Annotated in this window: 42 protein-coding genes and 7 pseudogenes; 27 read left to right on the forward strand and 22 right to left on the reverse strand. The window is 62.9% G+C overall.

Annotated elements, in window-relative coordinates:
- Window positions 1-50 precede the first annotated feature (50 nt).
- The 4 genes from OMK73_RS39370 to OMK73_RS25195 all read left to right on the forward strand — a co-directional run bounded on the left by OMK73_RS39370 (window position 51) and on the right by OMK73_RS25195 (window position 2,738).
- Window positions 51-614: a DUF3426 domain-containing protein gene (locus OMK73_RS39370; protein ID WP_420715569.1), complete on the forward strand. Its 564-nt coding sequence runs from the start codon at window positions 51-53 to the stop codon at window positions 612-614.
- Window positions 615-684: 70 nt separating this feature from the next.
- A complete protein-coding gene (gene tpx, locus OMK73_RS25185; RefSeq protein WP_006162466.1) occupies window positions 685-1,185 on the forward strand; it encodes a thiol peroxidase in 501 nt (166 codons plus the stop codon).
- 115 nt (window positions 1,186-1,300) lie between these two features.
- Window positions 1,301-2,248: a carbohydrate kinase family protein gene (locus OMK73_RS25190; RefSeq protein ID WP_267604437.1), complete on the forward strand. Its 948-nt coding sequence runs from the start codon at window positions 1,301-1,303 to the stop codon at window positions 2,246-2,248.
- Window positions 2,249-2,270: 22 nt separating this feature from the next.
- Entirely contained in the window at window positions 2,271-2,738 is a 468-nt protein-coding gene (locus OMK73_RS25195; RefSeq protein WP_267604438.1) for a hypothetical protein, read from the forward strand.
- Between the two features lie 400 nt (window positions 2,739-3,138).
- Here OMK73_RS25195 and OMK73_RS25200 read toward each other — a convergent pair whose 3' ends face one another.
- Together OMK73_RS25200 and OMK73_RS25205 are read right to left on the reverse strand one after the other, a co-directional pair.
- Window positions 3,139-3,717, reverse strand: coding sequence for a histone H1-like DNA-binding protein (locus tag OMK73_RS25200; RefSeq protein WP_267604439.1), 579 nt, complete (start codon window positions 3,715-3,717; stop codon window positions 3,139-3,141).
- A 502-nt stretch (window positions 3,718-4,219) separates the two neighbouring features.
- Window positions 4,220-4,855: a hypothetical protein gene (locus OMK73_RS25205; RefSeq protein ID WP_267604440.1), complete on the reverse strand. Its 636-nt coding sequence runs from the start codon at window positions 4,853-4,855 to the stop codon at window positions 4,220-4,222.
- 655 nt (window positions 4,856-5,510) lie between these two features.
- Here OMK73_RS25205 and OMK73_RS25210 point away from each other — a divergent pair.
- The 7 genes and pseudogenes from OMK73_RS25210 to OMK73_RS25240 all read left to right on the forward strand — a co-directional run bounded on the left by OMK73_RS25210 (window position 5,511) and on the right by OMK73_RS25240 (window position 14,957).
- Window positions 5,511-5,933 carry a DUF2147 domain-containing protein gene (locus tag OMK73_RS25210; protein ID WP_267604441.1) on the forward strand — a complete coding sequence of 141 codons (423 nt, stop codon included), beginning with the start codon at window positions 5,511-5,513 and terminating at the stop codon, window positions 5,931-5,933.
- Window positions 5,934-6,276: 343 nt separating this feature from the next.
- Window positions 6,277-7,611, forward strand: a complete 1,335-nt coding sequence (locus OMK73_RS25215) for an MFS transporter (protein WP_267604442.1) — start codon at window positions 6,277-6,279, stop codon at window positions 7,609-7,611.
- 14 nt (window positions 7,612-7,625) lie between these two features.
- Window positions 7,626-8,858: a metal-dependent hydrolase family protein gene (locus OMK73_RS25220; protein ID WP_267604443.1), complete on the forward strand. Its 1,233-nt coding sequence runs from the start codon at window positions 7,626-7,628 to the stop codon at window positions 8,856-8,858.
- A 766-nt stretch (window positions 8,859-9,624) separates the two neighbouring features.
- Window positions 9,625-10,472, forward strand: a pseudogene (locus OMK73_RS25225) (LysR substrate-binding domain-containing protein).
- A gap of 115 nt (window positions 10,473-10,587) precedes the next feature.
- Complete coding sequence (locus OMK73_RS25230; RefSeq protein ID WP_267604444.1) at window positions 10,588-11,571, forward strand: Bug family tripartite tricarboxylate transporter substrate binding protein; 984 nt, start codon at window positions 10,588-10,590, stop codon at window positions 11,569-11,571.
- A gap of 352 nt (window positions 11,572-11,923) precedes the next feature.
- Entirely contained in the window at window positions 11,924-14,161 is a 2,238-nt protein-coding gene (locus OMK73_RS25235) for a TonB-dependent receptor (protein WP_267604445.1), read from the forward strand.
- A gap of 109 nt (window positions 14,162-14,270) precedes the next feature.
- Window positions 14,271-14,957 carry a Fe2+-dependent dioxygenase gene (locus tag OMK73_RS25240; protein ID WP_267604446.1) on the forward strand — a complete coding sequence of 229 codons (687 nt, stop codon included), beginning with the start codon at window positions 14,271-14,273 and terminating at the stop codon, window positions 14,955-14,957.
- 179 nt (window positions 14,958-15,136) lie between these two features.
- Here the strand turns inward: OMK73_RS25240 and OMK73_RS39375 are convergent.
- Window positions 15,137-16,026 (reverse strand): annotated as a pseudogene (locus tag OMK73_RS39375) (LysR family transcriptional regulator).
- Window positions 16,027-16,207: 181 nt separating this feature from the next.
- On the opposite strand from OMK73_RS39375, the gene OMK73_RS25255 reads away from it, so the two are divergent.
- From OMK73_RS25255 to OMK73_RS25275, 5 genes and pseudogenes are all read left to right on the forward strand, one after another.
- On the forward strand, window positions 16,208-16,600 hold the full coding sequence (locus OMK73_RS25255) for a tautomerase family protein (RefSeq protein WP_267604449.1): 393 nt from the start codon (window positions 16,208-16,210) through the stop codon (window positions 16,598-16,600).
- A 120-nt stretch (window positions 16,601-16,720) separates the two neighbouring features.
- Window positions 16,721-18,112, forward strand: coding sequence for a GntP family permease (locus tag OMK73_RS25260; protein ID WP_267604450.1), 1,392 nt, complete (start codon window positions 16,721-16,723; stop codon window positions 18,110-18,112).
- A gap of 132 nt (window positions 18,113-18,244) precedes the next feature.
- A complete protein-coding gene (locus tag OMK73_RS25265) occupies window positions 18,245-19,078 on the forward strand; it encodes an aldo/keto reductase (RefSeq protein WP_267604451.1) in 834 nt (277 codons plus the stop codon).
- A 71-nt stretch (window positions 19,079-19,149) separates the two neighbouring features.
- A pseudogene (locus OMK73_RS25270) lies at window positions 19,150-20,561 on the forward strand (FAD-containing oxidoreductase).
- A 25-nt stretch (window positions 20,562-20,586) separates the two neighbouring features.
- Complete coding sequence (locus OMK73_RS25275) at window positions 20,587-22,215, forward strand: MFS transporter (protein ID WP_267604453.1); 1,629 nt, start codon at window positions 20,587-20,589, stop codon at window positions 22,213-22,215.
- Window positions 22,216-22,220: 5 nt separating this feature from the next.
- Here the strand turns inward: OMK73_RS25275 and OMK73_RS25280 are convergent, their stop codons facing one another.
- Together OMK73_RS25280 and OMK73_RS25285 are read right to left on the reverse strand one after the other, a co-directional pair.
- Complete coding sequence (locus OMK73_RS25280) at window positions 22,221-22,448, reverse strand: DUF6388 family protein (protein WP_043349669.1); 228 nt, start codon at window positions 22,446-22,448, stop codon at window positions 22,221-22,223.
- A gap of 160 nt (window positions 22,449-22,608) precedes the next feature.
- Window positions 22,609-23,007, reverse strand: coding sequence for a hypothetical protein (locus OMK73_RS25285; protein WP_267604454.1), 399 nt, complete (start codon window positions 23,005-23,007; stop codon window positions 22,609-22,611).
- 310 nt (window positions 23,008-23,317) lie between these two features.
- Here OMK73_RS25285 and OMK73_RS25290 point away from each other — a divergent pair, with 310 nt between their 5' ends.
- Together OMK73_RS25290 and OMK73_RS25295 are read left to right on the forward strand one after the other, a co-directional pair.
- On the forward strand, window positions 23,318-23,899 hold the full coding sequence (locus OMK73_RS25290) for a YSC84-related protein (protein WP_267604455.1): 582 nt from the start codon (window positions 23,318-23,320) through the stop codon (window positions 23,897-23,899).
- A gap of 150 nt (window positions 23,900-24,049) precedes the next feature.
- Window positions 24,050-24,948 (forward strand): annotated as a pseudogene (locus tag OMK73_RS25295) (recombination-associated protein RdgC).
- 34 nt (window positions 24,949-24,982) lie between these two features.
- Here OMK73_RS25295 and OMK73_RS25300 read toward each other — a convergent pair.
- Window positions 24,983-25,741, reverse strand: coding sequence for an IclR family transcriptional regulator (locus OMK73_RS25300; protein ID WP_420715675.1), 759 nt, complete (start codon window positions 25,739-25,741; stop codon window positions 24,983-24,985).
- A 280-nt stretch (window positions 25,742-26,021) separates the two neighbouring features.
- Here OMK73_RS25300 and OMK73_RS25305 point away from each other — a divergent pair.
- Both OMK73_RS25305 and OMK73_RS25310 read left to right on the forward strand, forming a co-directional pair.
- Window positions 26,022-27,013, forward strand: a pseudogene (locus OMK73_RS25305) (Bug family tripartite tricarboxylate transporter substrate binding protein).
- 41 nt (window positions 27,014-27,054) lie between these two features.
- Window positions 27,055-29,415, forward strand: coding sequence for a cytochrome P450/oxidoreductase (locus tag OMK73_RS25310; RefSeq protein WP_267604457.1), 2,361 nt, complete (start codon window positions 27,055-27,057; stop codon window positions 29,413-29,415).
- A gap of 13 nt (window positions 29,416-29,428) precedes the next feature.
- Here the strand turns inward: OMK73_RS25310 and OMK73_RS25315 are convergent, their stop codons facing one another.
- Window positions 29,429-30,064, reverse strand: coding sequence for a glutathione S-transferase family protein (locus OMK73_RS25315; RefSeq protein ID WP_267604458.1), 636 nt, complete (start codon window positions 30,062-30,064; stop codon window positions 29,429-29,431).
- 45 nt (window positions 30,065-30,109) lie between these two features.
- Window positions 30,110-30,466 (reverse strand): GFA family protein, encoded by a 357-nt coding sequence (locus OMK73_RS25320; protein WP_267604459.1) that lies wholly within the window; start codon window positions 30,464-30,466, stop codon window positions 30,110-30,112.
- Window positions 30,467-30,547: 81 nt separating this feature from the next.
- On the opposite strand from OMK73_RS25320, the gene OMK73_RS25325 reads away from it, so the two are divergent.
- A complete protein-coding gene (locus OMK73_RS25325) occupies window positions 30,548-31,393 on the forward strand; it encodes an AraC family transcriptional regulator (protein WP_267604460.1) in 846 nt (281 codons plus the stop codon).
- Window positions 31,394-31,400: 7 nt separating this feature from the next.
- On the opposite strand, the gene OMK73_RS25330 is transcribed toward OMK73_RS25325, so the two are convergent.
- Window positions 31,401-32,330: a LysR family transcriptional regulator gene (locus OMK73_RS25330; RefSeq protein ID WP_267604461.1), complete on the reverse strand. Its 930-nt coding sequence runs from the start codon at window positions 32,328-32,330 to the stop codon at window positions 31,401-31,403.
- Between the two features lie 124 nt (window positions 32,331-32,454).
- On the opposite strand from OMK73_RS25330, the pseudogene OMK73_RS25335 reads away from it, so the two are divergent.
- The 3 genes and pseudogenes from OMK73_RS25335 (at window position 32,455) to OMK73_RS25345 (ending at window position 35,905) form a co-directional block, all read left to right on the forward strand.
- Window positions 32,455-33,386: pseudogene (locus OMK73_RS25335) on the forward strand (DMT family transporter).
- Between the two features lie 93 nt (window positions 33,387-33,479).
- Window positions 33,480-33,806, forward strand: coding sequence for a thioredoxin family protein (locus OMK73_RS25340; protein ID WP_267604462.1), 327 nt, complete (start codon window positions 33,480-33,482; stop codon window positions 33,804-33,806).
- Window positions 33,807-34,180: 374 nt separating this feature from the next.
- Window positions 34,181-35,905 (forward strand): alkaline phosphatase family protein, encoded by a 1,725-nt coding sequence (locus tag OMK73_RS25345; protein WP_267604463.1) that lies wholly within the window; start codon window positions 34,181-34,183, stop codon window positions 35,903-35,905.
- A 1,230-nt stretch (window positions 35,906-37,135) separates the two neighbouring features.
- Here the strand turns inward: OMK73_RS25345 and OMK73_RS25350 are convergent.
- On the reverse strand, window positions 37,136-38,467 hold the full coding sequence (locus OMK73_RS25350) for an IS4 family transposase (RefSeq protein WP_267601839.1): 1,332 nt from the start codon (window positions 38,465-38,467) through the stop codon (window positions 37,136-37,138).
- A 924-nt stretch (window positions 38,468-39,391) separates the two neighbouring features.
- On the opposite strand from OMK73_RS25350, the gene OMK73_RS25355 reads away from it, so the two are divergent.
- Window positions 39,392-42,004: a hypothetical protein gene (locus OMK73_RS25355; RefSeq protein WP_267604464.1), complete on the forward strand. Its 2,613-nt coding sequence runs from the start codon at window positions 39,392-39,394 to the stop codon at window positions 42,002-42,004.
- A gap of 46 nt (window positions 42,005-42,050) precedes the next feature.
- Entirely contained in the window at window positions 42,051-43,784 is a 1,734-nt protein-coding gene (locus OMK73_RS25360; RefSeq protein WP_267604465.1) for a hypothetical protein, read from the forward strand.
- A 369-nt stretch (window positions 43,785-44,153) separates the two neighbouring features.
- Here OMK73_RS25360 and OMK73_RS25365 read toward each other — a convergent pair whose 3' ends face one another.
- Both OMK73_RS25365 and OMK73_RS39380 read right to left on the reverse strand, forming a co-directional pair.
- A complete protein-coding gene (locus OMK73_RS25365) occupies window positions 44,154-44,846 on the reverse strand; it encodes an IS1595 family transposase (RefSeq protein WP_267604466.1) in 693 nt (230 codons plus the stop codon).
- 184 nt (window positions 44,847-45,030) lie between these two features.
- Entirely contained in the window at window positions 45,031-46,008 is a 978-nt protein-coding gene (locus tag OMK73_RS39380; protein WP_420715571.1) for a TniQ family protein, read from the reverse strand.
- A 338-nt stretch (window positions 46,009-46,346) separates the two neighbouring features.
- Here OMK73_RS39380 and OMK73_RS25370 point away from each other — a divergent pair, with 338 nt between their 5' ends.
- Complete coding sequence (locus OMK73_RS25370) at window positions 46,347-47,129, forward strand: hypothetical protein (RefSeq protein ID WP_267604467.1); 783 nt, start codon at window positions 46,347-46,349, stop codon at window positions 47,127-47,129.
- Window positions 47,130-47,724: 595 nt separating this feature from the next.
- Here the strand turns inward: OMK73_RS25370 and OMK73_RS25375 are convergent.
- From OMK73_RS25375 to OMK73_RS25420, 10 genes and pseudogenes are all read right to left on the reverse strand, one after another.
- On the reverse strand, window positions 47,725-48,522 hold the full coding sequence (locus OMK73_RS25375; RefSeq protein WP_267604468.1) for a hypothetical protein: 798 nt from the start codon (window positions 48,520-48,522) through the stop codon (window positions 47,725-47,727).
- 46 nt (window positions 48,523-48,568) lie between these two features.
- Window positions 48,569-49,510: a hypothetical protein gene (locus OMK73_RS25380; protein WP_267604469.1), complete on the reverse strand. Its 942-nt coding sequence runs from the start codon at window positions 49,508-49,510 to the stop codon at window positions 48,569-48,571.
- A 500-nt stretch (window positions 49,511-50,010) separates the two neighbouring features.
- The gene (locus OMK73_RS25385; protein ID WP_267604470.1) at window positions 50,011-51,423 is read right to left on the reverse strand and encodes a hypothetical protein; all 1,413 of its coding nucleotides are present in this window, start codon (window positions 51,421-51,423) and stop codon (window positions 50,011-50,013) included.
- A gap of 472 nt (window positions 51,424-51,895) precedes the next feature.
- On the reverse strand, window positions 51,896-52,741 hold the full coding sequence (locus tag OMK73_RS25390) for an HNH endonuclease (protein WP_267604471.1): 846 nt from the start codon (window positions 52,739-52,741) through the stop codon (window positions 51,896-51,898).
- On the reverse strand, window positions 52,738-53,727 hold the full coding sequence (locus OMK73_RS25395) for an AAA family ATPase (protein ID WP_267604472.1): 990 nt from the start codon (window positions 53,725-53,727) through the stop codon (window positions 52,738-52,740). The genes OMK73_RS25390 and OMK73_RS25395 overlap by 4 nt, the downstream gene beginning before the upstream one ends.
- 23 nt (window positions 53,728-53,750) lie before the next feature.
- Complete coding sequence (locus tag OMK73_RS25400; RefSeq protein ID WP_267604473.1) at window positions 53,751-54,287, reverse strand: hypothetical protein; 537 nt, start codon at window positions 54,285-54,287, stop codon at window positions 53,751-53,753.
- 247 nt (window positions 54,288-54,534) lie between these two features.
- Entirely contained in the window at window positions 54,535-54,927 is a 393-nt protein-coding gene (locus OMK73_RS25405) for a hypothetical protein (RefSeq protein ID WP_267604474.1), read from the reverse strand.
- 271 nt (window positions 54,928-55,198) lie between these two features.
- Window positions 55,199-55,714 carry a hypothetical protein gene (locus OMK73_RS25410; protein ID WP_267604475.1) on the reverse strand — a complete coding sequence of 172 codons (516 nt, stop codon included), beginning with the start codon at window positions 55,712-55,714 and terminating at the stop codon, window positions 55,199-55,201.
- A 16-nt stretch (window positions 55,715-55,730) separates the two neighbouring features.
- Window positions 55,731-57,323 carry a hypothetical protein gene (locus tag OMK73_RS25415; RefSeq protein ID WP_267606656.1) on the reverse strand — a complete coding sequence of 531 codons (1,593 nt, stop codon included), beginning with the start codon at window positions 57,321-57,323 and terminating at the stop codon, window positions 55,731-55,733.
- Between the two features lie 162 nt (window positions 57,324-57,485).
- Window positions 57,486-57,644 (reverse strand): annotated as a pseudogene (locus OMK73_RS25420) (hypothetical protein); the annotation flags it as partial.
- Window positions 57,645-57,671: the final 27 nt, after the last annotated feature.

Here is a 57,671-nt window from a genome sequence, read left to right on the forward strand (position 1 = left end):
TCCCCGAGATTCCCGCAGCCATCGCACGCGAGCAGGCCGAGCGGCCGTGGATGCGCAGCGACACGCCTGCCACCCCGTCCTTCGCGCCCGACTTCCTGCGCCACGCGCGCGAGCGCGATCCTGGCCCGGCTAGGCGAAAGCGCGTGCTGCAAAGGCTGGCAATCGGGTTCCTGGTGATCGCGGGACTGCTACAAGGCACCTACCTGGCGCGCAGCCAGTTGTCCGGCCGCTTCCCCGTATTGCGCCCCGCCTTCGAGGCGGCCTGCGCGCCGCTGGGTTGCGAGGTGGCACCATGGCGCGACATCGACGCCTTGCGCATCGAGAGCTCGCTGCTGCAAAAGCAGGATGAAGAATCCGACGCCTACCTGCTCGCCGTCACGCTGCGCAACCAAGGCCGCGCCACCGTGGCGCTGCCCGCCATCGAGCTGGTCATGACGGACCTCCAGGACCAGCTCCTGCTACGCCGTGTGCTGCAACCCGCCGACTATCTCGAAACCGAGCAGCAGGCCTTTGCCACACATGGCCTGCGGGCAGGCACGGAGCTGCCGGTTCGGGTACGATTCCGGTCGCAGCAGGCGGCGGCAAACTACCGCGTGCTGATCTTCTATCCCTGAATTCCACCCGGGCTCGCCGCTCATTCCGGGCGCCCCCATTCGCGAGCCCGCATTTCACACAGGAGCACATATGAGCAACGTCACCCTCGGCGGCAACGCCATCGAAGTCGGCGGCAAGTTTCCGCAAGCCGGCGACAAGGCCCCCGCATTCTCGCTGGTCGGCAAGGACCTGAAGGACGTCACGCTGGCCGACTTTGCCGGCAAGCGCAAGGTGCTCAATATCGTCCCCAGCCTGGACACCCCGGTGTGCCAGGCTTCGGCCCGCAAGTTCAATGAAGCCGCCAGCGGCCTGGCCAACACCGTCGTGCTGACCATCTCGGCCGACCTGCCGTTCGCCATGGGCCGCTTCTGCACCGCTGAAGGCCTGGCCAACGTGGTGCCGCTGTCGCTGATGCGCGGTGCCGACTTCAAGGGCAACTACGGCGTGGACGTCAAGACCGGCCCGCTGGCCGGCGTGACCGCGCGCGCCGTGGTGGTGCTCGATGAGAACGACACCGTGAAGTACAGTGAACTGGTCTCGGAAATCAAGAACGAGCCGAACTACGACGCCGCACTGGCCGCACTGAAGTAAGCGCGCCACCTGCCAGGCGCGGCCACCCGGCAAAACGGGTGGCCGTTTTTGCATTCAGGGGCACCGGCCTGACCCGGTGGCCCCGTCAGTCCGCATTACGAGAATTGGAGAGAGCATGTCCAGCCTGATCTGTGGCTCCGTTGCCTACGACACCATCATGACGTTCGAGGGGCATTTCCGCGAACATATCCTGCCCGACCAGATCCACATGCTGAACGTGTCCTTCCTGGTCCCGTCCATGCGCCGCGAGTTCGGCGGCTGTGCCGGCAATATCGCCTACTCGCTCAAGCTGCTTGGCGGCGATCCGGTGATCATGGCCACCGTTGGCGTCGACGCCGAGCCCTACCTGCAACACCTGCGCGCGCTCGATATCAGCACCGAGCACATCCGCACCCTGCCCGACACCTTCACCGCGCAGGCGATGATCACGACAGACCTGGAGAACAACCAGATCACGGCGTTCCACCCTGGCGCGATGAACCAGTCGCAGCTCTCGCAGGTGCAGGACGCGCTCGGCGGCAGCAATTCGCCCGGCCTGGGCATCGTCGCCCCCGACAGCCGCGAAGGCATGCTGCACCACGCGCGGCAGTTCGCCGCCGCCGGCGTGCCGTTCATCTTTGACCTGGGCCAGGCCATGCCGCTGTTCAACGGCGACGATCTGCGCCAGTTCGTTGAACTCGCCAGCTACGTGACGGTCAATGACTACGAAGCCCAGGTTCTGTTGTCGCGTACCGGCTGGACCAGCGACGAAGTCGCCGCGCAGGTCAATGCCTTCATCGTGACCCACGGCGAGAAGGGCGCCACCGTCTTCGCCGACAAGCAGAAGTACAATATCGCCTCCGTGAAAGCGGATCGTGTCGTCGATCCGACGGGCTGCGGCGATGCCTTCCGCGGCGGCCTGCTCTACGGCATCGAACGGGGCTTCGACTGGGAAACTACGGGCCGGCTTGCCAGCCTGATGGGCTCCATCAAGATCGCGCACCAGGGTCCGCAGAACCATAAGCCGTCGCGCGACGAAATCGGTGAACGCTTCCAGTCCGCTTTTGGCTATCGCTACGAGTAACACCTTTTTCGGGATTGATCCTATGCACACCCTGATCCGCACCAGCGCCATCGCGCTCGCCGCCGCCGCCACCCTGGTGGCTGGCTGCGCTTCGCAGTCGAATTCCGCCAGCATCTACACCCCGGGCCAGGCGCAGCGCGAGCAGACCTTGCGCTACGGCGTGGTCGAGACGGTTCGCGAGGTGCTGATCCAGGGCGACCAGACCGGCGCCGGCACCATCGCCGGTGGCGCCATCGGCGGCATCGCCGCGGGCAGCACCATCGGCCGCGGCGGCGGCTCGGTGGCGGCCGGCGTGCTGGGCGCCGTGCTCGGCGGCATCACCGGCAGCATGGCCGAGAACAAGATCAACCAGCGCCGCGGCCTGGAAATCACCGTGCGCCTGGACAACGGCGACATGCGCGCCATCGTCCAGGACGCCGACGAAGCCTTCCGTCCGGGCGAGCGCGTGCGCTTGCTGTCGTCGGGCGGCACGACCCGCGTCACGCACTAAGCGCAGGACGCAGGACGGCATTGGGCGGCCCTGGATGGCCGCGCAGCGGCAGGCGCAACCCAAGGGTGCCGCCCTGCCGCGCAACGGCTCCTGGCACGCTCTGAAGCGGTCTGCTGGGCCGCGCGGCAGACGCCGCAACGCAACCCTGGCAAAGCGCTGACTCCTTCACCGGAGCAGCGCTTTTTCTTTGCTGCGATCCCGGCCCGGGCTCCGGCGTCCCGCTTCCCGTTTTCCGCTTTCCGTTTCCCGCTTCCCGATCGCCCATGAAAAAACCCGCCGGGTTTGCACCATCGGCGGGTTGGCAAGACTAGCGTCTTGCGGACCGGATACGCGGTATCCGGTCAGTGCGGCACGCCCTGCGTGCCTTGGCAATTCCCAGCGGTAGCCGTTACCAGCACGCTTACGGACGGGTGCCCGTGGGGAAAGGCCATGCCGCAGCCGGGTTCAGCGCGGTCTTGGCAGCTGCAGCGGGTGCAACAGCAGGTGCAGCGGCAGGCTTGGCAGGCGCGGCCTTCTTGGCAGCAGCCTTCTTGGCCGGTGCCTTCTTGGCAGCAGGCGCCTTCTTGGCCGGCGCAGCCTTCTTGGCAGCAGCAGCCTTCTTGGCAGGCGCGGCCTTCTTTGCCGGAGCAGCCTTCTTGGCCGGTGCGGCCTTCTTGGCGGCGACCTTCTTGGCCGGTGCGGCCTTCTTCGCTACAACCTTCTTGGCGGCAGCTTTCTTGGCCGGTGCGGCCTTCTTGGCTACGACCTTCTTGGCTGCGGCCTTCTTGGCCGGTGCGGCTGCCTTCTTGGCCGGCGCTGCCTTCTTCGCTACGACCTTCTTGGCGGCGACCTTCTTCACTGCAGCCTTCTTGGCCGGTGCTGCCTTCTTGGCGGCGACCTTCTTCACTGCGGCTTTCTTGGCCGGGGCGGCTGCCTTCTTGGCGGCCGGCTTGGCGGCGGCCTTCTTAGCCGCCGGTTTCTTCTTTGCAGTCGTTGCCATGGATAACTCCTTCACTTGAGAGTGAATATCGAATGACCTAAGTTGGCGACCCGACCGACCCGAGGCGCGATACAGCGGTGCGACCCCAATCGAGCGAGCGATTCATCGGCGCACGGCAACGTTGTGGCCGCACGCTAATGAATTCGGTGGCAGGGGCACCGCGGCGCGCGGTGCGAATGTGGCCAAGCGGAGCCCGCAGCCGGGCTTCTGACGCTTGCCGCGCCCTGGAATATTCGATCTGCCCGCGCCATCCGCCGGATCGGCGCGCGACATGAAAAGAAGAGATATCGGCCGGCATTTCCGCGATGCGGGCTAGGCCACGCACACCACGTACGGCATTTTTCAGGGGTAGTTCGCCCATCCCGTTGCTGGGCCAAAGGAGACTGCACGCGTTTTAGAAAACCAGTACGGCTTGGTCTGCGTCAAAGTTCTAGTGCTCCTGAGCTACCTGTTTCATTGCATCGAAGTCGGTGGCGCTCATCGTTGCGCATCACGTCCAACCTCATCGTTGCATCTTGCTGTCTTGCTTGCCTCGCAAGCCATGCAATGAAGTGAGACTCTTGTCAAGGCGAATCATAATTCGTTTGTCGGGCGATGTTAAGAAAAAAGTGCAAAAAAACTTGCGCGCGAGCATGACAACTTCATCGTCTTCGTCGTTGCGCTGCGCGGACCTCGTCTTTGCTTGCGCGCGCTGCGCTCTCACCGCGACTCTCGTCCCCTCTCGACGCTCTCTCGCGAGCATGCTCGACGCAGCTTCGACACAGCGTCGCGCGAGCGTTACGACGTTGCCGGCACGCTCCGCTTTTTCATCGCGCGCATCGCTGCCTGCGCGCCTTCGAGGCGCTTGAACGACACGCTTCCCGACCATTCCGGAAAACCGGAAACCCGCATGCGCAAAGGCTTTTCGGGAAACTAAAAACTTCCGCGAGACAACCGCGCGCACGCCTCGCGCCGTCGTTGCCACGCGTGCTGCCCGGATGCGAGCGAGCACGGCGAGAGCATCGACAGCGCCACCGCGAAGACGCGCATCGGCAACGCGGCGCACAGCGCGGACGCTGCGCGTCTGCGTATCCCGGCACGCGCGCTCACGCGCAGCCCGAGCAGTGATGCGCCGACGCAACGGTTTGAGAATCGTCACCGCGACACGCGCGCTCCAACGATGCTCGGACGATGTCGAACGCCATCTCGCACTCGCATCGCGCAGGCGTCGTCGACGCGTGAGATGCCATCGCGAGCCGCGCATTGCCGGTGGTGTCGCCGGTGGTGTCGCCGGTGGTCTCACGGTGGTGTCGGGTGTCGGCATGCGTCCGACAGTGGATGACTCAGCGCGTCGACCAGGACGACGGATCGCCTGGCGAGGCATCGGCTTGCGCACCATCCGAATGGACTACTGCCAACGGATCAGGTCGCCGATGCGCGCAGGCAACGAGAGAGGGATGGCCGCACGCGCCGGCGCGTCCTGCGGCAGCAAGCGCGGCATGTTGCCCCACTTGAAACGCACGGCTAGAGGATTGCTTCGAGTGGCGGCCAGCGGACAATTTGCTGCATGACAGAATCGGCCTGTTGCCAGCCGCCAGGCCGCTCTGCGGCAGGTGCCGGGGTGGCTTTGGTGCGTACGCAAAGGCGGGCTGGCGATTGCAGCGCGAGCCCATCGCCAGTAGATTGGCGTACGCGCGCCGCCGGGCCGGTCCTGCGCGGTATCATGGCGCGCGCCAACTCGAAGAGGAGATCCCAATGCACTTTACTGCCCCCGCTCCGTCGCACGCGCCGCCGCCATCGCGGCACGCACCGCCGTGCTCGCAGGTGCGCTGCTGGGTAGCGCCGCTGCGCTGGCCCAGGCCACCCCGACCGGCTCATGGAAGACCATCGACGACGCCACCGGAAAGCCGCGCGGCCTGGTGGAGATCAGCGAACAAAACGGTGTCTACAGCGGCAAGCTCGTCAAGAGCTTCGTCGAGAGCGACGGCAAGCCCAAGGTGTGCGACAAGTGCACCGACGCGCGCCGCGACCAGCCCATCATGGGGATGACCATCATCACCGGCCTGCGCAAGACCGGCGACAACGAGTGGAGCGGCGGCGAGATCCTCGACCCCGAAAGCGGCAAGCTCTACAAGACCAAGATGTCGCTGGCGGACGATGGCAAGAAGCTCAACGTGCGCGGCTTCATCGGCATCAGCCTGCTGGGCCGCACCCAGACCTGGGAGCGCGAACGCTAGCCTGCCACGACAGGCGGTGCCGGTGCCACCGACGGCACCGGCACCGCCTGGTTGCCTGCGCGCATCACCGCCGCGCCACCTCCGCCACACCCTTCCCCGCCCTTCCCGCCGCTACCGCCACTACCGCCCGCGCCCCCTTTGCGCGGCATGCGGCCCGCTGCCTGCCATGCGCTGCCCGCATGACGACATGCGCAGAATTCGTTTTCGGCCCGACCTCGCTCCTCCTACCATCGGGTTACTGCCGTGCGCCGCTTTATCCCCGACCGCACCGGGCGGCGCTGCCACGCCGGCCCGGCATCGACACGGTCCGCGCGCCGGGAGCCCGCCAACCCAGGAGGATGTCATGCACGCAAGCGCCCACCCAGAAGCGCCATCGAAGCCACCAAGCGTCAGCGGCGCGCAACGCCGCCGCGCCATCGTCGCCACCGTGATCGGCAACGGTCTCGAGTGGTTCGATTTCACCGTCTACAGCTTCTTCGCCGTCATCATCGCGAAGCTCTTCTTCCCCACCGGCAACGATCTGTCCTCGCTCCTGCTTGCGGTTGCCACGTTTGGCGTGGGATTCTTCATGCGGCCGGTCGGCGGCATCATCCTCGGGGTACTCGCCGACCGCGTGGGCCGCAAGGCGGCGCTGTCGCTGACCATCCTGCTGATGGCGCTGGGCACCACCATGATCGGCCTGGCGCCCACCTATGATCAGATCGGCCTGTTCGCGCCGCTGCTGATCGTGGTGGCACGGCTGCTGCAGGGCTTCTCGGCCGGTGGCGAGATGGGCGGCGCCACCGCCTTCCTGACCGAGTACGCACCGGTGGAGCGCCGCGCCTACTACTCCAGCTGGATCCAGGCGAGCATCGGCGTGGCCGTGCTGCTGGGCGCCGCGGTCGGTACCTTCGTCACGTCCGCGCTGAGCACCGAGGCGCTCAATAACTGGGGCTGGCGCCTGCCCTTCCTGCTCGGCATCGTGATCGGGCCGGTGGGGTACTACATCCGCCATCACCTCGACGAGACGCCGGCCTTCCGCGATGCCACCGACAAGTCGGATTCGCCGCTGGCCGAAGTACTGCGCGACTACCCGCGCCAGACCGCGGCCAGCTTTTCGATGGTGATCCTGTGGACCGTCTGCACCTATGTGCTGCTGTTCTATATGCCGACGTACTCGGTCAAAGTGCTCCATGTGTCGCAGTCGACCGGCTTTATCGCCGGCATGGTGGGAGGCCTGGCGATCATGGTGTGTTCGCCGCTGGTGGGGCTGCTGGCCGATCGCATCGGGCGCCGCGTGCTGCTGTCGAGTTCCGCGCTGCTGATCCTGGTGCTGGCTTACCCGATGTTCGTCTACATCAACCAGGCCCCGGGGCTGGCTTCGCTGGTGGTCTTCCAGTTGGTGTTCGGCGTGCTGATCGCCACCTACACCGGCCCGATCCTGGCGGCGTTCTCCGAGCTGTTCCCGGCCAAGGTGCTGTCGACCGGATTGTCGGTGGCGTACAACCTGGCGGTCACCATCTTCGGCGGCTTCGCGTCGTTCATCATCACCTGGCTGATCGCCAGCACGGGCAGCACCATGGCGCCGGCGTTCTACGTGATGTTCGCCGCCGCCATCAGCCTGGCCGGCACGCGCCTGGTGCGCGAGCCCGCCTACCTGCGCCCGGCGCAGACTACCCGAGCCGCTCAACCCGCCTAATGACTGTCCCGCGCATGAAACAGATCCTGCTTAAGGGCGGCAACGTCCTCGACCCTGCCCACGGCAGCCTCCTGCAACGCCACGATGTGCTGATCGAGGGCGAACGCATCGCCGAAGTATCGGCCACGCCGATCCACGCCCCCGCCGCACAGGTGATCGACCTCGCCGGCAAGACCGTGATGCCCGGGCTGATCGACTGCCACGTGCACGTGCTGGCCTCGCTGGCCAACCTCGGCCTGAACGCGGTGCAGCCTAATGTACTGGTGGCGTTTCGCGCCATGCCGATCATGAAGGCCATGCTCGAGCGCGGCTTCACTACCGTGCGCGATGCGGGCGGCGCCGACTGGGGCCTGTCACAGGCAATCGAGACCGGCCTGGTGCCGGGCCCGCGCATCTTCCCGTCCGGCAAGGCTCTGTCGCAGACCGGCGGGCACGGCGACTTCCGCCCGCGAGCCGATGTGCTGGAGCCATGCTCGTGCGCCTTTCGCGCCGGCGCCATCGCCCGTGTGGCCGATGGCGTGGACGCGGTGCGCCTGGCGGTGCGCGAAGAGATCCAAAAGGGTGCCATGCAGATCAAGATCATGGCGTCCGGCGGCGTGGCTTCGCCCACCGACCCGATCGGCAACACGCAATACAGCGAAGACGAGATCCGCGCCATCGTGGCGGAGGCCGAGGCAGCCCAGACGTATGTGATGGCGCACGCCTACACCGGCCGCGCCATCGCGCGCGCGGTGCGCTGCGGCGTGCGCACCATCGAGCACGGCAACCTGGTCGACCACGCAGCCGCGCGCGTGATGCGCGAGCATGGCGCGTTCGTGGTACCCACCCTGGTCACCTACGAGTCGCTCGCGCGCGACGGCGCACGCCTGGGCTTGCCGGCGGCATCGGTGGCCAAGATCGAAACCGTGCGCCAGGCCGGCCGCGACTCGCTCGGCATCTACGCGCAAGCCGGCGTGCCGATGGGCTTTGGCTCCGACCTGCTGGGCGAGATGCACCAGGACCAGTCGGATGAGTTCCGCATCCGCGCGGAGCTGCTCGGCAACCTGGAAGCGATCCGCAGCGCCACCTCGATCGCCGCCGCGATCCTGCAGCGCGAAGGCGAGCTCGGCACCGTGCGGGTCGGCGCGCTGGCGGACCTGATCGCGGTCGATGGCAACCCGCTGGCGGACATCAGTGTGCTGTGCGGCCAGGGCGAGCACCTGGCGTTGGTGATGCAGGCAGGACGGCTGCATCGCCAGCCCGCCTGAACGAAGCCAGCAACTGGGCCAAAACCGCGCGCCATGACGACGTCTGTCTCTCCCTCTCCCCTCAGGGGGAGAGGGCCGGGGAGAGGGGTGGCTTAGCTAGGAGCCACGCAAAGCGAAGCCCGTGGTTTGTCCAGCACGCATATCGAGCGCCCGCCCTCTCCCCGGCCCCTCTCCCACAAGTGGGAGAGGGAGCAAACCAGCGGCAAGATCAACCAATTGTGGTAGCCGTGATTTCCGCCCCCAGGCGGAAATCACCTAAGCGCGATGCGAAGCGAGCCGTCAAGGTTTGAATCTCCCGTTATGCGGCGCCTCGTCGGCAAGCCAAAAGAGCGGAAAAGAGGGACCCATGTCTGAGCATCGCCCTAAGGCGATATGAGTTTGGGTCCCGGCCGCTCTTTTGGCTTGCCGACGAGGAGTCTTTCGCCGCATCCGGGTCGCCTTCTTTGCCTACTTTCTTGGCGAGACAAGAAAGTAGGTCGCCTCCCCGCAGGGGAGGTGAAACTGCCTTTGACCTTAAGCCGTTGAGCTTTTGACCTTTTGACCTTTTGACGTCAAGCAGGCCAACGCCACATCCAACACCCGCCCTCTCCCCCGCCCCCACTCGACACGGTTGCTCTCCCACAATTGGGAGAGGGAGCAAACCTGGCGCTGGCGACCAGCCTCTCGCCATCACCCCGGACTATCATGGCGGACAAACCGTTCCACTCGCCGCCATGCGTATCTCCCCCTTCCGCCCCTGCCCTGCCTGGTCGCCTTCGAGTCGGCCATGCGGCATGGCAGCTTCACCCGCGCCGCGAGCGAACTTCACCTGACGCAAAGCGCCATCAGCCGCCAGGTGGCGCAGCTCGAACACTTCCTTGGCAAAAAGCTCTTCATCCGCGAGCCGCGCGCACTGCGCCTGACCGTGACCGGCCAGGCTTATGCCGAGGAGGTGCAGCGCCTGCTGTCAGCCTGCGCCGAAGCCACCGAGGACGTGATGAAGCGCAAGGGCCATGGCGAGCTGACCGTGGCCTGCTCCAGCGGCGTAGCCGTGCTCTGGCTCACGCCCAGGCTGGGAGCCTTCCGCGCCGCGTATCCCGACATCCACCTGCGCCTGCTCGTCAACGACAGCCTGGCCTCGCTCTCTCCCGCCGAGTTCGACGTGGGCATGTATTACCTGCGCGAGGGCCCGCCGCCGGGACTGGCATCACGCCGCCTGTACGACGAAGACGTGTTTCCCGTCTGCGCGCCGCACTACCTGGACGGCCGTCGGCTGGAGCCTGCCGACCTCCCCGGCGAGACCTTGCTGATGCTGGAAGACGGGCAGCGCCAATGGATGTCGTGGCAGACCTGGCTGGCCCACAACGGGCTGGCGGACGCGCGGCCGCCGCACAAGCTGGTGGCCAACCAGTATCCGATCCTGCTGCAGCTCGCGATCGAAGGCCAGGGCATCGCCCTGGGGTGGCGCCACATGATCGACCGCTGCCTGCAGGAGGGACTGCTGGTGCGCGCCTGCGAGGCGAGCGCGAGCCTGGGGGTGGCTACTACGCGGTGTGGCCGCAGGACCGCGCGGAGGCCGCGGCAGCGCGGACGTTCCGCAACTGGCTGGCGCAGCAGAGCGCGGAAAGCCAGTAACGGGGGAGCGAATGCGGGTTCAGCGAATTGACAGGTTCGCTGGTTATCATCCGTTGCTTGCAGTAGCACCTAGCACCTAGTACCTGAGCACCCAAAACAGCCAATGGAGACAACCATGCGTATTCCCGCCACCAGCCGCGCGCTGGCCCTCGCCGTTCCCGCCCTGTTCGCCGCTGCCGGCGTCGCCATGCCCGCGCAGGCCGCCGATGCCTGGCCGACCCACGTGATCAAGTTCGTCGTGCCGTTCACCGCTGGTGGCGCCAACGACCTGGTGGCGCGCGCGGCCGCCGACGCGGTTGGCAAGCGGCTCGGCCAGACCGTGATGATCGAGAATCGCCCGGGCGCTGGCGGCGTGGTGGGTGCGGACTACGTGGCCAAGGCCAAGCCGGATGGCTACACCTTCCTGATCGGCGCCGTTGGCACTGTCACCAACAGCCTGATCCGCGCCAAGATGCCCTACGCGGCCGACGACCTGGTGCCGGTCTCGCTGGTCGCGGTGAGCCCGTCCGTGATCGTGGTCTCGCCGTCCCTGCCGGTGAACAACCTGAAGGAGCTGGTCGAGTACTCCAAGAAGCAGGCTTCGGGCGCCAACTTCGCCACCGCCGGCAGTGGCAGCACGCCGCACTTTGTCGAGGAGATGCTCAAGGAAAAAGGCGCGGTGCTGACCGTGGTGCCTTACAAGAGCGGCTCGGAGAGCATTACCGCGGTGATCGGCAACCAGGTCACGGCGACCTCCGAGGCCAGTGTGGTGGTGCTGCCCAACATCAAGGCCGGCAAGCTCAAGGCACTGGGCGCGACCTGGGACAAGCGCATGAGCGCGGCGCCGAACATCGCGACCACTGCCGAGCAAGGCATGCCGGACGTGCGCATCGGCCACTGGGCCGGCGTGTTCGCGCCCAAGGGCACGGACCCCGCCATCCTCAAGAAGATGAACGCCGAAATGAGCGCCGCCATGCAGACGCAGGAGACGCGCGACCGGTTGATTCCCAACGGCATCGAACCCGCCGGCGGCACGCAGGAGAGCTTCATCGCCTTCATCAAGTCGGAGCGCGAACGCCTTGGCCGTATCGCAAAGAACGCCAACATGACAGCGGAATAAGAAATATTTTCGACCGTCCCCATGACAGGGACGGTGAATGTCTGTAGCGGGCCCGTTATGTACGGGCTCGTTTCACTTCTTAAACGTGCTTTATACGTATCTTTGCATAGCCCATGTGCACAATTGGGTTCATTGACGCCAAATCATGTTTTTAAACCAGGACATTAGAAGCGGTTCTGCATTGTCTGTGATGAAAAGACAACGCGAATTGCAACGCAAATCATTCGCATTTATATTCCGGCTCGCCCAACCATAACTGCCTCCCGCCGTTGGCCGGACCGATCCAGACGCGCACCTTCTCGCCGCTGCCGGCCGGCTCGTGCCCACGGCCGCACCGGAACCGAGAAACGACATGAATCGCCGCACGCCGATCGCGACTGCCCTGCTCGCGCTGTTCGCCACGCCCGTTGTCACCCTGGCCCAGACGGTCGCCACTGCCCCCGCCAGGCAGCCCGCGACGACGCTGCAGGAAGTGGTGGTGCAAGGCGGCCGTGCCAACGATGACTACAACGCGGTGAAGAATTCGGTCAGCAAGCTGCCCGAGGAACTGCGCGACATCCCGCAATCGGTGACGGTGGTCAACAAAGCGCTGATCGACGCGCAGGGCGGCACCTCGCTGGCGGATGCACTGCGTAATGTGCCGGGCATCACCATCGGCGCAGCCGAGGGCGGCCAGATCGGCAACAGCATCAACCTCAACGGGTTCTCCGCGCGCACCGACATCTATCTGGATGGCTTCCGCGACCGCGGCCAGTACTATCGCGACGTCTTCGCGCTGGAATCGGTGGAAGTGCTGATGGGGCCCTCGTCGATGCTGTTCGGGCGTGGATCCACCGGCGGCGTGATCAACCAGGTCACCAAGAAGCCGTCGCTGAAAGCGGCCACGGAAGTCACCGGCTCGGTGACCACCAACGGCCTGGTGCGCGCCACCGCCGACTACAACACGCCTACGGGTGAGACCTCGGCCTTCCGCATCGCGGCGATGGCGCAGGACGGCAAGGCAAGCACGCGCGACCAGACGACGGTGAAGGATTTCGGCCTTGCGCCGTCCTGGCGCCTGGGCATCGGCACCCCCACCGAGATCACGCTGTCGGCGCTGGTGCAGCATAACGAAGACATGGCCGACTATGGCTTCCCAGCGATCAACGGGCATCCGGTCAACGTCGACCGCAAGACGGCCTACGGCTTCAATGACGACCGCACCATCCAGGATGTCGCCGCGCTCAACGCCACTGTCGACCACAAGTTCTCGCCCAACCTGCGGCTGCGCAACCAGACCCAGTTCAACTACGTCAACACCAATGCGCGCGAGACCGCGCCGAACGCCGTCGGCACGGTCGGCGCCAAGGGCTTCACCGCCCTCACCACCACCAGCCTGCCGCTGGATGCGCTGTCGGTACGCCTGCAAAGCCACGACCGGCATATCCGCGACTACTCGATCTTCAACCAGACCGAGCTGACCGCCAAGTTCGACACCGGCCCGGTCAAGCACACCGTGCTGGTTGGCGCCGAGATTGGCCACGATGGCTATGACAACCAGAACTACTACCGCAACGGCGCTTGCAACGGCGTGGCGCTGAACGCCGCCGCGACCGCCACCGCGGCAGCCGGCACCAGCGGCTACGCAGCCTGCGAGCCGCTCGTGAACCCGACCTATGGCAACTCGCCGGCAAACGCGCCGAGCACGGTCGGCAACCGGCAGGGCGCCTCGGCCAATACGCTGGCGGCCTACATCAATGACTCGGTCGAGTTCAGCAAGCAGTGGAAGATGGTGGCCGGCCTGCGTTACGACCGGTACCTGGCCAGCATCACCAATTCGGTCAACTCGACCAACACGCGGGGCAGCACCGTGCTGTCCAGCGCCGACCAGACCGTCAACTTCACCAGCGTGCGGCTGGGTGGCATCTGGCAGCCGACCGAGGCCCAGTCCTACTACGTGTCGTATGGCACATCGTTCAATCCGTCGCTGGAGCAGTTGGTGGGCACCGTGGGCCAGCAGAACCTGGACCCGGAGAAGAACAAGTCCTATGAAGTGGGCGGCAAATGGGACCTGATGGGCGGTGACCTGTCGCTGACCTCGGCCGCGTTCCAGATCACCAAGGACAACGCGCGCAGCCAGATCGACGCTACCACCTATTCGCTGGCCGGCAAGATCCGCGTGCGCGGGTTCCGTGCCGGCGCCACCGGGCGCATCACCAGCAAGTGGCAAGTGTTCGCCGGCTACACCTTCCTGGACGCCGACATCGTCAACGGCATTGCCGCCGGCACCCAGGGCATGACGCCGGCCAATACGCCCAAGCACACCGCGACGGCATGGACCAGCTACGCCGTGCTGCCGAACTGGGAAGTGGGCGGTGGCGCCTTCTATATGTCGCAGCGCTACGCCAACAACACGGACACCGTGCAGGTGGGCGGCTACGTGCGCTGGGACGGCATGATCGCCTACCATCAGCCTAAGTACGACGTGCGCCTGAACCTGTTCAACGTGTTCGACAAGAAGTATTTCGATGCACTGATCCCGTCGGACGGCGGCCGCTCGGTGCCGGGTACCGGCCGCACCGCGATGCTGTCCGTCGTCTACCGCATGTAAGCTGAGGTAAAGTGGCGTGACGCCATATCACCCCATGTCACGCCACTTCACGCCACGCGGCAACCCGGGAGCCCCCCGGCGCCGCCCGTCGAACCCAGCCGAGATCGTCATGCTTGTCTGCATTCCCAAGGTCCTCAACGCGGAGCAGCTCGCCGCCGTGCGCCAGCAGCTCGACCAGGCTGGGGAGGCCTGGGTGAATGGCCGCGTATCGGCCGGCTACTCCGGCGCGCCGGTCAAGTTCAACCAGCAGATCGACGAGCGCTCCGACGTGGCGCTGCAGTGCCAGCAGCTGATCGTGAGCGTGCTCGAGCGCAATCCGCTGTTCATCAGCGCGGCGCTGCCCAATATCGTCTACCCGCCGATGTTCAACCGCTACAGCGAGGGCATGACCTTCGGCGCGCATGTGGATGGCAGCGTGCGCATTCATCCGCACAATGGCCGCAAGCTGCGCACCGATATCTCGGCCACGCTGTTCCTCAGCGACCCCGCCAGCTACGACGGCGGCGAGCTACAGGTGGAAGACACTTACGGCACCCACAGCGTCAAGCTGGAAGCCGGCGACATGGTGATCTACCCCGCCACCAGCCTGCACCAGGTCACGCCGATCACGCGCGGCACGCGCGTGGCCAGCTTCTTCTGGATCCAGAGCCTGGTGCGCGACGACGCGCAGCGCGCGCTGCTGTTCGACCTCGACAACGCCATCCAGAAGCTCAACCAGACCGGCGCCGACGATGGCGCGCGGCGCTCGCTGGTAGGTTGCTACCACAACTTGCTGCGTCAGTGGACCGAGACCTGAAAGGGGACGATTAAATCTACTGCGCGGCCCATGGCGAGCCCTGTGGTGCTCGCCGTACCCATGTACGGCTGCGCTCCTCGGACCCGCCATGGACCGCTCGCTACGATTTCTTTGCCCCTTTCGGCACGCCTTGTCTTTAATGCTGACGGCCGTGGTCGGAGGAAACTGGCGCCGCCCGGCTAAGCAAACTGCTCCGCCAGCGCCGCCCTGACCTTCCCGACCAGCGCGGCCTCCCCGGCCCGGGCAGGCAGCAGGAAGAATTCCGCGGTGGGCAAGGCAGGCAGCTTGAGCCTGGCCAGCGTAGCCGCATCGATGCGCGCCACCCCCGGCCCGATCGCAGACTCGCTCAGGCACGAGATGCCAAGCCCGGCAGCCAGCGCCAGATGCAGGCCAGCCACGCCCGAGGCGGAATGCGCAATCACGTGGTCCAGGCGCCGGCGCCGCAGCATCTGCACCACGAACTGATGCAGCGAGCAGGTATCGGGCAGCAGCACCAGTGGCAGCGGGCCGCTCACGCGCTCCGCCTCGCCTTGCGCCGCGACCCACGCCAGCGCCTCGCGGCGCAGCACGGTGCCACGCGCGCCTTTGGCGCCAGCTTGCTGGCCTGCCCCTTGCCCGGCAACCGCATCGACAAGCCGATATCGAAATCATCGGTGTGCATCCCCGCATCGATGACGCTGCTTTTCGTCACCTGTACGTGCAGCCGGAGGTAGGGATAGCGCTCGCGCAGCCCGCGCAGCATGCCGGCGATCTCGCCCGGCCGGAAGTAATCCGTCACCGCGAGCCGCAGCTCGCCATCCAGCGTGTGGCCGCGCAGGTCTTGCAGCGCCAGCTCGGACAGCGCCAGGATGCGCCTCGCATGCTCGAGCAAGCGTACGCCTGCGGGTGTCGGCGCCGCGCCCTGCTTGCCGCGCGTGAGCAGCGGCAAGCCGGCGCGCTCCTCCAGCTTGCGCAGTTGCTCGCTCACCGAGGACTGCGACAGGTACAAGCGGGGCGCCGCGGCGGACAGGCTGCCGGCGTCCGCCACGGTCACGAAGGTGCGTAGCTGATCGAGCTCAAGTGCGCGCATGGCGGGCTCCCATCATGGTTCGGCTTGTTTCCGCTTGCTTCGGCTTGTTTCGGTATTAACGATGGATAGTATCGCAAATTCCCGTTTTTCCGATGGAAGACAAAAGCCTAGACTGGCATCACTTACCCGCTGGATCCAACCCGGCGAACCAAGTGAAACCGCAAAGACCAAGGAGCCCGTCATGCCCCACATCAACCTGCAGATCTCCGGCAAGCCCAACGCATCGCTGACCCGCCGCAGCGCCGCCGCCGTGGCCGAGCTGACCCAGCGCGTGCTCGGCAAGAAGCCGGAGGTCATCGCCGTCTGCGTGCAGTACATCGACCACGACGCCTGGATCATCGGCGGCGAGCCACTCTCGGAGCAGGGCCGCAATGCGTTCCACCTCGACATCAGCGTGACGGACGAAACCAACACCAAGGCCGAGAAGGCGCAGTACCTGAAGGCCGTGTTCGAAGCCTTGTCGGAGCTGATCGGCAACGTCCATCCGGTCTCGTACATCCACGTGGTGGATGCGCGTGCGGCCACCTACGGCTACGGCGGCCTGACACAGGAGTACCGCTACCACCACGGTTGAGCCCGCGCCAGGCCGGGACAACGACCAGCCTTTGAGGCAGGACATTGTCGCAGCGCAGCAAGCTGTGGCAAAGTCGGCACCTGATCTGCCGCGCGCGCGGATGAACCAAAAGGAGAACCGATGTCCTTCCTGATCGTCCTGGCCGCCCTGGCCTTCCTGATGTTTGCGGCCTACCGTGGCTACAGCGTCATCCTGTTCGCCCCGGTGGCCGCGCTTGGCGCCGTCCTGCTGACCGAGCCCGCCGCCGTGGCGCCGGTCTTCTCCGGCATCTTCATGGAGAAGATGGTCGGCTTCGTCAAACTGTATTTCCCGGTCTTCCTGCTGGGCGCCGTGTTCGGCAAGGTGATCGAGCTGTCGGGCTTCTCGGAGTCCATCGTAGCCGCCGCCATCCGCTATATCGGCCGCTCGCGGGCCAATGCGGTGATCGTCACCGTCTGCGCGCTGCTGACCTATGGCGGCGTCTCCCTGTTCGTGGTGGTGTTCGCCGTCTATCCCTTCGCGGCGGAGCTTTACCGGCAGAGCAACATCCCCAAGCGGCTGATGCCGGGCGCCATTGCGCTGGGCGCGTTCTCGTTCACCATGGATTCGCTGCCGGGCACGCCGCAGATCCAGAACATCATCCCCACCACCTTCTTCAAGACCACGACCTGGGCCGCGCCGGTGCTGGGCCTGCTCGGCTCGTTGTTCATCATCGGGGTGGGCCTGTCCTACCTGGAGTGGCGCCGCCGCGCGGCCATGGCGCGTGGCGAGGGCTACGGCACTGCGTTGCGCAACGAGCCGGAGCGCAGCCAGACCGGCCACCTGCCGCATCCGGCGCTGGCGCTGCTGCCGCTGGTGGTGGTGGGCGTGGCCAACTTCGTCTTTACGCGCATGATCCCGCAGTGGTACGGCAGCAGCTACAGCGTGTCGCTGCCCGGGCTGGCCAAGCCCGTGCAGACGCAGATCGCTACCGTGACCGCGATCTGGGCGGTGGAGGCGGCCCTGCTGCTGGGCATCGTGGTGGTGCTGGCGACCGCGTTCGGCGCGGTGCGCGAGCGCTTTGCCGAGGGCAGCAAGAGCGCCATCGGCGGCGCGCTGCTGGCCGCCATGAATACCGCCTCGGAATATGGCTTCGGTGGCGTGATCGCCGCCCTGCCCGGTTTCCTGGTCGTCAGCGACGCGCTCAAGAGCATCCCCAACCCGCTGGTCAATGCCGCCGTCTCGGTCAGCACGCTGGCCGGCATCACGGGTTCGGCCTCGGGCGGCATGAGCATCGCGCTGGCCGCCATGTCGGACACCTTCATCCATGGCGCGCAGGCCGCCGGCATCCCGCTCGACGTGCTCCACCGCGTGGTGTCGATGGCCAGTGGCGGCATGGATACGCTGCCGCACAACGGCGCCGTGATCACCTTGCTGGCGGTGACGGGCCTCACGCACCGGGAGTCCTACCGCGACATTTTCGCGGTGACCGCCATCAAGACGCTGGCCGTGTTCTTCGTGATCACGGTCTACTACGTGACCGGCCTGGTCTGAACACGGCGGCGCGCGCCGCACCTTGTGGATCGCGCCGTCCTTACCTAGTGTGAGTGGGTAGCCGGCGATGCGTGTATGTTTTATGCGCCACATACCGGCTGCCCCACCTTGCACTTCCCACCGGAACACCGCATGAAAACCGTGAGTTTGCCCGGCGGCGAAAGCGTTGCCGCGCTCGGCATGGGCACCTGGAACATGGGCGATCAGCCCGCCGCGCGCGCGGAAGAGCTCGCCACGCTACGCCTCGGGCTGGATCTTGGCCTGACCCTGATCGACACCGCCGAGATGTATGGCGATGGCCGCTCCGAGGAACTGGTGGGCGAAGCCATCGCCGGGCGGCGCGACGAGGTCTTCCTGGTCAGCAAGGTGTACCCGCACAACGCCGGGCGCACCAGCGCGGTGGCCGCCTGCGAGCGCAGCCTGCGCCGCCTGGGCACCGACCGCCTCGACCTGTACCTGTTGCACTGGCGCGGCGGCGTGCCGCTGGCAGAGACCATGGAAGCCTTCATGGCGCTGCGCAAGGCGGGCAAGATCCGGCACTTCGGCGTCAGCAACCTCGACCTGGACGATATGCGCGCGCTGTGGCGCGTGCCCGGCGGCAAAGAGGTGGCGGCCAATCAGTTGCTCTACAACCTCACGCGGCGCGGCATCGAGTGGGACTTGCTGCCCTGGCTGCGTGAGCATGGCGTTCCCCTGATGGCTTATTCGCCGATCGAGCAGGCCACGCTGCTGCGCAATCCCCGGCTTGCGCGCTTTGCCCAGAAGTATGACATCAGCCCGGTGCAGGCGGTGCTGGCCTGGCTGCTGGCGCAGCAGAGCGTCATCGCGATTCCCAAGACCAGCCATCGCGAGCGCCTGCGCGAGAACCACGGCGCGCTCGCGCTGCAACTCTGCGCGCAGCAACTGGCCGAGCTGGACGCTGCCTTCCCGCCACCGGACGGCCCGCGCCCGCTGGCAATGCTGTGATGTTGTGAGCCACGGCCGGCGCGCAGCCGGCACCGCCCCGTTGCGTCCATGCCAGCCCAGGAGCCGCCGCCATGACCATCGACTACGACGCCATCATCATCGGCACCGGCCAGGCCGGCCCCCGCTGGCGGCACGCCTGAGCGCGGCCGGCCAGAATGTGGCCGTGATCGAGCGCCAGTCGTTCGGCGGGACCTGCGTCAACACCGGCTGCATCCCCACCAAGACCATGGTGGCGAGCGCCTACGCGGCTCAGTTGGCCCGGCGCGGCGCCGACTATGGCGTGGTGCCCACCGGGCCGGTGACGGTGGATATGGCGCGCGTCAAGGCGCGCAAGGACGGCGTGGTTGGCAAGTCCACGCATGGCGTGGAAACGTGGGTGCGCACGCTGGAACATGGCACCGTCTATCTCGGCCACGCGTGCTTCGAGGGCCCGGACACCGTGCGCGTGAACGACACCCTGCTGCGGGCCGGCAAGATCTTCATCAACGTCGGCGGGCGCGCCGCCGCCCCGCCGATGCCCGGGCTGGAACAGGTGGACTACCTGACCAACGCCGGCATGATGCGCGTGGACACGCTGCCGCGGCACCTGCTGGTGGTGGGCGGCAGCTATATCGGGCTGGAGTTCGGCCAGATGTTTCGCCGCTTCGGCAGCGAGGTCACCATCGTGCAACGCGGCCCGCGCCTGATCGAGCGGGAGGATCCCGATGTGTCCGATGCCGTGCGCGACATCCTCGCCGCCGAGGGCATCGGGCTGCGCCTGGATGCCGAGTGCATCGCGCTGGAGCAGCGCGGCGGGGAGGTCGTGGTGAAGATGGATTGCGCGCGAGGCGCGCCTGAGATCGTCGGCTCGCACGTGCTGCTGGCGGTGGGCCGGCGGCCCAATACCGACGACCTTGGCCTGGACCGCGCCGGCGTCGCCGTGGATGCGCGTGGCTATATCCAGGTGGACGAGCAGTTGCGCACCAATGTGCCCGGCATCTGGGCCATGGGCGACTGCAACGGGCGCGGCGCCTTTACCCATACCGCCTACAACGACTTCGAGATCGTCGCCGCCAACCTGCTGGACGCGGCGTCCGGCGAGCCGCCCCGCACGCTCGGCGACCGCATCCCCGCCTATGCGCTCTACACCGATCCGCCACTAGGGCGCGTCGGCATGAACGAGGCCGAGGCGCGGCGGTCCGGGCGCAATGTGCTGGTGGGCATGCGGCCAATGACGCGGGTTGGCCGCGCGGTGGAAAAAGGCGAAACGCAAGGCTTCATGAAGATCCTGGTCGATGCCGACAGCCGCGAGATCCTTGGCGCGGCGGTGCTGGGCGTAGGCGGCGACGAGGTGATCCATTGCATCCTCGACGCGATGTACGCGTGCGCGCCATACACCGTGGTCCAGCGCGCCATGCATATCCACCCCACGGTGTCCGAGCTGATCCCGACCATGCTGGGCGAGCTGCATCCGCTGGAGCCGGCCAGGCCGGCGGCGGCGTGAGCGGCCCGCACAGCCAGCGCTGAACATGTCCACCACGCCGCTGGCCCAGGGCCCGTGCGACGACGCAATGCTGCGGGCCGGCCCCGGCGGGCCACCCTGCGCCCGGGCTGACGAGCCGTGGGTGCTGGCTGCCACCATCCTGGCGTCCAGCATGGCCTTTATCGATGGCACCGTGGTCAACGTGGCCCTGCCCGCGGTGCAAAAGGACTTCGACGCCAGCCTGAGCGGCATGCAGTGGGCGGTGGAAGCCTATGCCTTGCTATTGGCGGCGTTGCTGCTGGTGGGCGGCGCCTCCGGGGACCGCTTTGGCCGCCGCCGCGTCTTTGCGCTGGGCGTGGCGATCTTCGCGGCCAGCTCGGCTTGGTGCGGCCTGGCCGGCAACATCGGCCACCTGGTCGCAGCGCGGGCGGCGCAGGGCGTGGGCGCTGCGCTGCTGGTGCCGGGCAGCCTGGCGCTGCTGTCGGCCTCGTTCGATGCGAGCCGGCGCGGCAAGGCCATCGGCACCTGGTCCGGCGCCACCGCCATGACCACCGCACTCGGGCCCGTGGTGGGCGGCTGGCTGATCGAGCATCTGTCGTGGCGCGCGGCCTTCCTGGTCAACCTGCCGCTGGCGGTGGCGGTGCTGGCCATCGTGTTCTGGCGAGTGCCGGAAAGCCGCGCACCGCAACAAGCCGGGGGACTCGACTGGCCTGGCAGCCTGCTCGCCGCGCTGGGGTTGGGCGGCCTGGTCTACGGCCTGATCGAGTCGCCGGCGCTGGGCTGGGGCCACCCAGCCGTGTGGATGCCGCTTGCCGCCGGCCTCGTTGCGCTCGGCCTGTTCGTGCTGGTGGAGGCGCGCGTGGCCAACCCGGTCATGCCGCCCGCGCTGTTCCGCTCGCCCGCTTTCCTGGGCGCCAACCTGCTCACCTTGCTGCTTTACGCGGCACTTGGGGGCGGCCTGTTTTTCTTCCCGCTCAACCTGATCCAGGTGCAGGGCTATTCGTCGACGCAGGCCGGCGCCGCCCTGCTGCCGTTCATCCTGCTTATGTTCCTGCTGTCCGGCTGGGCCGGCGGGCTGGTGGACCGGCATGGTGCGCGCAAGCCGCTGATCGTGGGCCCGCTGGTTGCGGCAGCGGGTTTCGCGCTGTTTGCATTGCCCACGGCCGGCGCCAGCGGCGGCAGCTACTGGCTGACCTTCTTTCCCGCGGTGCTGGTGCTCGGCGCGGGCATGACGATCAGCGTGGCGCCACTGACCACCACGGTCATGAACGCGGTGCCGCCGGGCTCGGCCGGCACGGCGTCCGGCATCAACAACGCGGCGGCACGCGTGGCCACGCTGCTGGCGATTGCCGTGCTGGGGATCGTGATGGTGCGCGTGTTCGACTACCGGCTGGACCGCTCGCTTGGCCAGTCGGTGGCGAGCGGCGCGGTGTCGGCGCAGGTGGCACGGTCCGTGCGGGCGCAACGCGCGAAGCTCGCCGCCATCGCGCTGCCGGCGGCCACGGACCCGCAGGCGAAAGCGGCCGTCCGGCAAGCGGTGGATGGCGCCTTCGTGGCAGGCTTTCGCTGGGTCATGCTGCTGTCGGCGCTGCTGGCTGCTAGCGGGGCGGCATGCGCCTGGGTTTTCCTGAGCCCGGCGCGCGGCAAGACCGGCACCGGGAATGCTGGCAGCTAGCGCATCTAGCGCCGTGGCGCCGGCGCCGCGCGCTCGCCCAGGTACACCAGCAGCAACTCCTCGACAGTGAGGCGCCGGAGCCTGGCTTCGCGGCCAATCGCGCGCTCCAGCTCCGAGAGCTGGAAGGCTTCCACGCTCATGCCGACGGCGCGCGCGTGGCGCGGGGTGATGACCTTGAGCAGCGCCACCACTTCGGGGTTGTCGGCGAGAAAACGCTCATGGGCCAGTTGCAAGCGTTCAGGGAGAGAGTCATCAGGAGGGGACCGCAATAGTGTGGGTGCAAGGTGGGTGGGGCGCGACAGGTCCGCGGCAGGAATGCGCACCAGCGCCCGCCCATTACACCACAGCCGTGCCGGAGCCCCAAACCGGAGCCCCCACGCAGGCCTCACTGCGTTATTGCAGCTTGGCGGTATAGCGCTCCCGCTCGACATAGCGGACCAGGTAGCTGCGGGTCTTGGCTTCGGTATCGTGGCTCACGCGATCGGCGGCCTGGCGCGCGCCATCGTGGCCATGCGAGGACACCATCTGTGCGTCCAGGTAATCGCGAAACGCCGCGCGCATGGCGTCGAGCCGGGGCCGGCACGCCTTGAGCGCCGCGCTGGTGAGATCCTGCGCAGAGGCGCTGCCGGCCATGCCGGCATCGGCCTGGTCCTTGGCGCACATGGTGTAGGCAGCGCGTAGCGATTGCCACTGCTCGTTGGCTTCACTGACGGCTTGCGGATCGGCGGGCGCGCGCGAGGCGCAGGCTGCTGCCAGCAGCGTGACGGGGATGAGAGCGAGAACGGATTTCATGTTGCATGGACCAGCGACATGCGGCGGGGTTCCTGCGCTGTTGGCTGTTGGACACGCACGACAAGCCCGCGGCCGCCATGTAGGACAGCCACGCTCAAAAATGCAGTCTCCGTCCTACAGCTTTCCCCGGACATGCTTTGTATATTTTACAGAAACGGGGGAGGCCCAACGGCATTCGGGGAAACCCATGACCCGGTTAGCCGCATTCACAGTTTCTACAAGTGCCGATTACGCCTATCCTTGAGCACAGGGGTGTTAATGGCTCCGGGGTAACGGTGCAGTGTGAGGTAAAACAATCAGGAGAGTGAGCATGGAACGCAGATCGTTTTTGACGGTAGGAGCTGGACTGGTGCTGGCAAGCGCAGGCCTGGGGCTGGGTGCCTGTACCACCACGCCCGACACGCCGACGGACAAGTCCGCCAAGCGTCGGGAAATCGACGGCGGCGTCGACGGCGCCCTCAACAAGCTGTATGCCACGGCAAGCGGCTCGCGCGAACTGGCTAACCGGGCGCGCGGCATCCTGGTCTTCCCCAACACACTCTCGGCGGGCTTCGTCGTTGGCGGCGAGTATGGCGACGGCGCGCTGCGCGCCGGCGGCGCCAACCGCGGCTACTACCGCATCATCTCGGGCTCGGTCGGCTGGCAGATCGGCGCGCAGTCCAAGGCCATCATCCTGATGTTCATGACCCAGGACGCGCTCGACAAGTTCGTCGCCAGCCAGGGCTGGACCGCCGGCGTGGACGCCACCGTGGCGCTGGCCAAGATCGGCGCGAACGGCGTGCTGGACACCAATACCGCCCAGCAACCGATCGTCGGCTTCGTGGTGACCAACGCAGGCTTGATGGCCGGCCTGTCGCTGGAAGGCTCGAAGATCACCAGGCTCGACATGTAAAGCCGCGCAAGGCGCCTGCAGGCTCGCACAGGGGCCGGGTTGCGAAAGCAGCCCGGCCCCTGTCGTTTCCCATTGTCCACACGCACTCACGCATTGTTACCGCATGCGCCACGCTAACCGGCTAGAATCCGTCCCTTTGGCCGAATTCACATGTGGTTCAAGAATCTCCAGCTGCACCGTCTGTCCGCACCGTGGTCCCTCGCCGCCGAAGAGGTCGAGGAATGCCTGGCGCGCCACGCATTTTCCCTGGCACCAGCCTGGAGATGCAAACCCAGGGCTGGGCCTCGCCGCGTGACAACGGCGCGCTCGTCCACCAGGTCGGCAAGCAGTTGCTGCTGACCATGCGCACCGAAAAGAAGCTGCTGCCGTCCACGGTGGTCAACCAGGTCACCAAGGCGCGCGCCGTGGAGCTGGAAGAGCAGCAAGGCTTCAAGCCGGGCCGCAAGCAGATGCGCGAGCTCAAGGAGCAGATCACCGAAGAACTGCTGCCGCGCGCGTTCAGCATCCGCCGCGACACTCGCGTGTGGATCGACCCGGTCAACGGCTGGCTCGCCATCGACGCCGCCGCCCCGGCCAAGGCCGATGAAGTGCGCGGCCTGCTGTTCAAGGCCATCGACCCGCTGCCGCTGGACAACCTGCATGTGAACCAGTCACCGGTCACCGCCATGACCGACTGGCTGGCCACCGACACGGCCCCGGCCGGCTTCACCCTGGACCAGGAAATGGAGCTGCAATCCAGCGCCGAGAGCAAGGCCACGGTGCGCTATGTGCGCCATCCGCTGGATGCCGAGGACCTGCGCCGCCACATTGCCGCCGGCAAGCGCTGCACGCGCCTGGCGATGACCTGGAACGACCGCGTGTCCTTCGTGCTCACCGAATCGCTGACCATCAAGCGTGTGGCCCCGCTGGACGTGATCAAGGAACAGGCCGACCCCAGCGCCCGCGACGACGAAGAACGCTTTGACGGCGACTTCACCATGATGGCCGGCGAACTGGCCAACCTGCTGTCGGACCTGACGGCCGCGCTCGGCGGCGAACGCAAGCTGTGAGCCAGCGGGCCGGCCAGAGCTGCCCGGCCTGCCTTCAAGCGCCGCCGCCCGGCGGCGGCGCCGCGCCGTAGCCCAGCAATCCGCTGGCGACCTGCGCCTCATGGCGCACGGCCACGGCGATCGGCCCATCCATCGACGCATCGAAGCCGCCGGTGGCGCCCAGCGCGGTGAGCACCGCGCAGATGCGGCCCGTGTAGTCATACAGCGGCGCCGCCACGGCGCTGATGCCCTTTAGGTTGGTATCGCGCACCACCGCGCACCCGGCGGCCTGCACTTCGCGCCGCAGTGCGCCGATGGGGTCATCGCGATCCAGTTGCGCGCGCAGGTCCGCCGGCGCCGCCGCGAGTTCTTCTTCCGCCATTGCGCGCACGCGCGGCTCGTCCAGCAAGCCCAGCAGGGCGCGGCCCGTGGCCGACCATAGCATCGGCATCACCGACCCTACCCGCACATTGACCGTCACGGGCAGCCCCGGCTCCTCGAAACGCACGATGGTCGGGCCCTTGTTGCCCATCACCGCCACAAAGCAGGTCACGTCCAGGCTTTCGCGCAGGCGGATCAGCGACGGCTCGGCGATCCGGATCGGATCGACCTGCCGCATCGCCGCCAGGCCGATCAGCATGGCCTCCACGCCCAGGAAATACTGCTGCGACGCCGACTCCTGCGCCACCAGCCCCTCATCGATCAGGCTGGCCAGGTAGCGGTGCACCTTGGCCGGGCTCTCGCCGATATGCGCGGCCAGCGCGGTCAGGCTGGCACGCCCGCCCAGGTTGGCCAGCCCCTTGAGCACCGTCATGCCGGTCTGCGCCGATTGCACGCGCTGGCGGCGCTCGCGCGCCGGCGGCTCGGCGGGCGTTGCCGTATCGGCTGAGTCACTTGAGGCGCTTGAGGCGCTTGAGGCGCTTGGGTCGATTCGTGTCTTCATGGGCGGAGATTCTAGTGCCGTGCAAGGCGCGACGGCATCAAATCCACGTTAACCCGCATCGCCATATTACGCAATGCGTATATCATTTACGCATAACGACACCGGAGGGCGCCACGCCTCTACCGGCAACAAAACGGGAACAGGAGACAAGATGATGATCACCATCCGCAAATGCATCGCCGCAGGCCTGGGCCTGGGCCTGGCCGCCCTCCCCATGCTGGCGGCAACCGCTGCCGCCGAACCCGCCTTCCCCACCAAGCCGGTGCGCTGGATCGTGCCCTACGCCGCCGGCGGGGGCTCGGATTTCCTGGCGCGCTCCATCGGCCAGGCCCTCTCGACCCGGCTGGGCCAGCCCGTGCTGGTGGACAACAAGCCGGGTGGCAACACCGCGATCGGCGCCGCGGAAACCGCGCGCGCGCCGGCGGACGGCTACACGGTGCTGTCGGCGGACAACGGCACGCTGGTGTTCAACGCCGCGCTGTACAAAACCCTTTCCTACAACCCGGTCAAGGACCTGGCGCCGGTCACCTTGCTGGGCCGCTTCCCGATGATCCTGGTGGTGGGCCCGGGCATGAACGTCAACACCGTGCAAGAGTTCGTCGCCCGCGCCAGGTCCAAACCGGGCGGCATCGACTACGCCTCGGCCGGCGCCGGCAGCCCGCATCATCTCGCGATGGAACTGCTCAAGGTGGAAGCCGGGCTGAACATGGTCCACGCGCCCTATCGCGGCGCGGCGCCCGCACTCGCCGACGTGGCTGGCGGCCAGGTCCCGGCCATGATGGTCGACCTGGCCGCGGGCGCGGGCTTCATCAAGGGGGCAAGGTCAAGGCGCTGGCCGTGGCCAACGCGACCCGCCTGCCCCAGTTGCCGGACGTGCCGACCTTTGCCGAGGCGGGCTACAAGAACGTGGAAGCCGCCGCGCTGGTGGGCATGGTGGTGCCGGCCGCCACAAAGCCGGAGATCGTCGCCACGCTGAACAAGCAGGTGGTGGCCGCCATCAATGACCCGGCCGTCAACAAGCGGCTGGTGGACTTCGGCGTGGAGCCGGTCGGCAACACGCCCGCGCAATACGCCGAACTGCTGCGCAGCGAGACCACGCGCTGGCACAAGCTGATCCGCGACCTGAAGATCACGCTGGAGTAACGGCAGCGGCGTCGCGAACCAGGATCCCCGCAAACGAATACATGGAGCAACAAGCATGGCCAACGCCCCCCAATCCACACGCCTCGGGATGTCCCGTTGACCATAGCTTGCTGGCGGCGCAGCGCTCGCCCACCGGCTGCCCGGTCAGCCCGGGCGCCGCCGGCTTCGATCCCTTCGAGGATGGCTACCAGCAGGACCCGCCAGAGTACGTGCGCTGGGCGCGCGAGCAGGAGCCGGTCTTCTACAGCCCCAAGCTGGGCTACTGGGTGGTGACGCGCTACGAGGACATCAAGGCGATCTTCCGCGACAACCTCACCTTCAGCCCGTCCATTGCGCTGGAGAAGATCACGCCGACGGGGCCGCAGGCCAACGCCGTGCTGGCGTCCTACGGCTACGCGATGAACCGCACGCTGGTCAACGAAGACGAGCCCGCTCACATGCCGCGCCGCCGCGTGCTGATGGCGCCGTTCACGCCCGCGGAACTCAAGCATCACGAGCCCATGGTGCGCAAGCTCGCGCGCGACTACGTCGACCGCTTTGTCGACGACGGCCGCGCCGACCTGGTCGACCAGATGCTGTGGGAAGTGCCGTTGACCGTGGCGCTGCATTTTCTCGGCGTGCCCGAGGAAGACATGGACCTGCTGCGCAAATACTCCATCGCGCATACGGTCAACACCTGGGGACGGCCGAAGCCGCAAGAGCAGGTAGAAGTCGCGCACGCCGTGGGCAACTTCTGGCAGCTGGCCGGCAAGATCCTCGACAAGATGCGGCAGGACCCGTCCGGCCCGGGCTGGATGCGCTACGGCATCCGCAAACAGGTGGAGTATCCGCAGATCGTCACCGACTCCTACCTGCACTCGATGATGATGGCCGGCATCGTCGCCGCGCATGAAACCACCGCCAACGCCACGGCCAATGCCATGAAGCTGCTGCTGCAGCATCCGCGCGCATGGCAGGAGATCTGCGAGGACCCCGCCCTGATCCCCAACGCGGTGGAGGAATGCCTGCGGCACAATGGCTCGGTGGCCGCGTGGCGGCGCCTGGCCACGCGCGACGTGCAGGTTGGCGGCGTGGACATTCCCGCCGGCTCCAAGCTGCTGATCGTGACGTCCTCGGCCAATCACGACGAGCGGCACTTCGCCGATGCGGACCTCTTCGACATCCGCCGCGAGAACGCCAGCGACCAGCTCACCTTCGGCTATGGCGCTCACCAGTGCATGGGCAAGAACCTGGCGCGCATGGAGATGCAGGTCTTCCTGGAGGAACTCACGCGGCGCCTGCCCCATATGCGCCTGGCCGAGCAGCAATTCACCTACGTGCCGAACACCTCGTTCCGCGGGCCCGAGCACGTGTGGGTGGAATGGGACCCGAAGCAAAACCCCGAGCGCGCCAACCCCGCGCTGCTGGATGTACAGGTGCCGGTGCGCATCGGCGAGCCTTTGGGGCATGCAATCAGCCGGCCGGTGGTGGTGGCCAGCGCGACGCAAGCGGCCGAGGGCATCGTGCGGCTGCGCCTGGTGTCGCCCGATGGCCAGCCGATGCCGCGCTGGGCGCCGGGCTCGCATATCGACGTGGAATGCGGCGACACCGGCCTGTCGCGGCAATACTCGCTATGCGGCGACCCGGACGACAGCGGCGCGCTGGAGATCGCCGTGCTGCGGGAGGCGCATGGCCGCGGCGGCTCCGCGTGGGTGCATGACCGCGTCAAGGCCGGCGACCGGCTCAAGATCCGCGGCCCGCGCAATCACTTCCGGCTGGATGAGGCCGCCGGCAAGCTGATCCTGATCGCCGGGGGCATCGGCATCACGCCCGTCAGCGCCATGGCCCGCCGCGCGAAGGCGCTCGGCATGGACTACGCCTTGCACTACAGCGGGCGCTCGCGTGCGTCCATGGCGCTGCTCGACGAGCTCATCGCGCTGCATGGCGATCGCCTGCATGTCTACGCCAAGGATGAAGGACGGCGCAACGATTTCGCCAGCCTGCTCGGGCAGCCCGAAGCGGATACGCAGATCTACGCCTGCGGCCCCGCGCACATGCTCGCAGCGCTGCAGGTGCATTGCGCCGGCTGGCCCGGCGATGCGCTGCGCATCGAGCATTTCGAGTCCGCGCTGGCCACGCTGGATCCCGGCCAGGAGCAAGCATTCGAAGCCGAGCTGAAGGACTCCGGCATCGTCGTCACGGTCGCCCCGGGCCAGACGCTGCTGGCCGCGCTGCGCGCCGCCAACATCGACATGCAGAGCGATTGCGAGGAAGGCCTGTGCGGCTCGTGCGAGGTGCGCGTGCTGGCCGGCGAAATCGACCACCGCGACGTGGTGCTCACGCGCGCGGAGCGGCAGGCCAACAGCAAGATGATGAGCTGCTGCTCGCGCGCCAAATGCCAGCGGATCGTGCTGGAGCTATGAGCGTGGCTGGCGCTCAGCCGCCCTGCCCGGCTTGCTCTGCTGCCAGCTTGGCATCGATGGCACGCGCCCGCGCCACCGCCGGGCGCGCGTTGATGCGGTCGATATAGGCCTGCACCACCGGCGTCGCCTCGACCAGCTTGAACATGGTGGTCCAAGTCAGCGCGGTGCCCCACAGCACGTCGGCCGCGGTGAAGGTGTCGCCCAGCAGGTAGGGGCCTTTTTCCAGCTGGCCCAGCAGCGTGCCGATGGTGGTGTCGTAATCGCCGTAGGGGCACATCGCGCGCGGCGTTTCGCGCTGCTGCGAGCGGTCCACCAGTGCCGGCTCGAAACAGGAACCGTAGAACGCCATCCAGCGCAGGTAAGGCCCGCGCAGCGGATCGGTCAGCGCGGGCGCCAGCCTGGCCTGCGGGAACAGATCGGCCAGGAAGATGAACACCGCCGCCTGCTCCGTCACCAGCGCATCGCCATAGCGGATGGCCGGCACCTTGCCCATCGGATTGATGGCCAGGTAAGCCGGCTCGCGCTGCTCGCCGGCCTTCATGTTGAGCGGGTGGAGACGATACGGCACGCCGAGTTCCTCAAGCAGGGTCAGCGCGCCGGTGGAACGCGTATTGGGTGAATGGAACAGGGTCAGTTCAGGCTGGGACATTGCATTGGCTCCGGGGGATAGGGAGGGATCGGGAGGGATAGGGAATTACGCGCTGGCGCCGTCGAGCTTCTTCGGATGCAGCTGCGCCAGGTCGACGCCATCGAGGCAGCGCACATTGATGGCCGCCACGCGCGAGCCGTCGGGCATGCTGCCCAGCGCATAGGCCTCCACGCCGCAGGTCTCGCAGAAGCGATGATCGATCACATGCTTGTTGAACTTGTACGTGCGCGTAGCCTGCGCGCCCTCGGTCAAGGTGAACTGATCGGCCGGCGTGAACGACCAGATAAATCCTCGCTTGCTGCACAGCGAGCAGTTGCACTCGATGGCGCCGGCAAGATCGGCATCCACCTCATAGCGTACGGCGCCGCAATGGCAGCCGCCGGTGTAATGGGCTCCTGGCATGGTTGTCTCCGATAGAATCGAATCGAATCGAATCGTTGTTCATTGTTCGTTGCCGAAGCCATCAGTTTTACACCGTTCCCCATGACCCGATTGGACAAACGCGACACGCATGCGCCCGTCACCGCCGAACCCAAGGGCATCGTCGACCCGCTCGGCACGCAACGGCGCATCCGGCTCGGCCGCTATCTGCCGTCGGCTGCGCTGGCGCCCTTCGTCGAGCACTACTGGATCGTCGAATGGGACCTGGCGGGCCAGCCGCCGCAGGTACAGCGCGCATTGCCCTACCCCAACGCCAACCTGGTGTTCGACCGCGGCCAGACGGCCATCTTCGGCGTGGTGCGCGGGGTCTTCGATCGCAAGCTGGAAGGCACGGGCCATGTGCTCGGCGTGCGCTATCGCGTGGGCGGCCTGCGCCCTTTGCTGGATGAGCCGATCAGCGCGCTGACCGATGCCACGCGGCCTGCACGCGCTTTACTGCGGTGCGACGAACCGCGCGCGGAAACGTTGGTGCTCGATGCCGGCAGCGACGAGGCCATGGTCAGCGCCGCGGAATCCCTGCTGTCCGGCGCGCTGCCTGCGCCCGACCCCACGGTGGATATGCTGCAACGCGTGATGGCACACGCCGCCAGCGCTGAAGGGCCGGCCAGCGTGGAAGCCTTGGCGCAGTACGCGGGCATGGGCGTGCGGGCGCTGCAGCGGATGTTCCAGGAGTACGTAGGCGTGTCGCCCAAATGGGTGCTGCGCCGCTACCGTCTGCAAGAGGCCGCATGGCGGCTGGCGCGCGGCGAGGCGGTCGGGCTGGCGCAACTCGCCGCCGAGCTGGGCTATTTCGACCAGGCCCACCTGACGCGCGATTTTACGCGCCTGGTAGGCGTATCGCCGGGCGACTACCAGCGCTCGCAACAGGCGCCGGGCCGCCAGCGCTGAACGGATGTCAACCCGGGCCGGCGGCGTCGCCGATATGCAGGGCCAGGTAATCGATCAGCGCCCGCACCTTCGGCGGCAGGAAGCGGTTGGGCGGATACAGCAGCCAGACCGAGCCCACATACGCCCGCGCCTGCAGTTCCCAGTCGGCCAGCACCTGCACCAGTTCGCCACTGTGCAGCGCGTCGGCCGCGGTGAACTCCGGCAGGTTGGCGATGCCGAAGTCCTGCTGCGCCGCTTCTAGCCGTGCCCCGGCGTGGTTCGCGATATAGCGCCCCCTCACCTCCACCGTCTGCGTCTGGGCATCCCGTTGAAAGCGCCAGCGGTTGTCGTCAGCGGTCTCGCCCAGGTACAGGCAATCGTGCTGCGCGAGATCGCGCGGATGCCCCGGCGTGCCGCGCGCGCGCAGGTACGCCGGCGATGCGCACAGCACCCAGCGTACCGCGCCGAGCCGCCGGCCGGCCAGCCCGGGCGGCGGGTGCCCGGTCAGCCGGATCACCAGGTCGAGGTCGTCATCGAGAGGATCGACTTCGTGGTCCGTGAACAGTAGTTGCAGATCGACCTCCGGGTAGGCACGCAGAAAGCCCGGCACGAGCGGATGGATCACCGTCTTCGCAAACGCGGTCGGCGCGCTCACGCTCACCCGCCCCTGCGGCCGGCCCACAAGATGGCCCGCCGCATCGATCGCGCCCGATGCGGCACTCACCATGTCGCGGCAGTACCGGTACACCTGCGCGCCCGACTCCGTCACGCGCACCTTGCGGGTCGAGCGCTCCAGCAGCCGCGTGGCCAGGGCTTGCTCCAGCCGCTTGATCTGCCGGCTGACCGTGGACGGCGTGCTGCCAAGCTGACGCGCGGCCATGGAGAAGTTGCCCGCATCGACCACGCGCGCGAACACGGCCATGTCGGGCAGCAAGTCGAAGAGTTCGGTGGGATTCATCTGGGCGGTGGCGTCTGCAGCACTGGATTAATGCGTTTACGACATAAAGGCTTTGCATCTCAACCCGATTATCACCGCCTACGCAAAGCTGCACAATGCATGGCCCATCCCCTGAAGGTCTGCCATGCCCGCCCAAAAACGCCTCCTTTTGCTGTCCGACCTGATGCTGCTCGCGGTCGCCGTGGTCTGGGGGAGCAGCTACGGCGTCGTCAAAGGCGCGCTGGTGTTCTATCCCGTGCTGGGCCTGCTGGCGCTGCGCTTCGGCATCACGTTCGTGGTGCTGTCGCCCATGCTGCCCAGCCTGCGCCAGGTCGACCGCGCCGCACTGCGCGGCGTGCTCGGCACCGGCGTATTGCTGCTGGGCATCTTCCTGTGCGAAACCTTTGGCGTGCTGCTCACGCGCGCCGCCAATGCAGCCTTCCTCATCAGCCTGTGCGTGGTGCTGACGCCGCTGGCGGAATGGCTGCTGCTCAAGCGCAAGCCCAGCCGCACCGAATGGGCGGCGGTGGTGCTCTCGCTGCTCGGGGCCTGGTTGCTGGCGGGCAACGGCGAATTTGTCCTCAACCCCGGCGACGGACTGATACTCGCCGCCGCGGTACTCCGCGCGCTGATGGTGTGCTTCACAAAGCGGGCAATGCGAAGCGCCTCGATTCCGGCGCTGACGGTGACGGCGGTGCAATCCGGCGTGGTGGCATTCGGCAGCGCGGCGGTGGCGCTGGTCCTGATGCCCGCGCAGTGGCAGCCCCTGCCGTCATTCTCCGGTCACGGGGCCTTCTGGGGATACGTGCTCTACCTGGTGATCGCCTGCACGCTCTTTGCGTTCTTCGCGCAGAACTACGCCATCAAGCGTAGCAGCCCCACCCGCGTGGCCCTGCTGATGGGGAGCGAGCCCGCGTTTGGCGCGTTGTTCGCCAGCCTGTGGCTGGGGAAAGGATCACGGCCACCGCCTGGACCGGCGGCGGCCTGATTGTCGCGGCATCGCTGCTGGCCACGGTGCGCTGGCGCAAGCCCGCGGTCGTCGAGGTACCGCAGGGCTCTCGGGCATCGAAGGGCTGAAACCCGCCGCGCTCAGCCGCGCCAGTCATTGTTCGCGGCATCCGTAGCCATACAATCCGTGAATGCCCATTTGGACAGGCGAGAGGATTCCCGATGACGATGACCGATGTGTACGCCGCGCGCGAGCCGGCCCGAGCCGAAATCGACGCCATGAAGGGCCCGGCCGTGATCGAGTTCGGCGCGCCCTGGTGCGGCTACTGCATGCGGGCCCAGCCCCACCTGGCCAGCGCCATGGCCAGCCATCCGGAGGCCGCCCACATCAAGGTCGAGGACGGCAGCGGCAAGCCGCTCGGCCGTTCGTTCCGGATCAAGCTATGGCCCACGCTGGTGTTCATGCGCGATGGCGTGGAGGTGGCGCGGCTGGTGCGGCCGAGTGACACGCGGGCGATTGAGGAGGCGTTGAGGCGGATTGCGGGCTGATGCTGGCCGGCACCATCGATAGGCGCAAAGATAAAAAGCGCCCGATGGATCGTGCAGCGACGGGGCGAAACGCTGATGGCGGATGGAAGCGAGGTTTTGGCGCAAAGCAACCGCCCGGCACGAGCACAAGCACAAGCAGCGTGACTGGCCCGCGATCCGCCTGCAGCGGCCATCCCAGCGCGCGTCGCGGCCAATTGCTGCACATCACTGGATCCGTGCTGGCTGCCTTCCACGCCACCCCAGACTCGCGGCATTTGCGCCCCAGGGCGCGACACACAATTTGTTACGCTTGCGCGCTTTCAATGACACCGTTCGGACATGGACGGTTGATAGCGTCTCCCAACTGCCCTGTGGCAGTCATCCGAGGAGATATCATGCGCGTACCCAAAAGGCTTACCATTGCCCTGGCGTTGTCGCTGGCGTGCGGACTGACAGCGTCCGCACATGCGGACGACGACGCCCGTCAACCGAGTGCCAAGCATGTCCTGCTGGTTTCTGTCGATGGCTTGCACCAGGCCGACCTGGACTGGTTCGTCAACGCCAATCCGAACTCCACCCTTGCGCTACTGGTCCGTCATGGCGTTGCCTACACGAATGCGCAAACGCCTTTTCCCTCGGACTCGTTCCCCGGGATGGTCGGTCAGGTCACGGGCGGCAACCCCAAGACCACGGGCATCTACTACGATGACGCCTACAGCCGCAGCCTGCTACCGAAGGGCACCACCGCAGCCAACTGCCACAGCACCAAGCCAGGCGCTGAAGTGTTTTACGCCGAAGTGATCGCCAAGGATCTGAACCGGCTGGACAGCGGACAAAACATCCCCGGCCTGTACGCCGACTTCTCCAGGATTTCCCAATTGACCGGGCATCCGCAAGACCTGATCGACCCGGCCTTCCTGCCGGTATCTCCGGTGACCTGCCAGCCGGTTTACCCGCACCAGTACCTCAAGGTGAACACGATCTTCGAGGTCGCGAAAAAGCACGGGCTGCACACCGCCTGGTCGGACAAGCACGTCGCCTACGAGATTCTCAATGGGCCGTCCGGTCAGAGCATCGACGATCTGTTTGCCCCCGAGATCAACAGCTCGGTAACCGACCCGTCGCTGCCTGCCGGCCCGGGCGACGACTGGACCAAGGACAACACCAACACACAACGCTACGATAGCTTCAAGGTAAAGGCCGTCCTTAACTGGATCAAGGGCCTCGACCATGCCGGCAACGGCACGCCGGGGACCCCGGCCATATTCGGCATGAACTTCCAGTCCGTGTCGACCGCGCAGAAGCTCAACAAATCGAACTACTACCCGGATCCGAGCAACACCGCCGCCAAGGTGTCCGGCAGCCTGGGCGGCTACACCGCGAACGGGACCACGCCCGGTGTGGTGCTGCAAAGCGCGCTGAACTTCGTCAACAACCAGCTTGCCATGATGGTGAGCGCGCTTGACACGACCAATACCGTCGTCATCCTGTCGGCGAAACACGGCCAGTCGCCGCAGAACCGCGCCGATCTCACCATCATCAACGATGGTGAGATGATCGATGCGCTGAACTGCGCCTGGGAGAAGTTCGCCGCCACGTGCAAGGACCCGTCCAAATCGCATCTCGTAGCCCACGCGATCGACGATGACGGCATCCTGATGTGGTTCAACGACCGCTCCCCCGCCGCCCTGCGCTTTGCCAAGAATTTCCTGCTTGGTTATTCCGGCAACGGCATGGGCTCCGACGCAACCGGCACCGCGGTCACAAAGGCTTTCAGCCAGGCTGGAGCGAGGAAGATCTACGCTGGCGAAGAAGCCGCTGACCTGTTCGGCGTCGGGAGCAACGACGATCGCGTGCCGGACCTCGTCGGCATCGCGCAGCAGGGTACTGTCTATGCCGGTGGAAAACTGTCGAAGATCGCCGAGCACGGCGGCGGCGCCAAGCAGGACCGTCACGTGCCCATCGTTGTGTGGGGTGCTGGCATCGGCCAGAATATCGTCGACGACCCTGTCCAGACCAACCAGATAGCGCCTACCATCCTGGCGTTGCTTGGACTCAAGCCGCACGAGCTGCAAGCGGTGCAGGCCGAGCACACCAAGGTACTGCCGCATCTGCGTTGAGCGCAGCCGGGACAGCGGGAAGGACCGCATGTCCCGGTACAAAAAACAGCCCCGTGGAGGTTCAGTCCACGGGGCTGTTTTGCATTCCGGGTGGGAGCCTGGGAGCCCGCGATCCGCCCCCCCCCGGTTTGGAGCCACAGGACAAGAAACCACCGGCCCGCTAGCTACCGACAACGACAAACGCTCAGGGACACGTAACTTGAGATTTGACCTCCAATAAAAACAATGGGTTAGAAGAATCTCAGACACTCGCCCCACACAATTCGTGACAGATGTCATGAGACCAGGTTCCTGTAGTGACAGATAGAGTGAGATTTTCGGCTAGTCGCCGAAGCGGCCGGTGAGGCATCCACCTATCCGGTGGTCAATTACGGCATTGGCGAGGTCATGCTAGCTATATAGTTATCGTCACAGCCCCGAAAAGATATCTTTAAGTAATATTTTTGCGCGCTGCGATCCCGCCTAAGAAGGTCGTCCCAATCCTCGGCGTAGAAGACGTCCCCTGCAATTGAGGGCACGGACCGCGCGAGCGGTCGGGCGACGAAAAAGTGGGTCCCGGCGGGCTCGGGCATGCGCCAGTGAGGGATGAGGGCGAGTCGCCACTCCCGCGGAGTTCGCAAGGCGAACCAATTATTGGTTTCGGATAATTGGTGATAATTTACTGCCTGGTCTGAAGTTAAACGTCATGCCTCGACGGCGTTGACGCGGACCGCCACTGCCGCACGCGACGGCTGGGTGGTCACCGACCGACCGCTTGGCAGCGGCGGCGGAGAAGTGACATCGAGGCAGGTTACCAGGCCGAGTGCGCGCAGGATGCGGATCGCGGTCGGCAAGCCCACGTACTCACTGGCCTCGGCCGCGCCGAGCCGGCTCCGGTTTCAAAGTAAAAGAAAGATTTTGCCTTTTTACTTTGAAAGCGTGTTTTGTGGGGCCGCAGGCGCCGTTAGAGGCTCTCCAGTCCCGGGGCATCTGTTAACAACGAACGACGGGTGAGCGATCAAAACGGACCGAAGGTGGCCATCCTTGCCCGGAGTTCCGCCTGCCCTTCTCGGCCCGTGCGTCGTTCCGTTCCCACTGAGATCACCGAGTCAGCGGAACAAATGCCTCTTAGGGCATTTCACAATGTGCCGCAATTATTTACTGGGAATAATTATTGGCATCCAATAATTGCGATTAATTGATGATAAATCACTTTTCTGGGGGGCCTTAGTGCATCTCCTTATACAGAAGTCATGAGTCCTCAGCCCGTAGCGCCAGGATCATGAACGCAGCATCCATGGTTCGCTGCATGCCGATCCAGATCGTTTTGGCGCCGGGCTCGCCATCACACTTGCGGCCCAGGAAACCACCCAGTGACGCGATCAAGCGGATCATTTGATTGAGCGTGACGGGCGTCTTTGGGCGCGCCTTCTTCGCGAGTAGATACGCGCCTCGTATCTCATCGGCATCAAAGAATAGCGACGCGTCCAGGTCAGGGCAGGTTCTGCCCAAACGCATCAGTCGGGCAATGCGCCACGCCACCACCATGTAAAACACCAGGGCCCGTTCCACGCGGTCCATGTGGGATAACTGTAAAGCTTCCACCTTGCACCCGTTCTTCAGGACATTGAAGAACATCTCAATCTCCCACCGGGCTCGATACCAATCGATCAGCTCGACGACGGCATCTGTATCTTGAGCCTCCCGGTTGGTCAGCAGTCGCCACACGACAGGGGTAACGCCTGCCGGAGCGCCGATCTCCTGGGCCACTATGCAGGTGACGGCTGGCCCCGTCTTACCCGGCAGCTTCACGCGTTGCGCACGTAACTCCTGCTTGACCTCGCGCGCCTTTTGGCCTGCGCGCCCCGGCAGGATGAAGCCGATCTCTCCCAGAGCTTCGCTGGCGTCTACCGTGTCCCACAGCTTGCCTGCCTCACCAAGGCTGCGGTTGTGTTGGGAACGTATCAGCCAGTCTGCAGGATTGCCGAGCTCATTAGCACGCTCCATCATCGCAGCGATATCGCCTTCCCGATCCGCCACGTAGACCAGGCGAGTCTCAGGCAACATCGCGGCCTGTTCTGCAACGCGTTCGTAGCTTTCAGTCCACCGTACGCTCTCTGTAATACCAACCCGCTGCCCGTTTGCATCCAGCGGCTCCCGGGCCCACATCCAGGCGTCGATCACACCGAGTGGTTCCCGATCCGGCGTCACAGCGTAGGTCGGATGCAGATACATCCCCCTCTGCGCTTCGTAGCTCAAGGGCCCGAGCCCATCGATCTCCTGGCCGTTAAAATTCAACTCGGTTGTGTCTGCAATGCACAGCACCACCGGGAATTGCCGCGCCCGCCCTGCCGTGCGCTCCCAATGCGGCTGCATCATGTCTGTCCACTCGACTTCCTCGTTGCCGAGAAATCGATAGGCAGCGATGGTCTCTGCCCAGTCTTCGCATGCGCCAGGAATGCTCGCAGTCGGCCTCGCAGCCAGTCGCTTCAGCAGCCCCTTCGCCCGTCGGTCCCGCCTTGGATCGCCAAGATCCAGCGCCTCAAATTCTTCGTCCACCCATGCCCCCGACTCGTTGTTCATTCGCGCTCAAAAAAGCCAGGAGTAAACGCGAATCCGCACGAGTTTACAACCCCTCCCGCCCAAGTCCCATCAAATTCTGGTCGCACTGCGCCCGGTCAGGACGCTGGACTTTTGTATAAGGAGATGGCCTTAGTGGTGTAACGCTAAGAGCGACGTCACGGAAGACTCAGGTTTATCGCGCGATCCGCGACCGGCTGTGGTCGGCGATCGGGCGCCCACTGGGGCTGTGCGAACGGCAGCGGGCATCGTTGGACACATAGAGCGGACATTCAACCGATTGCCTCGTCTCAGCGTGTCGAACGCCCGGAATGGCCGACAAGCCGCCGTTGGCTGGCACGGCGGCGGACGGCTCTTCCCGACCCCTATGCGCAGGTCGCAGCTATGCGCAGCTCGTACGCGGACACTTGGCTCAGCGGCGACGCGGTTCCTGACCATCTCGATCAGAGTAGATCTCGACATAGTTTCGGCTGCGGATCGAAGTTGCGATCCCACTACAGGGGGCTATCAGGCAAACACCCGATCAGTTCAACTCGCTGGCTTCGACTGGCGCGCCAAGGGACCGCTCGCCCATACGTCGAATCCAGGCGCCAGACTCAGTCAGGCGATTCCTCCTGACTCTGTAACTATGCGCAGATGGTATCGGCCCGAATCCTCCCTGAATCTAAGCCGGTACCGTCAAACTCATGACAGGTGCACATAGTTGTGAACTGCGCATAGGGGTCGCTGTAAATCTCTGCATAGCGAGCCGTCCGAGCGTTCTAGAAGTAGCGGCCGTTCTTGGCCCCAACGCGGTCTTCACCGCTCCAACAAGCCGACATTCGACTGGGCGTCTGGCGAAACTTTTCCCCGAGCGCCACCCCTCACAGGGGGCATGATCCAATAGTAGCTTTTGGACAGCCAAGAACGGCTTGGACAGAGGGTAAAATGGGAGCCCTCGCCTTTCCGCTATCAGTGGTACAGACATTGACTTTGGCGGGTAACTATAAATTTTTGCTGCAGAGGGTCACTTTGGCTGAACAAAATCCGATCGAGATGCGCACGGTTCTTGCGCATACGCTGTTTGCAAATCCGAATTCTGAAGGAGCACTTGGGACGGTTAAGCCCGTGGCCGAAATTGTTGACGATGTGCTGGTTCCGCTAACGCCAGAATCCTTTTGCCCCACAATGAAGGTTTTCATTGTTTCGGGCTATGAGGACCTTGAGAAGCGCTTTCCCATACCGAATTTGTTCATGCTGCAGGTTTCGCCGAACACTAATCCCAGCGAAAATGCGGACGCCAATAACTTCTCTCGCTACATTTCGAACTTTAAGCGCGCAGATGCGGTAAAGCCAAAGGATTATTTCGAGGTTATAAAATCTTCCCTTCCGGACCCAAATGTCCGCGATGTGTACGTTAGTCAGTGGCCTGGGACGCGCTACATATTTATCGATGATGGTAATGACATCTATGGGCCGTTTAAGTGGGAGCCTCATAGAGAAAGTCTCGATTTGATTCGTCTCGGTTTCATTGATAGCAAGCTGCCGTATTATAATAATGAAGTTGCGTTTCAGGTTTGCCGTATTGAGAGAAACAAGTTTCTTGCGAAAACTGTAATTAGCAAGGATGCGCATCAAGAACGTCGCTTTTTATACGATTTGAGTGTCGTTCTGAATGAAAGCTATCATGATTATTCCTCCGATGAGGATGTGCTGAAGTTTGCGGCCAAGCTCGCTCAAGAAAACAATGTTCGGGTTATCGAGAAGGCGAAATTTGACAGTTTGGCCACTCTTCTTGGAAAAAACGGAAAGCTGGGCACCCCATTAATTAGACAGCGCCTCGCTCGTCTTCCTCAAATTGTTTCTGCGACTTCCGTCAAGCACGATGAAATTCTCAAAGGTTTATGGGACTTTCTCAAGGGTGAGCATGGGAAGGGTATTGTTTCGACCTATATCGAGCAGAATAGAGAACAGTATCTCCAGTCATTGCGTAAACAGTATGAGCAGGATTTGCGCGGCCAGCTAGAAGGCCTGACGAACGAGATTCGCCTCGCCGAGGCGCGAAAACGGGAGCTTGACACCGAAAAACAAAGTCTAGCTGCACTCGTCGAAAGTAAGCGTCGAGAAGCGGAGGCCGCACCCAACCTAGCCGCGGAACATAATAGACTCGATGTGCAACTAGCAAAGAAGCATCAAGAGCTTGCGGAAATTGAGAAAAGTCTCGCGGAGCAACTCGCAAAGCAAGACGCGCTAACTAACCTTGATGAAATAAATAGACAAATCAAAGAGGCAGAAAGGGAGCGTGAATACGCGATTCGGAGCAAACTTACCGCTGAGGACGAGCTTGGCGAGCTCCAAAGGGCAGTCAACGACAAGGATTCGGAGCTTCGCAAGAAGCTAACGTCCCTGAAACCGTACGTCGATGCGATCAATGGCACGTTTATAAGTGATAGTACCGAAAACCCGGCGATGGTCTCTGTTTCGGTCCATGATCTGAAATCTGGCAAAGACCTGGTTGGGCGTCAGCGTGAAGTCATTACCGCCGTTCGAAGGGCACTGGCAGGGCGCCAGAGATATATGGAAGACTGGCAAGTTGCCAATATCCTAATAAGCACGCAACAGTCATTTATTACCTTCTTTGCTGGCTTGCCCGGCGTAGGCAAGACGTCACTTGCTCGGCTACTGGCTGAAGTGCAGGGAGTTTCACCGCGGCTCAGCGAAGTATCTGTTGCGCGTGGCTGGACTTCACAAAAGGACTTGATTGGTTTTTACAATCCCTTGTCTGGTCGGTTTCAGTCTTCAGGCACTGGCATGTACGAACTGCTTAAGACGTTGGACGGCGAGAAAAAGGGCGCGCACAACGCCATGTCTTACGTGCTGCTTGATGAAGCCAACCTTTCCCCTATCGAGCACTACTGGAGTTGCTTCATGGGTATGGCCGATGGCGAAGGCAACCGGCAATTGGTCCTTGGCAGAGACCGCATACAGATTCCACCATACTTGCGCTTCCTTGCGACCATCAACTACGACGGTACAACTGAACCGCTGTCTCCCCGGATGGCGGATCGCGCTTCAATCATTTTGATGGAGCCTGCCCTGGATGACAGCCGTAATGTCGACGACAGCCGCGATGCTCCATGCGCGTTACCATTGTCTGCGCAGACGATGCATCAGTTGTTTGGATGCGAGGACGTTGTGCCTGATTTGCTGCCTGAGGAGCTCTCGGCGTTCAAGCGCGTGCGGCAGATTCTTGCTGAACCCGATCCCCAGCAGGGTATGCCACTTTCCATCAGCAAACGTAAAGAGATTGCTATTAGCCAGTACTGCTCAAAAGCGCGTGGCATTATGCGAGCGGAAAACGACGCTTTGCTCGCACTGGATGTCGCAATCCTGCAGCACGTGCTCCCACAGATTCGTGGGAATGGGCGCTTCGGGAAGAGATTGGAGGTACTTGCAAGAGAACTCGAGTCATCTGGTCTGGCCCGCTCATCTGCCTTTGTCCGCCGAATGATTGACGTCGGCGACATCGACCTGCAGACCTACGACTTCTTCTGCTGGTAGCCATGACGCGCTCCCTAACTCTGTTCGTCAACGGGAGGAAGTCCCGTTGACGGTCGCCCCAACCTCCATTCTTCAAATCAGAGAAGTCGACAGCCTGCAGTTTAGGGTAGCTGCGGGCGACTACGACGGTCCTACAGAATTGCTTATAGGCGACCACCGAGCCGAGTTTAATCGGATAGTAATTGAAGGGAAGACCTGTTGGCAAACGCCCGCGATGACCTATGTGTCAGAGTGTTTCGGGCATGCTGTGGCGGTTATTGCCTTTTCGGAAGGCGAGATGCGCATAGACTTTGATGTGCTCGCCGAGAAGACAACAGTGCAGCAGGCGCGCAAGATGATTGCATACCTCGCTGACAAGAACGAGAAGCTTGTCGCGAGTTGCTTTGCACGTTCATCGCATCCCACAGGATCTGTACGCGCGGACGATACACCTCCCGAGACTCTGCTGTCAGCGGCGGAGAAATTCCTTCAGCATTTGCAGGAGCGACGGTTTGAGCTCCTTCATCATTTGCGTGAACGACTCGTTCCCGAACGGGTGCCACTCTGGCAACGGAGATCGACGGCTGCAATCGAAATTGATCCAATTGACGTGATAGGGAATCTTGATGCGTTGGTGCCGGCTCTTGGCGCAGGAGAAGTGTTCTTGCGCGGCCGCCATTACAACCTTTCCAATATTCACATTACTCAACTTCAGTCCACGCATGATGTGATCGAGAATCATATCTTGGTCGGAGGACTTTATAGCGTACGCAGGAAGATTCTGAACCTACAAGATGTACTGCGTGAATATGAAGAGAAATTCAAAGCGGGTGATACGGGCGATTTTGAATCATTATCGCGCCTGCTGCTAAGCTTAACCGCCGCTGGCATGCTGCGGCGATGCGCAGCGATATTGCGTGACGCTTCTGGACTTATTCGAATGTTCCGTCAATATGGCGTCTCGTATCGCGGAGAAATCGCTCCCGTTATGACCGCCTTTGCACGTAGCACTCGGGTCTACCGCGATTTATATGCAGATGTGGCCAAATGGTATGAGCTTGGAACGCCGTGTTTAAGTGGAATCGACTTCCTGCTTAAACTTCGATCTTTGCACACGATCTTTGAGATTTTTACATTGTTTCATTTGATCGAGGAGATGATGCAACAAGGGTGGCGCGGGGAAAGCATGATTCCGCACCCGACCTTTGGCAGCGAGGTGCCGGCGTCAATTACCTTATCGATGGGGGAGGAGCATTTGACCCTACAGTACGAACCGGTCATCTCGCCCCTGTCTTCGAGTAGTGCCCATATGGATTTGACAGACACACTGCATGGCCCAGGCAGCCTGCATCCGTATTGGACGCCGGACTTTGTGATGCGATTCGCGCGAGGAGACTTGGTTCGTTATCTGATATTGGATGCCAAGTACAGTAGGCGCAGCACAGTTAGCAAATATGGTTTGCCGTCGATAGTGGACAAGTACTTCAAGGGGACTGCCGTCTATGACGCAGTGAATGGGCTATTAACAAGCGACCCCATTGTCGGCGTGTTTGCTGTCTTCGCTCTAGGCGATCATGGGAGCCACTATCTCAACATGTGGAACGGAAACGGGGTACATGACGACGTGGTGCGCCTCCCCATGGCAGGGGGAATTGGTTTGATGGTCGACAACAGCTTCGCGTTTCACCGATGCATCGCTGCCGCTACTGCGACAACCCGTCGCATACTAGCGAGAGGGCGAGGCAACGTCTTTCCCGCACGAACTCGGGGTAGCCCGGAGGTGGAAAGTGTGCAAGCGTAAGCGCGAGCGCTACGGATTCTGACCCCTTCTCGGCGATGGCCGCGAGCCGGTTCCTCATCGACCGCCGTCGCCTGAAGGTCACGACGCACGTCGTGTCCGCACTCGTGCTGGCGCGCCGCGCCGGCCGAAAGGACGCGGTGGCTCCGGACACGGGGCCCACCGCGGTGCGGGACGGGAATAGGCACTTGCGGCCGTTCGCGGGTTCGTGCGGTGACGGGCGAGCCCGCCGAAACCCGGTTCATTCTGTTGGAGAGTGAACCGGGTTTTTCTTTCTTGGAGCGACTGTCAGCGCCTCGTCACTGCCCGCTTGGCAACTTCCTTGCATGGCGCTCGCTCCCCACATCGGCATTCCGAATAGCTTTCGTCGCGTTATGTATTGATAAGCTGTCGGCCGAGGGATGACGCGATGAATTGCTCGGGTGTGACGCCGTCCCTGAACCAGGTCAAGAGGCGTTGCCATGCGAGATAGTTGGGAAGGTACTTCGTTGCCACACCACGCAAGCCGACGTTAATCCAGCCCTTCAGTCGCGAGTGGTAGCTGTTGACGTTTTGGACGTGGAACGAGGGGTTGATGGGCGAGCCGTGCTTCGAGGCGCTGAACATCTTCAGAGTCACCCCAAGCTGGCGCTGTAGCGCGTAGTAGGCGGGGTTACCGTCGGAGCAAACGATGGTGTCTTTATTGACAACCGGGCGGAGCGTTTCCACCAGCTCCTTGCCGCTCATCGCGGGCATCACCCGGTCGGCCGTGAAGCGTTGGCCGCGTGCAATCGCGACCAGCACGGGAACCTGCTCTTTTGAAAGGCCACGCTTCTTGGCCTTGCCGCCGCGATGGCGCGGCGGACGTGGCAGTTTTCGCTGGCCCTTGAGCGAATGGAGAAAATAGGTTTCGTCCGCCTCCAGCAAGCCTTCCACGGCTTTTGGCTGTTGCGCGACCACGGCGTTAAGAAAGCGGTGTCGCCACCGATACGCTGTCGAGACGGCGACATCCGCTGTTTCCGCGGTTTCCCGTACCGTCAGCCCGGCGGCCATGCATTCGGCGTTGACCGCGAACTTGTCCTTCATGCGGAGACGTGCGAGAGGGGTATCCACGAAGGAGAAACATTCCGGCCGGAGGACGACATTCCTGTATCTTCGCAGATCATCCGTACGCATCTGGATGACACGCTGCCTATGCGATCGCTGACAACGTGACAGTGGTTACTGACAACGTGACAGTGGTTACTGACAATATGCGAGGCTCTTCGGCTTAGCCCGATGAGCAGATCGTAGACTGCTCCGTGCCGCCTCGACAATCCCTGACAGTTGTGGTGAGTGTGCGCACGCCCCTTGCCAAATCAAAGCCTTTCGATATATGTCTGCCATCAAATACGGCCTGAATCGCGGGCGCCAACTTGCTGGTGACCACTCGCTCCCGACCTTGGCATATATCGCCATCTGGAGTTAGACGCCATAGAATTGTATTAACGGCTCGCGAACTGAACCAGCCATCAGACCGTCGCAGGCCGACCGATCGGCCAGCATCCGTCTTCGCAATTTGCTCAATGTGATCGGAGCGCACCCCTAGCGCGCCTGCCGCCTGAGCCCACCCCAGAATCACATCATTCGCCGTCGATTGCCCACTTGCGAGGGGAGGCACGCCTTGTTCGGATACCTCGTCATCTAGGAGCGGCAATAGGGCGAGTCTCGGATGCCATATCACACCCCCAATTGTGCCAGTTGTCGGATGCAGATTCGCATGCGATGAATACCACTCTCTGACCGAATGCAGCGTTGCAAGGTTACTCCGATCGTTCTTTTCACCCCTGTCTATTTCCAGCATGGCCTGAAAACACCGGGCCGCCTCGCGCGCACGCCTTCGGTCAGTTCGACAAAGCGACATAAACCAAGAAACCACTTCTGCATTTACGTTGACGATAGGAGCTAAGGTTAGATCGGCCCCACAATTACATCGACATAGTTCGCCGCGATTGTCATCTAGGCTGCGGCGGCAAACATAACAGCCCGTCCACATCAGAATATTGTGCTTTGTGCAAGCTGCATATGCTTTGAGCCCCCAGATTTTCCGCCAATATTGCTGCTCCCTAAGACAAAGGGTACAGTATGAGCCGACGTCATGGCGCAAAAGAGACTCATCAAACAGGCAATCGTCGACGAGGTATTGGGCCCCCCCCAGGGGCAGTGCGGTGGTAGCAAAGCGCTTCCGCTTTGGCAAGTTCAATACCACAAGACCTCAGGAGAAGGCGATATCGAACTGGATCCGCCTGCAATCGCTTAGGCCATCCGCTATCCCGGCTGAACCTCGGCACTGTAGCCAAGAATGTAGGGACATTCGGATACCCGAGGCCTTCTACAATACGAATCAGATAGCTGCATGGCGACTCCCCTGGCAAAGGAATGGGTCGAACTGGTATCTTAGTGCCTGTCACAATTTTATACCTTAGGATTTTGTCGATGTGCGAGATCTCTCAAGCATCTGATTTTAAGTTGCGTTGAAGATAATTTAGCCTTTCAGCAGCAGCTTCCTCGAAGTCGACGCAATCTATTTGGAGAGGCGGCACCGGAATGGGAAAGACGCTTTCATGGGATGAGAGATGCCACTACCGCGATCGCCTGCGAGAGGCCCGTTACTCCGCCTTGGCCGATGCCGAAGGTTTTGGAGAGGTGTGCTTCGCACTGGAGGCCATCGGGCTACGGCTGCTGGGAAAGGAAGGGCAGCTAGGGTCCTATACCAACGAGATTTTTGACCTCGCGAAGGACTCCGACGTGCTGAGCCATGTGGTTCCAAAGTTCCCGGCACTCTTTGCCGGCTTTCCTTCGCTCTATAAGACAGTTCATAACGCGCGCAACGACGCAATGCATAGCGGTGTTTATGCTCGCCATGCTACAGATGCAGCGATTGCGCTATGCATTGCCCTTGAGGAGGCGCTAATGACAGAGCAAAAGATTGAGCGAGTGACGGTGGGCGATTTTATGGTCCGTTCTCCCATGACCGTCCAGCCGTGGCAGCCGGTAGCCTATGCTCGACAGCTCATGCTTACACATTCGTTCTCATTCCTTCCGGTGAAATTGGACGCGGATTGGTTGCTGCTGCCTGAAATCTCTGTGGCGAAGCTTCTACATCGCAAGGAGAAGAGAAAGGAGCTGCTCGCGAAGGAAATCAAGGATGTCGGCGGCCTCAAGGAACACGGAGCAGCATTGGAACTCATCCCTGCGCGTGTCGTGTCCGAAAATTCAAAGGTTGATGATCTTCTAGCAGAAGCGGACACAGGCACTCAGACGCTTTGGTTGGTGGAGGATGGCCATGGTGGCCTAGCCGGGGTGCTGTCGTCGTTCGAGCTGATGTAGTGCCCCAAGAGCTACGGAGCCCTGTGCAGGGACTCATAGATTGTGGTGCCCTTCTCGGCCCGTGCATCGTTCCGTTCCCACTGTGATCACCGAGTCAGCGTTAAAGTGCTCCATGAAGCATTTCACAATGTGCCGCAATTATTGGCTGGGAATAATTATTGGCATCCAATAATTGGTATTAATTGATGAAGGATCACTTATCCGGGAGCAGGCCTTAGTGGTGTAACGCTAAGAGCCGACGTCACGGAAGACTCAGGTTTATCGCGCGATCTACGACCGGCAGCTTGCGGTCGGCGATCGGGCACCCGCGAGGCTGTGCGAACGGCAGCGGGCATCGCTGGACACATAGAGCGGACATTCAACCGATTGCCTCGCCTCAGCGTGTCGCACGCCGGAATGGCCGACAAGGACTACGGCCATTGGAGTCGATGACGGACGGCAAATCGTCGGCCTGGGTGATTTTTCAGGCATAGTGCGCTAAGTGGTCAGCGTCTGGTTATCGGCACCTATTGGGCCAGTCCAACGCCCACGGTCGAATGCAGCCGGCTGTCCCTGTGCACGCACAGCAGCGCCGAGATGGCCGACGAGACGAGCCCTATATGCCCGCTCGATGGCGCTTGCGCTTGAGGAGGTCCTTAGCGAAGGCAAAGAAGTTTGCCTCGAGCTGCTCCAGATCTCCACCGCTGATCACATGCAGTGTTTCCGGACTGATTTCTCTACCGAACTGATGGCGCGAGCCGTCGGGCGGATCCAGCGGCTCATTCAGCGCGGCCGCAAGTACACGCATTGACTGCAACTGGCGTTCACTAGGCGGGCGCGCCGCCTGCCATTCGTCGGCATGCCGCACATTGTTGGCCGAGGCAATTATGACTTGACCGAGCGAGCAGCCGCCAAATGCAGGCGATGAGGCATCCCATTCGCCCATGGTCGCCTGAATGTCCGCACGGAATGACTGCATTGCGTTTGAGAGCGCTACTGAAATCGCGCCAGCGTACACGCCGCGCGCTACCTGCTGCGCCCCTCTGGCGTCGTTGATCCGGTGGTAGGCGTCGTAGTCGAAGCTCTGCATCGGATGCGGCGAGGTCGCGGCAGCGCGGGTGAACAGTTCCTCGAGCTCGCCGTCGAGACGCTCGGCTAGGTCCGCTGGCGGAAACACGGCCTCGAACATCACGGCCATTACTGGATAGTTGTATCGCCACCAGTTAACAAGGCTGAAGCACGCGCTGTAGTCGATGTCATTTAGCATCAGATCCCCGCGCCGCGTCAATGCCAAGTCGCCGTTCAGCACGGCTAGATCGGCCGGGATTTTGAGGAGGTCGATATCGTTGCGCTCGATAATCTCCAAGTAGTCGGGCACCGGAACGACTGAGATCTTAGTATGGGTCTGTTCCATCAGACAATCCAGATCGCAACCATGTAGGGAAATTCATATCATCGACCTATGCGACTACGGAGTCAAATTGCGTGCTAGGCGAACGCACACTGCTGCGCCGCGATGCGACGGGCATAACATTTTCGCTGCGTCGACCGCTCCTGAAGAATAAAATACTCGTCCTCGATTCCGACGAGTCGGACATCATGAACTGCACGCCAATTTTGCGACGGCGAGGCACAATTGGGGAAGAATTCATAGAAGCGGCGGCGAACATCCGCTTCCACATTAAGCAATTCGTCCTTAAGCGCCCAATACCATCCATAAACTTCAATCGGCACCCCTGTCGCCGTAATTCCCCCTTCGGAAGAACGGTGCGTCCGTTGATCTGAATGGCAAAATTCGTACGGTTTGACCGAAGGGCTTTGATTTCCTGCGGTGTGAACACTTCGCTCGTGACCGATTTCGGCGCGAAGTGCAGTTCAGGCCAATTCCTGTCAACGACCGTCAGCAACCGCGGATTGTCAAACAGGTCCAGCTCATCGTGCGCAACGATGTCGATCAGATAGGCCGTCTGTCCGTCGATACGCAACAGCAGGAGTTCGGACTCGCCGCGCTTCCGCTCGACGAAGCCTCGCTTATCTAGTGTATCGATGCTGTTCAGGTGCAAATGGTGGATGCCCCACGTCAGCAAAAGGGGATCGTGGTATGCGGCACGAACCGCCCGCGTTGACAGATAAGGTCGAAGACTTTCGCCCCTTCTGAGCCTCGACATTATTTCTTCAAGCGGCTTCCTGTGCGTCTTGAACTTGGGATTCTGCCGAATCTCGTCCGAAAATCGCAGTTCGTAGGGAACTGGTGGGATAGTTCTTTCGGTGTGTGTGTACAGAACGGCAAAACGGTCCAAGACCGTGTCGCCTAGCTTCGCCTGATAGCCGAGGTGGTCCAATCGCTCAATGGTTATGGCGTCAAGATCGGCAACGAAATTCATCGCGACAAGCAATTGCATAACGGTCACGCGAGCAAGAAGCTTAGCATTGTACCCGCGCGCCGTGAATCTGGGCCCATCCTGCCCGAGTGTCGGTTGACAAGGTGAGAGAGACGTTCGAGCGGCCGAGTCGTCGGTCTGGCCAACGGTCGGAGATGGCCGTGAGCGACCAGCGCGCTCTGTCCTCAATTTGAGGCGGTACTGTGGTTCGGATAGGCATTCCGCCTCAAGACCGCGCAGGGGTTTCGTCAGTTCTGGGCTTTATTCAAACTATCGAAGACCGGTTTCGGGAAATCTGAAGGTCCGCAGTGGGTCGGCGGCTTCCGACCCTGAACCGCTTCTCGCAAAGCGGTGCGGTTGCTTCCGAGTCACACCAGCCACTGCGCCAGTGGGCAATCGGAAGAAGCGTTTCACCAACCAACGAGCAGCAGGCGAAAGGGGCCGCGTAGCCCTTACAGTGCAGGGCAACGGCGGCCATGGCCACGCAGACAGAAAACCCGGCCCGTAGCCCTAGTTGCCGCTCAGCGCAATGGCGAGTCGCCCGCTACCTTTGCGTCCGCTATCCTTTGCAGGGCTTCCTCGAAGAGGTGATCGGCGTTGGCAAATCTTAGCCGCCCGCTGTCGAATATGGCTTCCAAGTCCTCTCTTGTCAGAACAAGAATGCCGGTTTCAGCCGCGGCGTTCAAGTCTGCTTTGACCTCGTCCTTAGTCATCGCCGTCACGATGACCGGCAGAACGCGCAAGTGTTGAAGGCCAGACGTCGCTAGCATCTTGCGCAGTGACGCTTCGCGAGCGCTCAGTTTCGACAATTTGCTTTCCGCTCTCAGAAGCCCAAGCGTGCATTCGACGACTACAAAATCGCCTCGCGGGCTGACGGCCAAGATATCGAAAGCGTCGCGCGTTTTAGCGTTCATCCCGAAACTGACAGGGGCAAACCCTAAAGCCCAAAGCATCCAAGCCACGGCCGACTCAAAATCGTCTGCCGCCTTGCCTTTCGGCGGAAGCTCGGGCAGCAAATAGCCTCGGAGCAGTTTGCCGGTTTGATCAACGCTGGAAAGAACCGCAGCCCGTGCGTTCTGATACGTCTTTGGGTCTGCAAACCAGCGCAAATGGTGCGCGTGCCCGGCATACGACGCAATGCACTGAACCACGGCACCAAGCGGCACTTCAAGCAACAACTGCCCAACGATGTCGCCTGATCGGTCCCCCCAATCAAGCTTGTCACCTTCGACTGAGCCGCGATTCACGACGACGCCTTTGTCGATCACGCGATACCCGAGTCTCGCTTTTGATTTGTCGAGGTTCTTCGCCAACCAAAGCCCCAAGTCGGCTTTGCCGTCTTTAACAGTGGAGAGCGCGAATACCTCTGCCGCCGCGTTCGCCACGACTTCCAGCGTGGTGGACGTGTTCGCCGCAGCGCCGAGACCATATTCGATGCTAAGCTCGCTCAGCGAATCGAAAGGATGCACGGCGGCCTTAAGCATCCAATCGGTCTGTGGCTGCTGGACCAGCATTTGCCGCCTGATCCCACTCATTGTGAGGACAGCTAGGCGGTTTCCTTGGCTGATTCCCTCGGCATGGATCAGATCCGGTGGCCCCACGCTGATGTTCTGGTTGTCTTCGGAGCGCAGGAGAAGCTGGCCCCGTTCGGCGATCTCAAAGCCATCGGGGGATGCAATCTGTTCAATCGCTTGGGCGACAGCCACCACTCCGCCTGATAGTTCCACTTGGCCGGCTTCGAGGTCGCCAGCTTGAAACCAACTCTTTGGCGGCTCGCGAAAAACTGAGGCCACAAACACGCGCGCAGCTAGGATATCGAGAAAGGTTCCTCGTCTGACTGCTATGAAAGTCAGTCGCGCGCTGGTGTATGCAGAACTCCAGGGGCTTATTGCTGCGAAGAAATCGCCGACCATCTTTTGAACATGCTGATTCATAGGACTACCTGAACGGAGCTGAATTCATCGGTCATTGTAAAACCTGTTGCGCGCCGAAGCCGCGCGACTGTTGTCACTGCGCGCCAAGTGTGGGCTTCCGCGCATGGCAGAATATTGCATCATGCCCTCGCGTAGATATTATGTCAGGCGGCACGGTAGCATGACGAGTCGCCTAACGTCCGTCGCTTGGGTACAACCTGACATCCAAATAGCGACGCAAATGAAGGGGCGAACGGCTCCTTATGGCCGGGAAGGGACCTCGGTCATCAGGCAGCCGGCCGTCGCTTCCCGACAGCCGCTTCTGGTCGATCTCGGCCGATTGACGCCCCAGCGGTGCTCGACCGGCTCCACTCGACCCATATTTGCCCTTCAGTCGGAGAAAATCGACGTCAGCGTATAGCGGCCGTTCTCCCATCACGTCGGTCTGCGCGGACAAGGTCTATGTCGGCGGGAGAAAAGGCTCTATCCTCGCTCACACAGCCATAAACCCGCCTTCACAGAACCAGTTGCTCTCGGCGAACGCTTCGAATGCAGAAACACGCCAACCATTGACACGCACGGCGCGCGCACTCTCCGCTCGGGCGAGCAACTCGCTGCGAACGGTCGCAGCACCGCCTGCGTCATGGATTATTTGAAGCTGATGTCTGATGTTGATCAACTCGTCAGCACCTTGTGCAGCGTACAGCCCGCCGAGCCCAAGCGTTTCAAAATGGAGGAGCATCCGAGCTGCAAGCACTTCATCCCAATGATCTGGCGGCTCCACGAAGAACCTCAGGGAAGCTGGTGCGGTTGTCTGCACGGACGCGAACAGCCAGCGATCGCCATCAATGTCGTCAAAGTAAGGATGCAGCGTCTCCTCGTTCGCGCTCGTAGGCAGGTTCGCCAGCTTGGCCTTATTGCAGTCCTTGCACGACGGCACCAGGTTCAGCGGGGTAACCGCTAACACAGGATAGTGCGCCTTGGGCAAATGGTGGTCGAGCGTGGATGCATCCCGCTGGGCGCATAATGGGCACTTTCCGGCGGGGGCTAGGCTCATTAGAGCGTCGTAGACGGGTCGTCCGGGCGCGGTCTTGGAAACCATTCGCTGGGTGTAAACAGTCTCCATTTCGGAAGTCGTGACCACACCGCCGATGACGGCCTCGCGCACAAATTCGTGCAGCCGTATCTGGGCTGCAAGATCCTGGAATGTGTCGGATGCTTGGGAGACGTTCGTTGATATCGACGCCAATCGCGCCCTGAGCTCGGGATTACGCACGCGGCTGATGCACAGCGCGAAGACATCGCCAGCGGCCAGTTCCGGAGGTTCTAGCTTGATCATTGGTCGCCCTCACGGTTGACCATCAGCGCTCGGATCAACGCCCGGGCCTCGCCGCCTAGCTTGTGGTCGAACTTGGCGACTACTTCCTCGAAGTCTTCCTCATTGTGCGCGGCCGTCCGTAGTAACTGGTGGAATCCGGCGTCCGTTACCTCAAGACCGAACACCTCGCGAGTGAGTACTCCGACGTTTTCGCCAAAGGTCTCAATGGTCGGGCGCTCAGCTTGAACGATCCGGCCGTTGCGCCAGATCTTCCAGACGCATCGAGAGGGCACCTCCTGAAGGATTACTGGCGAGTGTGTTGCGACAATCGCGACCCCGTTGCGATTTACGAGCAAGTCAGACAAGGCACGCACGAAAGCAGATAGCAGGGGCGGATGAAGATGCGCCTCTGGTTCGTCCAGTAGCACTAGCGTCCGCTCCTCCACCGTCTCGACGAGACGGGTGATCGTCAGAAGGACGATCTTGTGACCAGAGCTAAGGTTGCTAAAGAGCTTGCGGGCACTGGCCTTGAGCGTATCCTCCTCCAATTCCTCCTCCGCAAGCGAAACAACGTCTGCGGCCTTGAAGATTGGATCTGCTTCCAGCACATGCAGCGCACGGCGCCATCGACTTAGGCGTGCGCTCTGACTGCGGCATACGAGGACACTGGCGCCGAATTCCCGCGAAAGACTATCGGGCGATTTCGGAGCTAGGGGCTTGCCTTCAGACGTGGTCCCTGTACGCTTGAGTCCTACGTAGGCGCAGGGGATACCTTCAGACCGATCGCGACGATTGGGCAAGGGCTCAAAGGGGTCGAACGCGCTGAAGGTCACGGACACCAGGTTGGAGAACAGATCCTGGCCTTCGTCGTCCGCTCCTGCCTCGAACGCTCCCACCTCTTCGGGACTCGATCGTTGGTCCACAAGCGACCGCGACATGTTATTTAGCAAATGAGTCTTGCCGACGCCGTTGCGGCCGATGAGGACATGGATATTGCTGGGTGGCATCGACTCTGGTTTGACGACAAAGGTCAGCTTGATAGGCGGAACCTTCGAGCGAGCCTTCTGCGGCCCGGAATACGAAAAGTTGAAACGCGATAAGCGCGCCCCCCTTGAGCGAGTCGGGCATATTGGCCCTGCACAGTAGCGCGCGTCACAGATCGGAGTAGCGACACGCCTGTAACTTTCTCCTTGAGCGCCGTTTCGAGGAGCTGCGGATCAAATGCCATATCACGCAGTCCTGTGAGCACCCGATCCCGTAGTGCCACGCCCAATTCGTTCAGGCGTTCGTAGTAGGTGTCGTCTTGCCCGACAGAGAAAAACTCTTCGCCTAACATGTCGAACGACGGCTCGAGGTCCGGACTGCGTTGACCCGACCGCATCCCGACTTGCCCGATTTTGACGCTGCCGATGTGCTGCTTCTCACCACTAGCGTCTATTACGATCAGCGTGTACATCGTGCTGTAGGCGAACCAGTCGTCCCAATTGTCCGCTAACAAGTACGCGGCTTCCATACCGGAATTGGGCGAACCTTGGCCGACGGGGACCACGGTAAAAAATTTTGCCATTTTATGTTGTCTCTACCTCGACTCAACTCATTCATTGCATGCCGGTCGCAGTTCGTCTGTTCCCCGCCGGGCTGCGTCAGGAGGAGGCAACTCCCGGTGAGTATTGCCGGTGCGTTAGTTTAAGGTATAACTACGAGACTCTGGCTGCTGCGTTTCTGCCGTCCGGTGCGAGCCGGAGTGACAGCAGCCAGTTTGAAGCGGACACACTGGCTGCTGTTGCGGCTGACGGCTCTTGGCCGACGGCGGTCTATGAGACCTTCGTCGTAGCCTGCATGTGGCCTGTGGACATCAGGAATTCAACAGATCTGCGGAACGGATGCTCCATGTCCGGCGGCTCGACCAACACGGTCAACTTTGGCATGGACATTTGGTCGAATAGCGAATAGCAAAGCTCGGCGTAAGCTGTCCACAGCTTGTGCATTCCTTCAGCGCCCTTCAGGTTTCTTCGGAGCGAGTATCTGGTTGTTTCGAGGTACGCGGAGACCCGCGTCGTCCATGTCGTCCCTCGGTGGAGAGCGGTGCTGCGAGAATGGTCGGTCGCGTCGACACCGCGCAAGTAGATGGTGACCGGCGAAAGGGATCGGACGATGTCCTCAAATTCTGCGATGTAACCACGAATTCCACCTTGCTCCTGTTCCATCATGAAGCGAACAGTGCTCTGAAAAAGGCTGCCTTCTAAGCCGCTCCGCAAGGGTGCTCTTGCCAATTCCTGGCAGCCCATCAATCAGTACCAGTTTCAAAGTTCAGCGCCTGCTGCCAACGCAGTCCCCATTTTTGCTGACAATAATATACCGCATCGATCGAACGTCGGCTTCTGGACGACGATGTTGAAATTGTTCTGGTCAACACCGTTACCTGGCTCTCGCTTGACGAGCGAAGAGACGGCCGGCCACGGTGCCCCGGCCGCCTTATCAATGAAGCTTGCAGGCCTTTTGACGGACCTTACGTAAAGCCGCGTCGTCCGGTACGCTGCTGGCCCCGAGCAGTACGGATATCTCGAGTAGGGAGCGCAAGCCGGCTTCCTTCCACCGCGCAGACCGTGGCTCACGAAGCGAAACCCCGTTTTGCTCCGCCCATGCGTGTAGCGCGTCAGCATGTAAACCGAGATCTCGGTCCACAGCAATCCACTTTGGGAACGGGCGGACCTCGACACACTTGTCGAGCAACGTGCAAACACCCGACGTTGGGTCCCCATCAGCCATTTCCAGGAAGATGCATGCCCCGACTGGATACTCGAGTATCGCGAAGAGAAATTTCTCCGGATGTTTTTGGAGACGATGCCAGGCAACAAGCCATCCGATAATGCCCGGCAATCGCCTTCCACGAACGATGCTCAGATTGCCGATCTCCCCATCTTCCTCCGCGTCTTCACTCGTTTCCATACGCACCTCCGTGATAGTTTTTGTTACGCCAAGCGCTTTGGCCATGCTGAGCTGCCGCCCCTCATTCTTCTGCCGATCTAAAATCGGCGGATGCTGATGCCCTCAGGGGCATCAACTTTTGAATGTCCGCTAACGCGTAGAACTTGATATGCCGACGCTTCCCAAACATCATGGATTTGATCTCCCCACGCCTCTCCAGATTGGGCAGATGGCTGCGATGCGTACCAAGAAGGCGTCCTGCCTCTTCCGCCGTCAGGAAGTACTCGCGCAAATTGCACAAGGTTGCAATATCCGACCGTTGCACACGACGTGACACAGCAAGATCGTGAACGTAGACCAACCCAGGTTGCACATAGCTAATCTCAAAGGGCCATGATCCCATTCCAAGCTCCGCTGCGGCGTCTTCGACAGGAACAAGGTTCGGATCTTCCAGCTTCTTCTTGAAGCGTTTCACGGAGCGCGCAGTCACATAGACTTGTCTCGACTGGTTGTCAATTTCTTGCAAGTGCCCTTTGATCACCAGTCGCTTCGCCAACTGGACGTTCACGCCAAGCAATTTTGCGGCTTCGGCAAGCGTCATCTCCGACGTGTCGTCCTTGGCCGGATCGAGTGCCGACCGTCTTCCCGTTGAGGTGGGATACCCTTTCAATTCGTGTAGCGCTGCCAAGTCGATCCGATCGACACTCGCCCTCTCAAACACGTAAACCAGGCATCCATCGATCTTCGGACCCGCGACAGCATGAACGCCCAGAGCCATCAACCGCTCTGCGGTGTTTGTGACGTTCGTGCCAGCGCTTTTCGCAATCTCCCCAGCAAGCGCATACCTCCGGGAAAATCCCTCCACATCAGCACGATCGGCCACGAAGCGCTTTCGATTGAAACAATCTCGATTCCGATGTTCTATCCACCCAACTCTGGCCAAGCTGCGAACGGCCTCTGGATAGCTATTCAGAATGTCGGCAGCTTCTTCGATGCCGATCTCTCCAACCATGGGACTCGCCGGACCACTGCGAGCTACCTCGATCGACCGAATACTACTGATACCCAAACTCAAGTCGTACCCAGCGCTAGCCTCCTTCCCGTCCACGATGGACATCAAGACCGACCCCACACTACGGGTAACGGGCCGACGATGCCCCGCCACAGCATCGTCGGTCACAGCTAGCCGGCAGAGCATTGCGTTCACGGCCCGCGCACTGAACCATCCATCGCCACTCTCCAGCCCATAAGCGCGCCAGACGCCCTCCTTCCGCATCTTCGTCAGTTGAAACGCGCTCACACCAAGGGCGAGCTCTGCGTGCCTGCGTGACAGGAGCATTTCCTCCACTGTGGCATCAACAGCCTTCTCGTCACACTGCATGCGCAGAGCCGCGAGCGCGAGCTTAGTCACCTGCGATGCTGAGGATTCAAGCAATGGGAGCAGCGTGACCCGAGGATGCCACGGCGATCCTGCAATCAACGTCTGCAACTCATTTGACAGCGTCCCTTGCTCGAACCATTGCTTCGCAACGCGAAGACATACAAGTACTTGCTCTCCGCATTCGTTGCCAGGTTCGAGTGCCAATAGCGCAGTTACGCAGGCTGACACAGCGTCGGCGCGTTGGTCGGCCAGATTGACCTGCCGCATCCACCATTCGACTGGATTCGGATCCATGTCGACACGCGGCGCATCGATGAGACTTGCTCCACATTCGCATTTGCACAGGTCGCTCCGGAACGGTGACAACTGCCTATTGCAGACGTGGCAGTCTCTGTGCAACAGAAGCGAATGAGCAGTGCAGACAGCGTACGGCTTCAGGCTCCACGCCTTTCTCCAGTATCGTCGCTCGCCAAGGCAGCCCGGACAGTATGAGCGGCAGTCCTCCGCGAAGAATTGCTCGCTGATTGGTACGCCAGCAAAAGGCGGGGCGACTCGGTCGTAGGACCGGATCGCAGGTAGCTCAGCGAGTATGCATCGGCGTTGATGACACCGCATGCGCGGAGAAGCTCCTCATAGCGTTCC

It is taken from the genome of Cupriavidus sp. D39 (assembly GCF_026627925.1).
Taxonomy (GTDB): domain Bacteria; phylum Pseudomonadota; class Gammaproteobacteria; order Burkholderiales; family Burkholderiaceae; genus Cupriavidus; species Cupriavidus ulmosensis.

Excerpts from the sequence above, each read along its gene's own strand:
- OMK73_RS25255 (WP_267604449.1), top strand. The coding sequence starts at position 16,208 with ATGCCCCACATCAACCTGCAGATCTCCGGCAAGCCCAACGCATCGCTG.
- OMK73_RS25325 (WP_267604460.1), top strand. The coding sequence starts at position 30,548 with ATGACCCGATTGGACAAACGCGACACGCATGCGCCCGTCACCGCCGAA.
- OMK73_RS25365 (WP_267604466.1), bottom strand. The coding sequence starts at position 44,846 with ATGAAGGACAAGTTCGCGGTCAACGCCGAATGCATGGCCGCCGGGCTG.
- OMK73_RS25190 (WP_267604437.1), top strand. The coding sequence starts at position 1,301 with ATGTCCAGCCTGATCTGTGGCTCCGTTGCCTACGACACCATCATGACG.
- OMK73_RS25310 (WP_267604457.1), top strand. The coding sequence starts at position 27,055 with ATGGAGCAACAAGCATGGCCAACGCCCCCCAATCCACACGCCTCGGGA.
- OMK73_RS25350 (WP_267601839.1), bottom strand. The coding sequence starts at position 38,467 with ATGAACAACGAGTCGGGGGCATGGGTGGACGAAGAATTTGAGGCGCTG.
- OMK73_RS25320 (WP_267604459.1), bottom strand. The coding sequence starts at position 30,466 with ATGCCAGGAGCCCATTACACCGGCGGCTGCCATTGCGGCGCCGTACGC.
- OMK73_RS25395 (WP_267604472.1), bottom strand. The coding sequence starts at position 53,727 with ATGCCACCCAGCAATATCCATGTCCTCATCGGCCGCAACGGCGTCGGC.
- tpx (WP_006162466.1), top strand. The coding sequence starts at position 685 with ATGAGCAACGTCACCCTCGGCGGCAACGCCATCGAAGTCGGCGGCAAG.
- OMK73_RS25410 (WP_267604475.1), bottom strand. The coding sequence starts at position 55,714 with ATGGCCAAAGCGCTTGGCGTAACAAAAACTATCACGGAGGTGCGTATG.
- OMK73_RS25290 (WP_267604455.1), top strand. The coding sequence starts at position 23,318 with ATGGAACGCAGATCGTTTTTGACGGTAGGAGCTGGACTGGTGCTGGCA.
- OMK73_RS25375 (WP_267604468.1), bottom strand. The coding sequence starts at position 48,522 with ATGGAACAGACCCATACTAAGATCTCAGTCGTTCCGGTGCCCGACTAC.
- OMK73_RS25235 (WP_267604445.1), top strand. The coding sequence starts at position 11,924 with ATGAATCGCCGCACGCCGATCGCGACTGCCCTGCTCGCGCTGTTCGCC.
- OMK73_RS25265 (WP_267604451.1), top strand. The coding sequence starts at position 18,245 with ATGAAAACCGTGAGTTTGCCCGGCGGCGAAAGCGTTGCCGCGCTCGGC.
- OMK73_RS25355 (WP_267604464.1), top strand. The coding sequence starts at position 39,392 with ATGGGAGCCCTCGCCTTTCCGCTATCAGTGGTACAGACATTGACTTTG.
- OMK73_RS25220 (WP_267604443.1), top strand. The coding sequence starts at position 7,626 with ATGAAACAGATCCTGCTTAAGGGCGGCAACGTCCTCGACCCTGCCCAC.
- OMK73_RS25405 (WP_267604474.1), bottom strand. The coding sequence starts at position 54,927 with ATGGAACAGGAGCAAGGTGGAATTCGTGGTTACATCGCAGAATTTGAG.
- OMK73_RS25240 (WP_267604446.1), top strand. The coding sequence starts at position 14,271 with ATGCTTGTCTGCATTCCCAAGGTCCTCAACGCGGAGCAGCTCGCCGCC.
- OMK73_RS25385 (WP_267604470.1), bottom strand. The coding sequence starts at position 51,423 with ATGAATCAGCATGTTCAAAAGATGGTCGGCGATTTCTTCGCAGCAATA.
- OMK73_RS25330 (WP_267604461.1), bottom strand. The coding sequence starts at position 32,330 with ATGAATCCCACCGAACTCTTCGACTTGCTGCCCGACATGGCCGTGTTC.
- OMK73_RS25370 (WP_267604467.1), top strand. The coding sequence starts at position 46,347 with ATGGGAAAGACGCTTTCATGGGATGAGAGATGCCACTACCGCGATCGC.
- OMK73_RS25345 (WP_267604463.1), top strand. The coding sequence starts at position 34,181 with ATGCGCGTACCCAAAAGGCTTACCATTGCCCTGGCGTTGTCGCTGGCG.
- OMK73_RS25260 (WP_267604450.1), top strand. The coding sequence starts at position 16,721 with ATGTCCTTCCTGATCGTCCTGGCCGCCCTGGCCTTCCTGATGTTTGCG.
- OMK73_RS25315 (WP_267604458.1), bottom strand. The coding sequence starts at position 30,064 with ATGTCCCAGCCTGAACTGACCCTGTTCCATTCACCCAATACGCGTTCC.
- OMK73_RS25230 (WP_267604444.1), top strand. The coding sequence starts at position 10,588 with ATGCGTATTCCCGCCACCAGCCGCGCGCTGGCCCTCGCCGTTCCCGCC.
- OMK73_RS25200 (WP_267604439.1), bottom strand. The coding sequence starts at position 3,717 with ATGGCAACGACTGCAAAGAAGAAACCGGCGGCTAAGAAGGCCGCCGCC.
- OMK73_RS25215 (WP_267604442.1), top strand. The coding sequence starts at position 6,277 with ATGCACGCAAGCGCCCACCCAGAAGCGCCATCGAAGCCACCAAGCGTC.
- OMK73_RS25390 (WP_267604471.1), bottom strand. The coding sequence starts at position 52,741 with ATGATCAAGCTAGAACCTCCGGAACTGGCCGCTGGCGATGTCTTCGCG.
- OMK73_RS25340 (WP_267604462.1), top strand. The coding sequence starts at position 33,480 with ATGACGATGACCGATGTGTACGCCGCGCGCGAGCCGGCCCGAGCCGAA.
- OMK73_RS25415 (WP_267606656.1), bottom strand. The coding sequence starts at position 57,323 with ATGGATCCGAATCCAGTCGAATGGTGGATGCGGCAGGTCAATCTGGCC.
- OMK73_RS25195 (WP_267604438.1), top strand. The coding sequence starts at position 2,271 with ATGCACACCCTGATCCGCACCAGCGCCATCGCGCTCGCCGCCGCCGCC.
- OMK73_RS25285 (WP_267604454.1), bottom strand. The coding sequence starts at position 23,007 with ATGAAATCCGTTCTCGCTCTCATCCCCGTCACGCTGCTGGCAGCAGCC.
- OMK73_RS25400 (WP_267604473.1), bottom strand. The coding sequence starts at position 54,287 with ATGGCAAAATTTTTTACCGTGGTCCCCGTCGGCCAAGGTTCGCCCAAT.
- OMK73_RS25300 (WP_420715675.1), bottom strand. The coding sequence starts at position 25,741 with ATGACGGTGCTCAAGGGGCTGGCCAACCTGGGCGGGCGTGCCAGCCTG.
- OMK73_RS25275 (WP_267604453.1), top strand. The coding sequence starts at position 20,587 with ATGTCCACCACGCCGCTGGCCCAGGGCCCGTGCGACGACGCAATGCTG.
- OMK73_RS39370 (WP_420715569.1), top strand. The coding sequence starts at position 51 with ATGCGCAGCGACACGCCTGCCACCCCGTCCTTCGCGCCCGACTTCCTG.
- OMK73_RS25380 (WP_267604469.1), bottom strand. The coding sequence starts at position 49,510 with ATGCAATTGCTTGTCGCGATGAATTTCGTTGCCGATCTTGACGCCATA.